Annotated in this window: 49 protein-coding genes, 5 tRNA genes and 1 pseudogene (1 of these 55 running past the window's edge); 23 read left to right on the plus strand and 32 right to left on the minus strand. The window is 72.0% G+C overall.

Going from position 1 to position 56882, the window contains the following annotated elements; genetic code table 11:
- Positions 1-62: 62 nt before the first annotated feature.
- The 3 genes from rph (at position 63) to rdgB (ending at position 1997) form a co-directional block, all read left to right on the plus strand.
- Complete coding sequence (gene rph / locus IF47_RS0116145; protein ID WP_031509495.1) at positions 63-791, plus strand: ribonuclease PH; 729 nt, start codon at positions 63-65, stop codon at positions 789-791.
- Between the two features lie 149 nt (positions 792-940).
- Positions 941-1318: a hypothetical protein gene (locus tag IF47_RS0116150; protein WP_031509496.1), complete on the plus strand. Its 378-nt coding sequence runs from the start codon at positions 941-943 to the stop codon at positions 1316-1318.
- Positions 1319-1391: 73 nt separating this feature from the next.
- Positions 1392-1997 carry an RdgB/HAM1 family non-canonical purine NTP pyrophosphatase gene (gene rdgB / locus IF47_RS0116155; protein WP_031509497.1) on the plus strand — a complete coding sequence of 202 codons (606 nt, stop codon included), beginning with the start codon at positions 1392-1394 and terminating at the stop codon, positions 1995-1997.
- Between the two features lie 79 nt (positions 1998-2076).
- Here the strand turns inward: rdgB and IF47_RS0116160 are convergent.
- From IF47_RS0116160 to bcp, 4 genes are all read right to left on the minus strand, one after another.
- Positions 2077-2161: transfer RNA gene (locus IF47_RS0116160), tRNA-Leu, on the minus strand.
- A gap of 11 nt (positions 2162-2172) precedes the next feature.
- Complete coding sequence (locus IF47_RS29520) at positions 2173-2856, minus strand: HNH endonuclease signature motif containing protein (protein ID WP_078591878.1); 684 nt, start codon at positions 2854-2856, stop codon at positions 2173-2175.
- 23 nt (positions 2857-2879) lie between these two features.
- The gene (locus IF47_RS29525; protein WP_078591879.1) at positions 2880-3536 is read right to left on the minus strand and encodes an HNH endonuclease; all 657 of its coding nucleotides are present in this window, start codon (positions 3534-3536) and stop codon (positions 2880-2882) included.
- A gap of 133 nt (positions 3537-3669) precedes the next feature.
- Positions 3670-4137, minus strand: a complete 468-nt coding sequence (gene bcp, locus IF47_RS0116165) for a thioredoxin-dependent thiol peroxidase (RefSeq protein ID WP_031509498.1) — start codon at positions 4135-4137, stop codon at positions 3670-3672.
- Positions 4138-4320: 183 nt separating this feature from the next.
- Between bcp and IF47_RS0116170 the strand changes: the two genes are divergently transcribed.
- Both IF47_RS0116170 and IF47_RS0116175 read left to right on the plus strand, forming a co-directional pair.
- Positions 4321-4641 (plus strand): DUF3618 domain-containing protein, encoded by a 321-nt coding sequence (locus tag IF47_RS0116170; RefSeq protein ID WP_031509499.1) that lies wholly within the window; start codon positions 4321-4323, stop codon positions 4639-4641.
- A 63-nt stretch (positions 4642-4704) separates the two neighbouring features.
- Positions 4705-5007: a GroES family chaperonin gene (locus tag IF47_RS0116175; RefSeq protein WP_051717769.1), complete on the plus strand. Its 303-nt coding sequence runs from the start codon at positions 4705-4707 to the stop codon at positions 5005-5007.
- Between the two features lie 115 nt (positions 5008-5122).
- On the opposite strand, the gene IF47_RS0116180 is transcribed toward IF47_RS0116175, so the two are convergent.
- Together IF47_RS0116180 and IF47_RS0116185 are read right to left on the minus strand one after the other, a co-directional pair.
- Complete coding sequence (locus IF47_RS0116180; RefSeq protein ID WP_051717770.1) at positions 5123-7522, minus strand: transglycosylase domain-containing protein; 2400 nt, start codon at positions 7520-7522, stop codon at positions 5123-5125.
- Between the two features lie 537 nt (positions 7523-8059).
- The gene (locus IF47_RS0116185; protein WP_031509502.1) at positions 8060-9361 is read right to left on the minus strand and encodes an SGNH/GDSL hydrolase family protein; all 1302 of its coding nucleotides are present in this window, start codon (positions 9359-9361) and stop codon (positions 8060-8062) included.
- A gap of 368 nt (positions 9362-9729) precedes the next feature.
- On the opposite strand from IF47_RS0116185, the gene IF47_RS0116190 reads away from it, so the two are divergent.
- Positions 9730-11082, plus strand: a complete 1353-nt coding sequence (locus IF47_RS0116190; RefSeq protein WP_031509503.1) for a DUF445 domain-containing protein — start codon at positions 9730-9732, stop codon at positions 11080-11082.
- A gap of 88 nt (positions 11083-11170) precedes the next feature.
- Here IF47_RS0116190 and IF47_RS0116195 read toward each other — a convergent pair whose 3' ends face one another.
- Positions 11171-12295: a Gfo/Idh/MocA family oxidoreductase gene (locus tag IF47_RS0116195; protein ID WP_051717771.1), complete on the minus strand. Its 1125-nt coding sequence runs from the start codon at positions 12293-12295 to the stop codon at positions 11171-11173.
- Between the two features lie 55 nt (positions 12296-12350).
- Here IF47_RS0116195 and IF47_RS0116200 point away from each other — a divergent pair, with 55 nt between their 5' ends.
- The 5 genes from IF47_RS0116200 to IF47_RS30745 all read left to right on the plus strand — a co-directional run bounded on the left by IF47_RS0116200 (position 12351) and on the right by IF47_RS30745 (position 16391).
- Positions 12351-13526 (plus strand): ROK family transcriptional regulator, encoded by a 1176-nt coding sequence (locus tag IF47_RS0116200; RefSeq protein ID WP_031509505.1) that lies wholly within the window; start codon positions 12351-12353, stop codon positions 13524-13526.
- Positions 13527-13652: 126 nt separating this feature from the next.
- The gene (locus tag IF47_RS0116205; RefSeq protein WP_031509506.1) at positions 13653-14432 is read left to right on the plus strand and encodes an HAD-IIA family hydrolase; all 780 of its coding nucleotides are present in this window, start codon (positions 13653-13655) and stop codon (positions 14430-14432) included.
- 127 nt (positions 14433-14559) lie between these two features.
- The gene (locus IF47_RS27890; protein ID WP_051717772.1) at positions 14560-15291 is read left to right on the plus strand and encodes a hypothetical protein; all 732 of its coding nucleotides are present in this window, start codon (positions 14560-14562) and stop codon (positions 15289-15291) included.
- A gap of 11 nt (positions 15292-15302) precedes the next feature.
- A complete protein-coding gene (locus tag IF47_RS0116215) occupies positions 15303-16055 on the plus strand; it encodes a class F sortase (protein ID WP_245641136.1) in 753 nt (250 codons plus the stop codon).
- A gap of 186 nt (positions 16056-16241) precedes the next feature.
- Entirely contained in the window at positions 16242-16391 is a 150-nt protein-coding gene (locus IF47_RS30745; RefSeq protein WP_157839986.1) for a hypothetical protein, read from the plus strand.
- Between the two features lie 127 nt (positions 16392-16518).
- Here the strand turns inward: IF47_RS30745 and IF47_RS0116225 are convergent.
- The 3 genes and pseudogenes from IF47_RS0116225 to IF47_RS0116235 form a co-directional block, all read right to left on the minus strand.
- Positions 16519-16592: transfer RNA gene (locus IF47_RS0116225), tRNA-Lys, on the minus strand.
- Positions 16593-16800: 208 nt separating this feature from the next.
- On the minus strand, positions 16801-17610 hold the full coding sequence (locus IF47_RS31245; protein ID WP_031509509.1) for a galactose oxidase early set domain-containing protein: 810 nt from the start codon (positions 17608-17610) through the stop codon (positions 16801-16803).
- Positions 17611-17681: 71 nt separating this feature from the next.
- Positions 17682-18320: pseudogene (locus tag IF47_RS0116235) on the minus strand (glycosyltransferase family 2 protein); the annotation flags it as partial.
- Between the two features lie 139 nt (positions 18321-18459).
- Between IF47_RS0116235 and IF47_RS0116240 the strand changes: the two are divergent.
- The 3 genes from IF47_RS0116240 (at position 18460) to IF47_RS0116250 (ending at position 20563) form a co-directional block, all read left to right on the plus strand.
- A complete protein-coding gene (locus IF47_RS0116240) occupies positions 18460-19110 on the plus strand; it encodes a nucleoside/nucleotide kinase family protein (RefSeq protein WP_078591881.1) in 651 nt (216 codons plus the stop codon).
- A 105-nt stretch (positions 19111-19215) separates the two neighbouring features.
- Positions 19216-19809, plus strand: coding sequence for a lytic polysaccharide monooxygenase auxiliary activity family 9 protein (locus IF47_RS0116245; RefSeq protein ID WP_031509512.1), 594 nt, complete (start codon positions 19216-19218; stop codon positions 19807-19809).
- A gap of 262 nt (positions 19810-20071) precedes the next feature.
- On the plus strand, positions 20072-20563 hold the full coding sequence (locus IF47_RS0116250) for a phospholipase (protein WP_031509513.1): 492 nt from the start codon (positions 20072-20074) through the stop codon (positions 20561-20563).
- A gap of 51 nt (positions 20564-20614) precedes the next feature.
- Here IF47_RS0116250 and IF47_RS0116255 read toward each other — a convergent pair.
- The 6 genes from IF47_RS0116255 to IF47_RS0116280 form a co-directional block, all read right to left on the minus strand.
- Positions 20615-20688: transfer RNA gene (locus IF47_RS0116255), tRNA-Lys, on the minus strand.
- Positions 20689-20855: 167 nt separating this feature from the next.
- Complete coding sequence (gene ehuA, locus IF47_RS0116260) at positions 20856-21659, minus strand: ectoine/hydroxyectoine ABC transporter ATP-binding protein EhuA (RefSeq protein WP_031509514.1); 804 nt, start codon at positions 21657-21659, stop codon at positions 20856-20858.
- Positions 21649-22299 (minus strand): ectoine/hydroxyectoine ABC transporter permease subunit EhuD, encoded by a 651-nt coding sequence (gene ehuD, locus IF47_RS0116265; protein WP_031509515.1) that lies wholly within the window; start codon positions 22297-22299, stop codon positions 21649-21651. The genes ehuA and ehuD overlap by 11 nt, the downstream gene beginning before the upstream one ends.
- Entirely contained in the window at positions 22296-23042 is a 747-nt protein-coding gene (ehuC, locus tag IF47_RS0116270; RefSeq protein WP_031509516.1) for an ectoine/hydroxyectoine ABC transporter permease subunit EhuC, read from the minus strand. The genes ehuD and ehuC overlap by 4 nt, the downstream gene beginning before the upstream one ends.
- A complete protein-coding gene (ehuB, locus tag IF47_RS0116275) occupies positions 23039-23965 on the minus strand; it encodes an ectoine/hydroxyectoine ABC transporter substrate-binding protein EhuB (protein WP_078591882.1) in 927 nt (308 codons plus the stop codon). The genes ehuC and ehuB overlap by 4 nt, the downstream gene beginning before the upstream one ends.
- Before the next feature lie 400 nt (positions 23966-24365).
- Positions 24366-26273: a putative bifunctional diguanylate cyclase/phosphodiesterase gene (locus tag IF47_RS0116280; RefSeq protein WP_245641137.1), complete on the minus strand. Its 1908-nt coding sequence runs from the start codon at positions 26271-26273 to the stop codon at positions 24366-24368.
- Between the two features lie 363 nt (positions 26274-26636).
- Between IF47_RS0116280 and IF47_RS0116285 the strand changes: the two genes are divergently transcribed.
- The gene (locus IF47_RS0116285) at positions 26637-27953 is read left to right on the plus strand and encodes a M6 family metalloprotease domain-containing protein (RefSeq protein ID WP_425423598.1); all 1317 of its coding nucleotides are present in this window, start codon (positions 26637-26639) and stop codon (positions 27951-27953) included.
- A 47-nt stretch (positions 27954-28000) separates the two neighbouring features.
- Here IF47_RS0116285 and IF47_RS0116290 read toward each other — a convergent pair.
- From IF47_RS0116290 to IF47_RS0116315, 6 genes are all read right to left on the minus strand, one after another.
- Positions 28001-28074: transfer RNA gene (locus IF47_RS0116290), tRNA-Lys, on the minus strand.
- Positions 28065-28676, minus strand: a complete 612-nt coding sequence (locus tag IF47_RS29530; protein WP_078591885.1) for a bifunctional DNA primase/polymerase — start codon at positions 28674-28676, stop codon at positions 28065-28067. Before IF47_RS29530 ends, IF47_RS0116290 begins: the two co-directional genes overlap by 10 nt.
- Positions 28677-28813: 137 nt before the next feature.
- Entirely contained in the window at positions 28814-29173 is a 360-nt protein-coding gene (locus IF47_RS0116300) for a hypothetical protein (RefSeq protein WP_031509521.1), read from the minus strand.
- Between the two features lie 104 nt (positions 29174-29277).
- Positions 29278-30618, minus strand: coding sequence for an AAA domain-containing protein (locus tag IF47_RS0116305; RefSeq protein WP_031509522.1), 1341 nt, complete (start codon positions 30616-30618; stop codon positions 29278-29280).
- A gap of 44 nt (positions 30619-30662) precedes the next feature.
- Positions 30663-32198 carry a hypothetical protein gene (locus IF47_RS0116310; RefSeq protein ID WP_031509523.1) on the minus strand — a complete coding sequence of 512 codons (1536 nt, stop codon included), beginning with the start codon at positions 32196-32198 and terminating at the stop codon, positions 30663-30665.
- Positions 32198-33349 carry a hypothetical protein gene (locus IF47_RS0116315; RefSeq protein ID WP_425423599.1) on the minus strand — a complete coding sequence of 384 codons (1152 nt, stop codon included), beginning with the start codon at positions 33347-33349 and terminating at the stop codon, positions 32198-32200. Before IF47_RS0116315 ends, IF47_RS0116310 begins: the two co-directional genes overlap by 1 nt.
- Positions 33350-33489: 140 nt before the next feature.
- Here IF47_RS0116315 and IF47_RS0116320 point away from each other — a divergent pair, with 140 nt between their 5' ends.
- The 3 genes from IF47_RS0116320 to IF47_RS0116330 all read left to right on the plus strand — a co-directional run bounded on the left by IF47_RS0116320 (position 33490) and on the right by IF47_RS0116330 (position 35996).
- Entirely contained in the window at positions 33490-34086 is a 597-nt protein-coding gene (locus IF47_RS0116320) for a histidine phosphatase family protein (RefSeq protein ID WP_031509525.1), read from the plus strand.
- A 522-nt stretch (positions 34087-34608) separates the two neighbouring features.
- Positions 34609-35070, plus strand: coding sequence for a hypothetical protein (locus IF47_RS27900; RefSeq protein WP_031509526.1), 462 nt, complete (start codon positions 34609-34611; stop codon positions 35068-35070).
- Positions 35071-35117: 47 nt separating this feature from the next.
- Positions 35118-35996: a spermidine synthase gene (locus tag IF47_RS0116330; RefSeq protein ID WP_031509527.1), complete on the plus strand. Its 879-nt coding sequence runs from the start codon at positions 35118-35120 to the stop codon at positions 35994-35996.
- A gap of 64 nt (positions 35997-36060) precedes the next feature.
- Here the strand turns inward: IF47_RS0116330 and IF47_RS0116335 are convergent, their stop codons facing one another.
- Positions 36061-36606 (minus strand): hypothetical protein, encoded by a 546-nt coding sequence (locus IF47_RS0116335; RefSeq protein WP_031509528.1) that lies wholly within the window; start codon positions 36604-36606, stop codon positions 36061-36063.
- Between the two features lie 97 nt (positions 36607-36703).
- Here IF47_RS0116335 and IF47_RS0116340 point away from each other — a divergent pair, with 97 nt between their 5' ends.
- Positions 36704-37447: a response regulator transcription factor gene (locus IF47_RS0116340; RefSeq protein WP_051717774.1), complete on the plus strand. Its 744-nt coding sequence runs from the start codon at positions 36704-36706 to the stop codon at positions 37445-37447.
- 27 nt (positions 37448-37474) lie between these two features.
- Complete coding sequence (locus IF47_RS0116345) at positions 37475-38854, plus strand: HAMP domain-containing sensor histidine kinase (RefSeq protein WP_031509530.1); 1380 nt, start codon at positions 37475-37477, stop codon at positions 38852-38854.
- A gap of 513 nt (positions 38855-39367) precedes the next feature.
- On the opposite strand, the gene IF47_RS0116350 is transcribed toward IF47_RS0116345, so the two are convergent.
- The 4 genes from IF47_RS0116350 to IF47_RS0116365 all read right to left on the minus strand — a co-directional run bounded on the left by IF47_RS0116350 (position 39368) and on the right by IF47_RS0116365 (position 44180).
- Complete coding sequence (locus tag IF47_RS0116350) at positions 39368-40798, minus strand: GH1 family beta-glucosidase (RefSeq protein WP_031509531.1); 1431 nt, start codon at positions 40796-40798, stop codon at positions 39368-39370.
- A 70-nt stretch (positions 40799-40868) separates the two neighbouring features.
- Complete coding sequence (locus tag IF47_RS0116355; protein WP_425423602.1) at positions 40869-41807, minus strand: carbohydrate ABC transporter permease; 939 nt, start codon at positions 41805-41807, stop codon at positions 40869-40871.
- A 5-nt stretch (positions 41808-41812) separates the two neighbouring features.
- Positions 41813-42853, minus strand: coding sequence for a carbohydrate ABC transporter permease (locus IF47_RS0116360; protein ID WP_037732757.1), 1041 nt, complete (start codon positions 42851-42853; stop codon positions 41813-41815).
- Positions 42854-42860: 7 nt separating this feature from the next.
- A complete protein-coding gene (locus IF47_RS0116365; protein WP_031509534.1) occupies positions 42861-44180 on the minus strand; it encodes an ABC transporter substrate-binding protein in 1320 nt (439 codons plus the stop codon).
- 303 nt (positions 44181-44483) lie between these two features.
- Between IF47_RS0116365 and IF47_RS0116370 the strand changes: the two genes are divergently transcribed.
- On the plus strand, positions 44484-45521 hold the full coding sequence (locus IF47_RS0116370; protein WP_031509535.1) for a LacI family DNA-binding transcriptional regulator: 1038 nt from the start codon (positions 44484-44486) through the stop codon (positions 45519-45521).
- 180 nt (positions 45522-45701) lie between these two features.
- On the opposite strand, the gene IF47_RS0116375 is transcribed toward IF47_RS0116370, so the two are convergent.
- On the minus strand, positions 45702-47447 hold the full coding sequence (locus IF47_RS0116375) for a glycoside hydrolase family 6 protein (protein ID WP_031509536.1): 1746 nt from the start codon (positions 47445-47447) through the stop codon (positions 45702-45704).
- A gap of 619 nt (positions 47448-48066) precedes the next feature.
- Between IF47_RS0116375 and IF47_RS0116380 the strand changes: the two genes are divergently transcribed.
- Positions 48067-51021 (plus strand): glycoside hydrolase family 48 protein, encoded by a 2955-nt coding sequence (locus IF47_RS0116380; RefSeq protein ID WP_031509537.1) that lies wholly within the window; start codon positions 48067-48069, stop codon positions 51019-51021.
- 135 nt (positions 51022-51156) lie between these two features.
- On the opposite strand, the gene IF47_RS0116385 is transcribed toward IF47_RS0116380, so the two are convergent.
- Positions 51157-54111, minus strand: coding sequence for a polysaccharide lyase family 8 super-sandwich domain-containing protein (locus tag IF47_RS0116385; protein WP_169745221.1), 2955 nt, complete (start codon positions 54109-54111; stop codon positions 51157-51159).
- A gap of 663 nt (positions 54112-54774) precedes the next feature.
- On the opposite strand from IF47_RS0116385, the gene IF47_RS0116390 reads away from it, so the two are divergent.
- Positions 54775-55215 (plus strand): murein hydrolase activator EnvC family protein, encoded by a 441-nt coding sequence (locus IF47_RS0116390; protein ID WP_245641138.1) that lies wholly within the window; start codon positions 54775-54777, stop codon positions 55213-55215.
- 69 nt (positions 55216-55284) lie between these two features.
- Here IF47_RS0116390 and IF47_RS0116395 read toward each other — a convergent pair.
- The 3 genes from IF47_RS0116395 to IF47_RS0116405 all read right to left on the minus strand — a co-directional run.
- Positions 55285-55357 (minus strand) — tRNA-His (locus IF47_RS0116395).
- Between the two features lie 113 nt (positions 55358-55470).
- Entirely contained in the window at positions 55471-56076 is a 606-nt protein-coding gene (gene orn, locus IF47_RS0116400) for an oligoribonuclease (RefSeq protein WP_031509540.1), read from the minus strand.
- 10 nt (positions 56077-56086) lie between these two features.
- Positions 56087-56882: the 3' portion of a helix-turn-helix domain-containing protein gene (locus IF47_RS0116405; RefSeq protein ID WP_031509541.1), read on the minus strand. It continues 479 nt past the right edge of the window; 796 of the gene's 1275 nt are visible here — the last part of the coding sequence; its start codon lies beyond the right edge, outside the window — the gene reads right to left on this strand; the stop codon is at positions 56087-56089.

Below are 56882 nucleotides of genomic sequence, written 5' to 3' on the forward strand. Positions count from 1 at the left end.
CCCTCACGCCCCCCACGCCCACCCCGGACGAGCCCACCACCCCTACGACTAGGCTCGCCCCCATGTCTCGCATCGACGGCCGCACAGCCGAACAACTCCGCCCCGTCACCATCGAACGCGGCTGGAGCAAACACGCCGAAGGCTCCGTCCTCATCGCCTTCGGCGACACCAAAGTCCTCTGCACCGCCAGCCTCACCGAAGGCGTACCACGCTGGCGCAAGGGCAGCGGTGAAGGCTGGGTCACCGCCGAATACGCCATGCTGCCCCGCTCCACCAACACCCGCGGCGACCGCGAATCCGTCCGCGGCCGCATCGGCGGCCGCACCCACGAGATCTCCCGCCTCATCGGCCGCTCACTCCGCGCCGTCGTCGACCTCAAAGCCCTCGGCGAGAACACCATCGTCCTCGACTGCGACGTCCTCCAAGCCGACGGCGGCACCCGCACCGCCGCCATCACCGGCGCCTACGTCGCCCTCGCCGACGCCATCACCTGGGCACGCGACAACAAACTCGTCCGCGCCAAAGCCCAACCCCTCACCGGCACCGTCTCCGCCATCAGCGTCGGCATCGTCAACGGCACCCCCCTCCTCGACCTCTGCTACGAGGAAGACGTCAACGCCGAAACCGACATGAACATCGTCTGCACCGGCGACGGCCGCTTCGTCGAAGTCCAAGGCACCGCCGAAGGCACCCCCTTCGCCCGCACCGAACTCGACACCCTCCTCGACCTCGGCGTCGCCGGCTGCGCCCAACTCGACACCCTCCAACGCCAAGCCCTGGAAACCCGGTGACACCACCCACCCGGGCGACGCCGAACGAAACCACGGCACCCAAGGGAACTTTGCGAGCGCTTTACGCGTCCTAGAGAGCACGGGCCGTACGGGTCGAGCCGTACGGCCCGTCCAGGCGCCCGTCCGACCACCCGACCAGAGAGGACACCATGCGCCGTCGGACCACCCTCGCCGCCCTCACACCCATCGCCCTCACCCTCCCCCTGCTGGGCTGCAGCGCCGTCCAGAACGCACTCGACTGCGCGAACACCGCCATCGTCATCGTCGACAGCGCCAACGCCCTCCAACAGGCCGTCTCCGACGGAGCCGAGAACCCGGCCGAAGTGGCCCAGTCCCTCGACCGCATCGACCAGAACCTCGACAAAATCGGCGAGAACACCGGCGACAGCGACCTCGGCAAGATCACCGAAGACCTCCAACAGGCCGTCGACAACGTCCGCACCGCCGTCGACAAGGGCGAGACCCCCGACGCCACCCCCGTCGTCGACGCCGCCGACGAACTCTCCAAGGTCTGCACACCCAACTGAGCCCAACGGGCCGCCCATCCGTCCGTCCGAAGAAGCCGGCCTACCAAGCGGACGAGACGGATAATCGGTCCCCATGAGCAAGCGCCTGATCCTCGCCACCCGCAACGCCCACAAGATCCGCGAACTGGGGACCATCCTCTCCGCCGCCGGACTCGCCTTCGACCTGGTCGGCGCGGACGCCTACCCCGAAGTGCCCGACGTGAAGGAGACCGGCACCACCTTCGCCGAGAACGCCCTCCTCAAGGCCCGCACCCTCGCCCAGGCCACCGGCGTCCCCGCCATCGCCGACGACTCCGGCCTCTGCGTCGACATCCTCGGCGGAGCCCCCGGCATCTTCTCCGCCCGCTGGTCCGGACGGCACGGCGACGACAAGGCCAACCTCGACCTGCTCCTCGCCCAACTCGCCGACATCGAACACCCCCACCGCACCGCCCACTTCGCCTGCGCGGCGGCCCTGGCCCTCCCCGACGGCACCGAACGCGTCGTCGAGGGCCGCCTCCCCGGCATCCTCCGTCACGAGCCCTCCGGCACGGGCGGGTTCGGCTACGACCCCATCCTCCAGCCCGACGGCGACACCCGCACCTGCGCGGAACTCTCCCCGGAGGAGAAGAACGCCATCAGCCACCGCGGCCAGGCGTTCCGCGCCCTGGCACCGGTGATCAGGGAACTCCTGGGTTGACGGCCGGCCCTGGGGACCGGAACCACCGGCAACGCCGAAGGCCCGGCTCGATGAGCCGGGCCTTCGTTTCCAAGGTTCGTGCGGCCGGTGGGATTCGAACCCACACGGGGAAACCCCCACTGGGACCTAAACCCAGCATGACTGCCCAGTTCCATCACGGCCGCTAGGTACCGTCTCATCCTACCGGGCTTGCTGTGCCGGTGGTGGACAAGTTGGCTTCAACAGGCCGCTCTGCGGTCACCCTTCCTCGACACCATGTCCCGGTAACCGCATGGCAGTTCGGGCAGAGGAAACGTAGGTTCTCTGCTCTGTCGTCGCTCCAGTCGCCGTTGATGTGGTCCACTTCAAGGGTCATGGGCTTGCCGCCCCACGAGGGGCCGACCCCGCACTCCGCGCACTCCTCCGGTACGCCGATCTCCCAGAGGGCTCGGCGCAGTAGATGCGTTTGAGTGCGGCGCTTCCCCTCGTGCTTGACCAACACTTCTCTGGGAGATTTTCTCTGCTTCACAGTTTTGCCTCGCTGGTGCGCTTGGCCCAGGAAGTGACTCACGTCGATGCCGGCTTCAGCGACCCACTGTTGAAAGCAGGCGCGCTGACTTCCATTGTCAGGTCGGCCGAGTCTCCGCAGCGCACCGGAGATCGAAACGGAATCCGCTACTGCGCGACGCAGCTCGTCATGGGTTGGACGTGGTTTTCCTTTCCGGCCCGGTCGGCCGGGTCTCGGCAGATGGGACACATCGATATCGAACTGCGCAAAGCGTTTGAAGAGATGGCTGCGGAGTTGGTGATAGGGGCGTGCGCCGAGAAAGGCGATGACCTCGTCGATGGTGCCGCACCGAAGGGCAGCCTCGGTCAACATTTCACGCGTGTAGCGAGTCCCGCTCAATGGCCTGCCCCCCGCCGACCCTTCGAACGGCCACGGTAGGTGTCCGTCGTTGAATGGCAGTTGGGGCAGAGGAAGCGCAAGTTTTCGGGTCGGTTGTCCCGCCAGTTTCCATCGATATGATCCACCTCAAGGACCAATGGGCGTCCGCGCCACATGGGTGGAGTTCCGCAGAGTGCGCATCGCTCGGCAATGCCGATCTCCAACAGACAGCGCTTGAGGCGACCGCGAGGTGTGCGGCGGGCATGCGGGGAGTCCGACATGACCAGGATTTCATGCGGTGCGCGACGACGCCTGTTGTCTTTCATGAACTTGGTTCGACGCTGCGGAGCGAAGTGGGATGTCTCGATGCCGAAATGTTTGATCCTGCGACTGATGTGTGCGTGGTGACCGCCTACGGCATCGATACCCAGGTGTCTCAGTACGCCGTTGATGCTTACGGAGGCTTTGACGGCCTCTTCCAGGATCTCCTTCGTCCAGCGCACCCCTTCGCGCTGGAAATGGGAGACGTCGATTCCCATCGACCTCACGCGTGCGCTGATGTACCGCCGTGTCCCGCTCTTCGGGTCGACACCCAGCTTGTGCAACATTTCGGAGATTGTCGTCGATGACGCCGCCGCCTCGGCAAGGCGTTCGCGTGTGTACGGGCTGGCCACGGCCCCTCCCCCTGTTTCCCTGGTGAACCGTCCGCGGGTGTTCTTCGGTCGTATGTCGCGGACTCGTACTGGTCAACGAGCGCGGTCACGGTCGGTTACGCCGGGTGAGTGAGAGAGGGGCCGGGTCGGGGCGTCAGATCGCGAGGTCCTTGATCAGCTTGGCGACGTGTCCCGTGGCCCTGACGTTGTACAGGGCCCGCTCGACCTTGCCGTCCCCGTCGACGATCACCGTGGAGCGGATGACGCCGGTGACGGTCTTGCCGTAGAGCTTCTTCTCGCCGAAGGCGCCGTACGTCTCGAGGACCTTCTTCTCCGGGTCGGCGACGAGGGTGATCTTCAGGTTCTCCTTCTCGCGGAACTTGGCGAGCTTCTCGGGCTTGTCGGGGGAGACGCCGATCACGTCGTAGCCCGCGCCGGCGAGGAGGTCGAGGTTGTCGGTGAAGTCGCAGGCCTGCTTGGTGCAGCCGGGGGTCATGGCGGCGGGGTAGAAGTAGACGATGACCCTGCGTCCGGCGTAGTCGGAGAGCGAGACGGGGTTGCCGTCGGCGTCGGGCAGGGTGAAGGCGGGGGCGGTGTCGCCGGGTTGCAGTCGCTCGCTCATCGGTGCTCCTCGGACGGGGTGAGCTGGGGGCCGTTACCGCTTCGAAGCCTAGTCACGGTGTGTGCCGGGGGTGGCGCGGGGCACCGGACGGGGCGGAGCTGTCAAACTGTCCGGTAGCCGAATTCCGGTGCGCGGCAGCCCTAGTGGGACAGAAGAGACGGACGAGACGACGGAGGCAGTGCGGTGTCGGAAGCCAGGACCCCGGCGGAGATCGAGGCGGCGATCGTCCGCAGGAGGCAGGAGCTCGCCGCGACGCTGGACGAGTTGGCGGTGCGGGTGCATCCGAAGACGATCGCCGGGGACGCGAAGGCGAGGGCGGCCGAGGCCGTGGACCGTACGGTGGGTCGGGCCTATGTGGCGGTGAACCGCGCGGTGTCGGACGTGCGGGAGCGGTTCGTGGACGAGGACGGGCGTCCGCGGCCGGAGCGGGTCGTGCCGGTGGCGTTGGTGGCCGTCGGAGTGGTCGGGCTGCTGGTGGTGTCGGCTCGGCGTCGGCGCCGGTAGCGGCTGAGATACGGTCGTACCGTGAGTTCCCAGACGTCCCACCACGACAAGCTACCCATCCGGATGCTGCATGACCGGGTGCTGGTCCGTACCGACAGTCCGGAGGGCGAGCGCCGTTCCTCCGGCGGCATTGTCATTCCCGCGACGGCGGCGGTCGGCCGCAGGCTGAGCTGGGCCGAAGTGGTCGCCGTCGGGCAGAGCGTACGGACGGTGGAGCCCGGTGACCGTGTGCTCTACGATCCGGCGGACCGTGCCGAGGTGGAGGTGCGCGGGGTCGCGTACGTGCTGATGCGCGAGCGTGATCTGCACGCGGTGGCGGCCGAGCGGTTGCAGGGGTCCGAGGACTCCACCGGCCTGTATCTGTGAGGGAGGGTCCGGCCCGCGGAGGCGGGCCGGGCCGTGTTCCGTGGCTTCCGGTTGCGTTGTGGTCGTGTTCCGGCCGTGCTTCCGGCTGTGGTTCCGGCCGTGCTTCCGGGGTGTTCTACCGGGGGGTGCCCGTCGTGTTCGCCGGGGTCGGTTCGGGGGTGGCGCTCCTGGCGGGGGCCGTGTGGTCGTCTTTTCCGTCCCCGTTCTTCGGGTTGTCCCGGGTGCCCGGGTTCTCCTTGTCGTTCTGCCCGCCGTTCCTGTCGCCGCCCTTGGCGTCCTTGTCGTTTCCGCCGGTGCGGTGCTCGTCGTTCCGGGCGTCGTCGTGGTCGGGGCGGTCGCGGTTCTTCCCGTCACCGTCGCCGTTCCGGTCGTCGGTGTCCTGTTCCCTCTGGTCCGCCGCCTCGTCGTCCGCGGCGGCCTTCCCGTCGTCGTCCGGTTCGGGGGCGGGGGAGTCGTCGGGCTCGTCGGCGACTCGGGTGGGGTCGGTGTCGGGTGTGGCCTTCTCGGAGGGGTCGGGTGAGGCCTTGGGCATCCGGTGTTTTCCGCCGGGTTTGAGGTCGAATTTCTTGGCGGGGCTGCCCTGGAGGGCTCGGGCGGTGTAGGCGGCCCAGATGCGGGAGGGGAAGTCGGAGCCGTTGACGCGGGCGAGTCCGCCGGCGCCGTAGAGGGGTTTGTGGACGCCGGTGTCGGGGTCCTGGCCCATGACGGCGACGACGGTGACGAGGTCGGGGGTGTAGCCGGCGAACCAGGCGGCTCGGTCTTCCTCGGCGGTGCCGGTCTTGCCGGCGGCGGGGCGGCCGGCGGCCTTGACGGTGGCTCCGGTGCCTTCCTCGACGACGCCGCGCAGGACCGCGGTGGTGGCGTCGGCGGTGGCGCGGGAGACGGCTTGTTCGGGGCGGGGCTTGGGGAGGCGGACGGGTTCGCCGTCCTGGACGATCTCCTTGACGAGGGTGTGGTCGACGCGTTTGCCGTGGTTGGCGAGGGTGGCGTAGGCCTGGGCCATGTCGAGGGTGCTGGGGGAGGCGGTGCCCAGGGAGAGGGAGGCGTGGGCCTCGACGGCGCCGGGGGTCTTCTCGGGGAGGCCGAGGGCGAGGGCGGTCTTCCTGACCTTCTCGGGGCCGATGTCCACGCCCATCTGGGCGAAGACGGCGTTGACGGACTTGTTCATGGCGGTGCTGACGGGGATGTCGCCGTAGTCGGTCTCGTCTTCGTTCTGGGGTTTCCAGGTGGTGGGTCCCTGGGGGCCGATGACGGTGCGGCCGCTGGTGCCGTCGTAGACGGTGTTGGGGCCGATGCGTTTGCCGTCGCGGGTTTTGGCGTCGTGTTCGAGGGCGGCGGCGTAGACGAAGGGCTTGAAGGTGGAGCCGGCCTGGTAGTCGCGGCGGGTGGCGTTGTTGACGAATTGCCGTGTGTAGTCGATGCCGCCGTACATGGCGACGACTTCGCCGGTTTCGGGGTCGATGGAGGTGCTGCCGGCGCGGACGTAGCGGTCGACTTGGCGGTCGTCGCTGAGGTGGGAGAGGAGTTCTTTCTCGACGGCTTCGACCATGGCTTGCTGTTTGCGGCGGTCGATGGTGGTGGTGATGCGGAAGCCGCCTTGGGCGAGTCGGCGTTCGTCGATGATGTCGTTGTCGACGAGGTGGCGGTTGACGGCTTCGACGATGTAGCCGCGTTGGCCGGAGAGGCCGGTGGGGGGCTTGGCGGGGTCGGGGGTGGGGAAGGTGAGGTCGGCGCGTTCGGAGGGTTTGAGCCAGCCTTCGGCGACCATGCCGTCGAGGACGTAGTTCCAGCGGGCGAGGGCGCGTTCCTTGTTTTCGGGGTGGGCGGCGACGTCGTAGAGGTTGGGGGAGTTGAGGAGGGCGGCGAGGTAGGCGCCTTCGGCGGTGGTGAGGTCGGCGGCGTCCTTGGAGTAGTAGGCCTGGGCGGCGGCTTGGACGCCGTAGGAGTTGCGGCCGAAGTAGCTGGTGTTGAGGTAGCCGGCGAGGATGTCGTCCTTGCTGGTCTCGCGGTCGAGTTTGATGGCGATGAAGAATTCTCGGGCTTTGCGGGTGAGGGTTTGTTCCTGTCCGAGGTAGTAGTTCTTCACGTACTGCTGGGTGATGGTGGAGCCGGATTGTTTGCCCTTGCCTTGGAGCATGTTCCAGCCGGCGCGGGCCATGGCGGTGATGTCGACGGCCGACTGGTGGTAGAAGTCCCGGTCCTCGGCGGCGAGCACTGCTTGGCGGGTGGTTTCGGGGATGTCCTTCAGTTCCACCTTCTGGCGGTTGATTTCGCCGTCGCGGGCGAGTTGGGTGCCGTCGGAGTAGAGGTAGACGTTGTTCTGGGCGGCGGCGGCGGAGTTGGGGGCGGGGATGTCCACGAGCAGGTAACCGGCGATGAAGGCGCCGCAGCCTGCCAGGGCGGTCAGGACGGTGGCGCCCAGGACCGTTCGCCAGGTGGGCAGCAGTCGCCGTGGGCCGGTGCGCTTCGGGCGCTCCTCGCTGTTCGGCTCCTCGCTGTTCGGCTCCTCGCTCATGGCAGCAGGGCTCCTTGTCGTTATGGCGCCTTCATACCTTCTGTCTGGATCACCCCATGAGAAACTTTCGCATCATCCGTGCCGGCCGGCGAGATCTGGTCACACCTGTGGTGGTGCGTGAGGGGTCCAAGGGGGCGAACGGGCTTTCGGGACGGCGGGTGAACACGGTCGGTGGTCTGCTGGGCGTGTTCTTCTCGGGGCGGGGTTGCCGTTGCCCGTCTTTCCGGGGCGTTCGGGGAGGTGGCGCGTGTGCTGCCGTGGGTGGCGGTGCTCCGGGTGCCCGCCGAGGTGCTGTCGGGCGAACACCGGGGAGGGGGCGGGGTGGGCCCGGACGTCGCGAGGGTGTCGTCGCCCGGATGTACGGGCGGGGTGCCGTGGTCCGTGCCGTGGTCCGTGCCGGTGGTGGGCCGGTGGTGGGGGCGTCCCGACGGCCTGGTCGTGCCGCCGGGACGCCCCGGATCCGGATGGGTCCGGATGGGTCCGGACGGGGGGTCGTGTGGGGCCGTCCCGTCCGGACAGAGGCCGATCGGAGGACGGTCAGAGGACGGCGGGCGAGGCGCCCTTGAGCATCTTCAGGTCCAGGGCCTGGGCCATGGCGCGGAAGCCGCTGTCGCTGGGGTGCAGGTGGTCGCCCGAGTCGTAGGCGGGGCGGAGCTGCTGCGGGGCGGCGGGGTCGCGCAGGGCGGCGTCGAAGTCGACGACCGCGTCGAAGACGCCGCCGCGGCGGATGTGCTCGTTGACCTGCTGCCGTACGGCCTCCAGGCGTGGGGTGTGCTTGCGGTGCCCGCCGAACGGCGTCAGCGTCGCCCCGATCACCCGCAGTCCGCGCTGGTGGGCGCGCTGGGTGATGGTCTCCAGGCCGTCGACGATCTTCTGTGGGTCGGTCTGGTGGGGTGTCTTGAGGATGTCGTTGATGCCGAGCTGGACGACGAGGACCTCGGCGCCGGTGCGGGAGAGCACGTCCCGCTCCAGCCGGTTCAGGCCGCTGGGGCCGTTCTTGAGGTCGGTGGGGGAGGCGTCGAGGAGGACGCGGTTTCCGCTGATGCCCTGGTTGAGCACGCTGTAGCGGGGGGCGCCGCGTTCGGTGCGCAGCCGGTCGGCGAGGAAGTCGGTCCAGCGGTGGTTGGCTCCGGGGCTGGAGGTGATGCCGTCGGTGATGGAGTCGCCGATGACCACGACGGCGCCTTCGGTCTCGTTGGTCCACACGTCGACGGCGGTCACGTAGCGCCAGTGGGTGGTCTGCTCGGTGTAGGGGATGCCGCTGGTGTCGGCGGCGTGGTCGCCCCGGGCGAGGTAGCTGGTCTGGCGGGCGTGGGGGTGGTGGGTGACGGCGCCGGAGCCGGTGGGGGTGTAGAGGGTGACGAGCAGGTCGGCGGCGGCGGGCACGTTCAGCCGTACCGCGTCGCTGGTGACGGTGGCGCCGACCGGGATGGTCACTTCGTGGTGGGTGCCGAAGGTCAGCCGGCGCATGCTGCCCGCCGTGGCGGTGGGGCTGCTGGGTTCGGCGGCCAGGGCGAGCGTGGCGCGTGTGATGGTCAGGGGGCGGGTGCCGAAGAGGTTGGAGAACTGGACGCGGGCGGCTGTTCCGCCGACCGAGGTGTGCACCACGTTTCGCAGGGACGCGTTCGGGTAGCCCTCGGCCGGGGCGTTCGGCTCGGCCGAGGCCGGGGAGGCGGACCAGGTGCCCACCCAGGTGCCCGCGGACGCGGGTGCGGCGGACTCGCCACCGCGTGGCGCGGAGGCGTCCGGGGCGGGCCTGCGGCCTCCGGCGCCGACGAAGATGGCGGTGGAGACCAGGATGGCGACGGCCGCGAGCCCCGCCAGCAGGGCGTATCCCATGTTCTTGGTCACCGGCGGCGGCCTCGTTCGTACACGGAAGGTGTCCCCCCTCTGGGCGTGGGAAGCCCACAGGTGTGCGAAGTGATCGGCAAGGGTCCATGATCCCACGGCGGTGGGGGCGCTGGGCTCGGGAGGCTCCACCCGTTACGGGATCGATGGCGCTGTTACGGGATTGTTGAGCCGGACGCGCGGTGGCGGTGTGACGGCGTTCACCAGGGTCTATCGGGATCCACCGGGGGCTACCGGGATCCACCGGGGGCCACCGGGGCCTTCTCCGGGACGCTCGTGGCGCCGTTCGCGTTCCGTCCGGCGGTGCCTTGCGACAATGCGGGGGGACGGCTCGAACGGTCTCGGACGGGTGGAGCGGGATGGAACGGACGACAACGGACGAGAAGGCGGGCCGAGGAGCCTCCGGCGGTGCCGCGCCCGCGCCTCGGGCGGCGCGGCCGGCGTTCGACCCGACCGTGTTCACGGCCGCCGACGAGGAGAAGCGCCGCGGGGTGCGTCGGATGAAGGCGATCGCGACGGGCGCCCTGGTGCTGGCGGCCGTGGTGTTCGCGTTGTCCACCTGGGCGGAGAACGCCGGGGCGGGCGCCTGGGCCGGTTACGTGGCGGCGGCGGCCGAGGCGGGCATGGTGGGCGCGTTGGCCGACTGGTTCGCGGTGACCGCGCTGTTCAAACGGCCGATGGGGCTGCCGATTCCGCACACCGCGATCATCCCGACGAAGAAGGACCAACTGGGGCGCAGTCTGGGGGATTTCGTCGGTGAGAACTTCCTGTCGGAGGCCGTGGTGCGGCGGCGGTTGCGTTCGGTGCGCGTCGCCGACCGGTTGGGGAACTGGCTGGCTCAGCCCGACAACGCGGACCGGGTGACGGCCGAGATGTCGACCGCGTTGCGCGGGGCGCTGACGGTGTTGCGGGACAGCGATGTGCAGGCGGTGGTGACGGAGGCGATCACGCGCCGCGCTCACGCTCGGGAGATCGCGCCGCTCCTGGGGCGGACGCTGGCGCGGATCGTCGCGGACGGCGGTCACCGTCGGGCGGTGGACCTGGTGTGCGTGCGGGCCCACGACTGGCTGGTGTGGCACCAGGACTCGGTGATGGACGCGGTCGCCGGTGGCGCGCCGGGGTGGACGCCGCGGTTCGTGGACCGCAGGATCGGCGAGCGCGTCTACAAGGAGTTGTTGCGCTTCGTGGCGGAGATGCGGGACATGCCCGACCATCCGGCGCGCGGGGCGCTGGACCGTTTCCTGCGGGACTTCGCGGAGGATCTGCAGTCCGATCCCGATACTCGGGCCCGGGTGGAGCGGTTGAAGTCGGACATTCTCTCCCGGGGCGAGGTGCAGGACGTGATCGCCTCGGTCTGGGTGTCGGTGCGGGCCATGATCGTCGCGGCGGTGGAGGACGAGCGCAGCCAGTTGCGGCTGCGGGTGCGCACCTCGGTGCTCTCGCTGGGGGCGCGGCTGTCGGCGGACGCCGGGCTCCAGGGGAAGGTCGACGGTTGGATCGAGGGCGCGGCGGCGCACGTCGTCTCCACGTATCGGCACGAGATCACGTCTCTGATCACCGAGACGATCGAGAGTTGGGACGCCGAGCACACCTCCCGCAAGATCGAGGCGAACGTCGGCCGGGACCTGCAGTTCATTCGGATCAACGGCACGGTGGTGGGCGCGCTCGCCGGTCTGGCGATCCACACCGTGACGCACCTGCTGGGCGGGTAGGGCGGGCCGCCCCGGTCCGGGGGCGGGCCGCCCCGGTCCGGGGGCGGCCCGCCGGTGTCCGTGCGGGTGTCGGGAGGGTCAGGGTGGGTCAGGGGTGGGCGGTGTCCGTGTCCGTCTCCGTGATCCGGACGGTGCGTCCCTCGGCGGCCGAGAGGCGTGCCGCCTCCAGTACGCGCAGGGCCCGCGCGGCCTCCCGGGCGGTGACGGGGGGCTCGCCGCCGGTGCGCAGGGCGTCGGCGACGGCGGCGTAGTAGGCGGGGTAGTCGCCGTCGCGGGACGGTACGGGTTCCGTGTTCTCCAGGGCTCCCAGGACGCCCCAGGCCGATTCCGGCTCCACGCCCCACCGTCCCCGGCCGGGGCGTTCACCGGCGCGCAGGGCGTCTTCCTGCGGGTCGAGGCCGTGCTTGACGTAGGCGGCCTCGCTGCCCAGCACCCGGAAGCGGGGGCCGAGGTGCGCGGCGGTGGCGCTCGTCCACAGGTGGGAGCGGACGCCGGAGGTGTGGTGGAGGGCGATGAAGGTGTCGTCGTCGATCCGGGCGCCGGGGCGGCGGACGTCGGACTCGGCGTGGACGGAGTCGACGGGGCCGAAGAGGACGAGCGCCTGGTCCACCAGGTGGCTGCCCAGGTCGTACAGGAGGCCGCCGACGTCGGCGGGGTCGCCGGACTCGCGCCAGCCGCCCTTGAGGTGGGGGCGCCACCGCTCGAAACGGGACTCGAAGCGCCACACGTCGCCGAGCGCGCCCTGGTCGATCAGGTCGCGCAGGGTGAGGAAGTCGTTGTCCCAGCGGCGGTTCTGGAAGACCGACAGCAGCAGTCCGCGGCGCTCGGCGAGGTCGGCGAGTTCCTCCGCCTCGGCGGCGCGGGCCGCGAGCGGCTTGTCGACGACGACCGCCAGGTCCGCTTCCAGGGCGCGGCGGGCCAGTTCGACGTGGGTGCGGTTGGGGGAGGCGACCACCACGAGGTCCAGCGCGTCGGCGCGTGCGAACAGCGCGTCGGCATTCGCGACGGTGCGCAGGTCCTCGCCGTGCTCGGCGCGGGCCTGCCGCTGCCGCTCGGGGTCGGAGGTGACGACGGTGTCCAGGACGAGGCCGTCGGTGGCGGCGATCAGCGGCGCGTGGAAGACGGAGCCGGCCAGGCCGTATCCGATCAGGCCGACGCGCAGCGGGCGGGAGGTCGGGGTGGCGGTGGCAGCGGCAGAGGTGGCGACGTCCATGCGCCCACTTTGGCAACAGTGTTGCTAAAGTGCAAGCGGGAGCCACAATGGCCGGGTGACCCCTGTCTTCCCCGGCGCCTTCCCCCATGCCCTCTCCGGAGCCGCGAACCTGCCCGCCCTGCGCGGCCACAACGCCGCGCTCGTCCTGGACCTGCTGCGCGCGGCGGGCGAGAGGGGCGCGAGCAGGGCGGAGCTGGCCGAGGGCACGGGACTGACCCCCCAGGCCGTCAGCAAGATCACCGCCCGGCTGCGGGCCGCGGGCCTGGTGACCGAGGCGGGGCGCCGACCCTCCACGGGCGGCAAACCGCGCACGGTCTGGCGCCTGGTGCGCGACGCCCGGTACGCGGTGGGCCTGCACTTGGACCGCGACGAGCTCACCGCCGTCCTGGCGGACCTCCCGGGCACCCCGGTCGCGGTCCACCGCGCCCCCTTCGACCTCGGCGCGCCCCCCGAGCGGGCCCTGGGGGAAGCGGTCGAGGCGGTGCGCGCCCTCCTCGCCCCCGCGGCGTCCGGCGGCGTCCCGCGCGCCGGGGTGCTGGGCGTGGGAGTGGCCTGCCCGGGGCCGCTGGAACACCGCACGGGGGTGCTGAGGCGGGTGACGGGCTTCCCCGGGTGGGACGGCTTCCCGCTGCGGGACGCGCTGGCCGAACGGCTGGCGATGTCCGTCGCCCTGGACAAGGACACCAACGCCGCGGCGCTCGGCCTCGCCCTGCGCGGTGCGGACGGTTCGGACGGCCGGCGCGGCGGAGCCGGGGCCGGTGCCGCGTCGTTCGCCTACCTGCACCTGGGCACCGGGCTGGGCGCCGGACTCGTCCTGGGCGGGACGCTGTACCGGGGCGCGCGCACCGGGGCCGGGGAGTTCGGCCACCAGGTCGTCCGGCTCGACGGCCCCGCGTGCCACTGTGGGGACCGCGGCTGCCTGGAGGCGCTGTGCCTGGCCGCCGCCGCCCGGGGCGACACCGCGGAGGCGGCCCGGGTCCTGGGCGTGGGCGCCGCCAACCTCGCCGGGCTGCTGGACATCGACCGCGTGGTGCTGGGCGGGCGCGCCGTGCTGGCCGACCCGGAGCCGTACCGCGCGGGCGTCGAGGCGGTCCTGGCCGCCCGGGCCGCGCGCACCGACGGCCGTGCCGTCCCGGTCTCCGTCGCGCCCGGCGGGGCGCGGCTGGTCGCCGACGGCGCCGCGCACCTGGTCCTGGCCCCGCTCTTCGGCCGGCTGGAACCGGTCCGCTGACGTAGTCGCCGTCGAGGCGGGAAACCGGTCATCGGAGAGTGACTACGCTGGGGGCGTCGGCGGGTCGTCGGCGCGGCGCGGTGTCGCCGTCCCCCGGTACGTGTGTACGACAGGCAGGAGTGACGCATGGCGGAGCGCAAACCGATCGAGTCGTGGCTCACCGACATGGACGGGGTGCTCGTCCACGAGGGGGTGCCCATCCCCGGCGCCGACGCCTTCGTCAAGCGGCTGAGGGAGTCCGGCAGGCCGTTTTTGGTGCTGACCAACAACTCGATCTACACGCCCCGTGACCTGCACGCCCGTCTGATGCGGATGGGCCTGGAGGTGCCGGTGGAGAACATCTGGACCTCCGCCCTGGCCACCGCCAGGTTCCTGGACGACCAGCGGCCCGGCGGCACCGCGTACGTCATCGGCGAGGCCGGTCTGACCACCGCCCTCCACGACGTGGGCTACATCCTCAGCGACACCGAGCCGGACTACGTGGTCCTCGGCGAGACGCGCACCTACAGCTTCGAGGCGCTCACCAAGGCGATCCGGCTGATCAACGCCGGGGCGCGGTTCATCGCCACCAACCCCGACGAGACCGGCCCGTCCGCCGAGGGGGTGCTGCCCGCCACCGGATCGGTCGCGGCGCTGATCACCAAGGCGACCGGCCGCGAACCGTACTTCGTCGGCAAGCCCAACCCGTTGATGATGCGGGCCGGACTCAACGCCATAGGCGCCCACTCCGAGTCCAGCGCGATGATCGGCGACCGGATGGACACCGACGTCCTGGCCGGGCTGGAGGCCGGGATGGAGACGTTCCTGGTGCTGACCGGCCTGACCCGGCCCTCCGACGTGGACCGCTACCCCTTCCGCCCCTCGACGGTCGTCGACTCGATCGCGGATCTGGTCGAACGGATCTGATCCGCCCGGACCGGCCGGGCCCCGGACACGTTCGGCCCACCCTCGAACGGAGCAGCGCGGGCCGGTGCCGGGATGCGGGCCGAGGCGGCGCGACGGATCTTCGGGAGTACCGATCCGGAGGTTCGACATGGGCACCTTCCGCACCGTCCGACCCACCCGCACCGTCCGACCCACCCGCCCCGCCCGACCCGCCCGGCCCGTTCGCGGCGCCCTCGTCGCGGCCCTCATGGTCTGCGCCCTGAGCGTCCCCGCCGCGCCCGCCGCGGTCGGCGAGGAACCGGGGCCCGGCGGCGCCGGCGCCGCGTCCCCCGACGCCACGGGGACGGCCTCGATACGGGTCACGCCCGCGACGGCACGCCCCGGCGCCGAGGTCGAGGTGGCGGCCCCCCGCTGCGAGGGCACCGCCGGCACCGCCCGCTCCGAGGCGTTCGTCGCCGACGCCGCACTGGCGCCCTCGGCCGACGGCGGACTCTTCGGGGAGGCGAGGATCCGCTCGGACGTCGAGGAGGGACGGCACCGGGTCACGGTGGAGTGTGAGGGCGCCGGAACCGGAGCCGTCGGTCGGCTGACCGTGCGCCGCTCCGCATCCGACCGACCCTCCTCCGACCGACCCTCCACCCCGGCCGCGTCCCCGAGCGGATCCCCCGCCGCCTCCCCGGCCGACTCCCCGTCCCCGGCCCGGAGCCCGGTCGCTCCCGTGCCGGCCGGAGGCGGCGGCACCGCGGAGAGGACCGAGGACGCCGGACCCGGCGCCCTCCACACCACCCTGGGAGCCGGACTGGCGGGCGCCGCCGTCCTGACCGTCGCCTGGCGGGCCCTCGCGTCGCGCCGCCGGAACCGTTCCGACACCGACCACTGACACGGCCGGCCGTGTACGACGACACCGCGATCGGCGAACCGCGCACGAGCGGCACCGGGCGCGTCGTGGCGGCGGTGGTGTGGACGGTGCTGCTGCTCGGACTGTGGCTGTGGGGACGGGCCCTGACCGACGGCACCGGACCGCCGCCTCCCCCCGAACCCGGCGGCGCCTCCGTGGCCGGCCGCGCGCCCGACGGCGTGCCCGGCGCCCCCGACCGCGCCGACGCGGGCCGGGCGCTGCCCGCGTCCCACGCGCCGCTGCCCGACTCCGAGCCCGAACGGGTCGACATCGACGCCATCGGCGTCCACGCCCGGATCGTCGAGAGGGGACTGGACCGCGACGGCGCGATCGAGCCCCCGCCGATGGACACCCCCGACGTCGTCGGTTGGTACGGCGACGGGCCGGCCCCCGGCGCCGAGGGCGCGGCGCTGCTCGTGGGCCACCTGGACACGGACACCGGTCGGGCGGTCTTCCACCGCCTCACCTCCGTGGGGCCGGGCACCGCGGTCCACGTGACGCGCGCGGACGGCACGGTCGCGGAGTTCACCGTCGAGAACGTCTCGGTCGCCGAGCGCGCCGACTTCGACCCGGAGAAGGTCTACGGCACCCGCCGCGACGGGCGGGCCGAACTGAGACTCATCACCTGCACCGGCACCTTCGACCGGGACAGCGACTCCTACACCGCCAACCTGGTGGTCTCGGCGTACCTCACCGGTGTCCGCCCCGCGTCGGGGGCGGACACCGGTGAGCCGACGAGGAGTTGAGGAAGGCGACGCGGGCGCCGGACCCCGGGCGCCACGGGGGCGGTCCCACGGAACGCGCGGTGTGGCCGCAAAGGGTGAAGCGTGCGGCCGAACCGGGGGGCGTGTCCGCCCGCCCGGGATTGAACGGGCATGGACGCGGTACTCGGAAACCGAGATCCCCCAGGACACGGAGGCTGTCGTTCCGCCATGTACGAGACAGCGCAATCGGACGCCGACGAACAGCCTGCCGCCGGGCGGGCCCGCAACGAGTCGCCACTCGCCCCGCCGCCGCTGCGCCTCGCCGGAGACGGTGACGACGACGAGGGCGAGCCGCACATCTGCCGGGGCATCGACTGAGCCCGGAACGGCCGCCCACGCTCGGACGTGCCGGACGTGCCCGGACGTGTCGGACGTGCCCGGAGGTGAGCGCCCGGGGAACGCGTCCGGGCCCCACCGTGAGACGGTGGGGCCCGGAGCGGATGGGTACGCCGCCAGGGACTCGAACCCCGGACCCGCTGATTAAGAGTCAGCTGCTCTAACCAACTGAGCTAGCGGCGCCCGCAGGGGACGTGATCCGCGCTTCGCGCGCCGATCCGTGCCGACCTGCGGGAACAAGCATACCCGACGCCGTGGGGTGCTCCGTCCATCCGGCCGCCGCGAGGTGCCGCGAGCAGGCATGGGCAGACGTGGTCAGGAGCGATCAGGGGCGGGCCGGCTCGGGCCGGTATCCGGAAGTCCGGTGGCCCGAGCCGGCCCCCGAGGGGCCTCAGCCGATGGCGCCTCCCCGGTCGCCGCGTCCACAGGCCGTGCCGTCACCGTCGGTGTCCAGCCTGTGTCGGTCCCGGCCGTGGACGGCGAAGGGCTTCCAGCCCCGGTCGTCCAACCACCGGCACTTGGCGGCGGAACCCTTCACCTCCCGTGGGAAGACGCCCGGCAGGCACTGCGAGGGATCGCCGTAGGAGCGGTCGCAGCCGTCCACCCACGCCCCGACGTCCTCGGCCGGGCGGTGCCGGTGCTCCATGCCCAGGCTCCCTCGGGGCTTTCGGGCGTCCCCGGTGCCCGCCGCGGGCGAGGTCGCGTCCGCGGCCGGCTCGGTCCGCAGCGTCCGGGCGGCCCCCTCCTCGCCCTCGACCCTCACCCACCGGGCGACCGACGGCACGCCGTTCGCGTCGGCGACGAAGAGCATGTACCAGCCGGGTGGGGCCAGGTTGGGGTTGTCGGTCAGGTTCAGGCCGATCTCCGTGCCGCCGCCGGGCGCCTCGCCGTGCACCGTCATCGGCAGGTCGACGTAGCGCTGGTTGGGGTCGGAGGAGTGGGTGACCGCCTCGGGCCGGATCAGCGCGGCCTTGGTGATCCGCTCGCCGCCGGAGACGGTGATCCGGTTCTCGGTGCCGTACGTCCACTCCGACGCGGACAGCGCGATCCGAGGGCGCGGCCCCTTGGACAGGTACGGCGGCGAGTACAGCGACAGGGTGGTGGAGTAGCTGCCGTCACCGGGGTTGTCGCCGTAGCTCAGCACCCGGCCGTCGGGCAGCAGCTCGCCGCGGAGCAGCGCGTACAGCGGGTGGATCGCCACGGTCAACGTGAACGCGGTGATCGCCCCGGCGTAGGAGAAGGCGCGGGTGGTCCGGTCGCTGCCCTGGTACAGCGGTTCCAGCGGGTGCGCTGTCGGAACAGGCCGCCGAGCGAGTCCGGGGTCTCCTCGCGGGTGACCAGCCCGGCCTCGTACGCGACCACCGTGCGGGCGCCGTTGCCGGACAGCCGCACGCCCAGGTCGCAGTCCTCGGCCAGGCAGTCCCCGTCCCAGCCGCCGGTGGCGCGGAACGCCGCGTCCACGTGGGTGAGCAGTTCGGGGTGGACGACGTCCTCGGCGTCGAAGACGCCCACGATGTCCCCGCGGCAGTGCGGGAGCGCGGTGTTCATCGCACGCGGTTTGTTCTTCACCGGGTGGGTGTCGGTGACCACCCGGACCCGCGCGGGGTGCTCCTCGGCGAGCCGGTGGGCGATGGCCGCGGTGCCGGGATCGTCGTGGCCGACGATGAGGACGATCTCGAAGGCGGTGTGCTCGCAGCGGAGCATCTGCTCGACGGTGTGGCCGAGCACCCGTTCCTCGTGGCGTGCGGGCACCAGGAGCGAGAAGGAGTGGCGGTGGGCCCCGTCGGGCTCGCGGAAAGTGGTGCGGCGCAGGGTCTCGGGTGTGCGCCAGGCGTGCATCATCCACCACAACTGGAGTGTGGCGGCCACGAGTAACACGCACGACGCTGCCACCAGGACAGCGGACAACACGGATACGTCCCCCCAGACGCGCCCGGTGATGCCCCGTGCCGGGGCCCCCTCCTCACCGGACAATGCGTGAAAAAGTCAGAGGTGCCGGCCAAGAGGCGTCAATATGGCACTGATGTCCGAGGCGTTAACGTTCCGGGGCATGAACACCGAAGAACTGACGTACCTGGCGAGGGAGCTGACGGAGCGGGGGAGGGGCGGCCGGGTGGTGCTCGGCCTGGCCGGGCCGCCCGGCGCGGGCAAGTCCACGCTGGCGCGGGTGCTGGTGGAGGAGTTGCGGCGGCGGTACGGGCCCTTGGCGGCGGCGTACGTTCCGCTGGACGGCTTCCACCTGTCCAACGCCCAGTTGGAGCGGCTGGGGCTGACCTCCCGCAAGGGGTCCCCGCCCACCTTCGACGTCCACGGGTACGTCGCCTTGTTGAGGCGTCTGGTGGCCGAGGGCGACCACGACGTCTACGTGCCCGATTTCGACCGGACGCTGGACGAGCCGGTCGCGGCCCGACACGTGGTCCGTCCCGGAACGGCGCTGGTGGTGACCGAGGGCAACTACCTGGCCTGTGAGCTGCCGGGGTGGTCCGAGGTGCGCGAGGTGGTGGACGAACTGTGGTACGTGGACGCGGAGGTGGAGGAGCGTCGCCGGCGGTTGGTGGAGCGCCAGTCGGCGGGGGGTCGTACGCCCGAGGAGGCGCGGGAGTGGGTCCGGGGCAACGACATGCCCAACGCGGAGATCGTCGAGGCGTCGCGGGACGCGCCCTGGGTGAAGCGGAGGTTCCATTGGTCTGGACATGACTGACAGGAAAGACTACGGTCTGCCTTGGTCTAGACCTAAGCCCTTCTCGTGTCCGACCCCACGACGGCCGCGACGGGCTCCACCACCCCCCACGTTCAGGAGCGAAGGATGCGCAAGAGGATCACCACGGCCCTGGTCGGCTTCGGTGTGGCCGCGACGACCGTGCTCGCGACCGGCGGAAGCGCCCAGGGGCACGGCTACACCCAGTCGCCCATGAGCAGGCAGGCGTACTGCGCCAACGGCACCGCGGGCGACTGCGGTTCCATCCAGTGGGAGCCTCAGAGCGTCGAAGGGCCCAAGGGATTCCCGGCCGCCGGTCCCGCCGACGGGCAGATCTGCTCGGGCGGCAACTCCCGCTTCGCCCAACTGGACGACCCGCGCGGCGGCAACTGGCCCGCCACGCGGCTCACCCCCGGGCAGGGCTTCACCTTCACCTGGAAGATGACGGCGGCGCACCGCACGACCGACTTCAAGTACTACATCACCAAGGACGGTTGGGACCCGACCAAGCCGCTCACCCGGGCCGCCCTGGAGCCGCAGCCGTTCATGACGGTGCACATGGGCGGCCGTCAGCCGGCCGCAATCGAGAGTCACCAGGGGACCATCCCGACCGGCAAGTCGGGCAGGCACCTCATCCTGGGCGTCTGGACCGTCGACGACACGGCCAACGCGTTCTACGCCTGCTCCGACGTGACGTTCTGAGGCGTTCGACGGAGCAGAGGGGGCGGGTCCGCTCGGGCCCGCCCCCTCTGGGGTGTTCCGGAGGGGCAAGGGGTTTGTATCGGCCATGTTCACGGTCGATATTCAGCCAACGAGGGGCGAGGATCGGCCTCCCGTAAGGTTCTGTACATGACAGCGTCGGGTGTCGGTGATACCCCTTCCCGGAAGGATCACGCCGCCTCGCACACCCCGGTGAGGCGTCCCCTGGTCCCCGTCTCCCCGCTCCCCTTCCCGGAGGTTCCCGATGCGTCGCAGATCCGTCGTGTCCCTGGCCGCCGCCGCCCTCTCCCTGCCCGCCGTGCTCGGCCTGGCGGGCCCCGCCTCGGCGGCCCCCGCCGACAAGCCCCGGATACTCGGCAGTTGGACCCAGACCAGCGCGACCAGCTACAACGCGTGGCTGTCCGCGAGGAACAACCAGAGCGCCTGGAGCGCCTACGGGTTCGACTGGTCCACCGACTACTGCAGCACCTCGCCCGACAACCCCTTCGGCTTCCCCTTCCAGACCGCCTGCGCGCGCCACGACTTCGGCTACCGCAACTACAAGGCCATCGGCGCCTTCGCCGCCAACAAGGCCCGCCTGGACGACGCCTTCCACGCCGACCTCAAGCGGGTGTGCGCCCGCTACACCGGCGCCACCAAGACCTCCTGCGACAGCACCGCCTGGGTCTACTACCAGGCCGTCGACAAGTTCGGGAACACCCCCGCCGTGGACGGCTCGCGCGACACCCGCTTCTGAGGGGACACGCCGAAGGCCCCTCGCGGAGGGCGAGGGGCCTTCGATCATCGGTACGCCGCCAGGGACTCGAACCCCGGACCCGCTGATTAAGAGTCAGCTGCTCTAACCAACTGAGCTAGCGGCGCCTGACCGGCAGCGGCGTCTTAGGAACGTCTCCGAAAGATCTTCGAAAGAGCGTTTCCGGACGCGCTGTCGTGCCTCCATGGTACCCGGTTCCGGAGGGTGCCCGTGTCACGGCCCGCCGGGAAACGGTGGGGCCGCCCGCGGCAGGCGGGCCGCGGGCGGCCTCCGGTCAGAGGATCGCGCCCAGGAACTCCCGGGTGCGCTCGTGGTCCGGGTCGTTGAAGATCTTCTCCGGCGGGCCGGACTCGATCACCTTGCCCTCGTTGAACATCAGGACCTCGTCCGAGATGTCACGGGCGAAGTTCATCTCGTGGGTCACGCACAGCATGGTGATGTCGGTGGTGTGCGCGATGTCCCGCAGGACGTCCAGCACACCGGCCACCAACTCGGGGTCGAGCGCCGAGGTGACCTCGTCCAACAGCAGCACCTGCGGACGCATGGCCAGTGCGCGGGCGATGGCCACGCGCTGCTGCTGCCCGCCGGAGAGCTGCGAGGGGTACTTGTCGAGGTGCTCGGTCAGACCGACCATCTCCAGCAGCTCGCGCGCCCGCTGCTCGGCCTCCTCCTTGCCCATGCCCAGGACGTGGATCGGCGCCTCGGTGACGTTCCGCAGCACCTTCATGTTGGGGAAGAGGTTGAACTGCTGGAAGACCATGCCGATCTTCTTGCGCACCTCGCGGACGTGCTTCTCGCCCGCGGGGACGAGCCGGTCGCCCTTCTCCTGGTGGGTGAGGTAGTCGCCGTCGACGCTGATGGTGCCCTCGTCGGGTTTCAACAGCGTCATCAGCAACCGCAGGATCGTGGTCTTGCCCGATCCGGAGGGGCCGATGAGGGTGACGTGCTTCCCCGCGGAGACGTCGAACTCCAGTTGGTCCAGGACGACGTGGTCGCCGAAGCGCTTGGTGACCTTGTCGAAGCGGATCAGCTCGCGACCGTCCGCGGTGGGGTTCTTGTGGATGGTGTCAGCGGACAAGACGACGCTCCAGGGCTCGAATCAGGAGGGAAGCCGGATAGGCGATGACGATGAAGGCGATGCCGACGACGGTGATCGGCTCCAGGAACCGGAAGGTCTCGGCGCCGTAGGCGCGCGCCTCGCCGAGCATCTCCAGGGCGCCGATGATCGCGATCAGCGGCGAGTCCTTCAGCATCGCGATGACGTAGTTGCCCAGCACGGGCACCACGCGGCGGATCGCCTGGGGCAGGATCACCGCCCCCCAGGTGCGGGTCGGCGGCAGGCTGAGCGCGGTGGCCGCCTCCCACTGCCCCCTGGGCACACCGTCGATGCCGGCCCGGTAGACCTCGGCGGTGTACGTCGAGTAGTGCAGGCCGAGGCCGATCACGCCCGTCGCCAGCGGCGACATGCTCGGCCCCCACTCGGGCACCACGTAGAAGAGGAAGAAAAGCTGCACCAGCAGCGGGGTGTTGCGGACGAACTCGGTGACCGCGGTCACCGGCACCCGGATCCACGCCCGGGCCGAGCGCTGGGCGATGGCCCACACCAGACCGAGGGTGAAGGCCAGCAGACTGCCGAGCACCAGGGCCTGGAGGGTGAGGAGCACCCCGTCCCAGAAGCGCGGCATGAAGTCGGAGACGACCTCCCAGTTCCAGTTCACCGCGCACCTCCCGGGGTGGCGGCGCCGGTGACGGGGTCGGTGGCCGACGTCCGTCGGGAGAGACCGGCGAACAGGCCGCGGCGCGGCGGCGGCGCCTGCCCGATCCCGGCCTTGGCCTTCCGCTCGACCAACCGCATGCCGCGGGTGATGGCGAAGGCCAGCACGAAGTACATCAGCAGCAGGAGGGTGTAGATCGGGGCGCTGTCGTTGGTGGTGAACCGGATGAGGTTCGCCGCGAAGGTCATGTCGGCGACGCTGATCACCGAGACCAGGGCGGTGCCCTTCAGCAACTCGATGGCCAGGTTGTTGAACGGCGGGACCATCTCGGGCCACGCCTGCGGCAGTTCGATGCGCCGCAGCCGCTGCCACCGGGTGAAGCTCAGGGCGATCCCGGCCTCGCGCTGGGCGGGGGAGACCGCCGCCAGCGCGCCGCGCACGACCTCCGAACCGTACGCGCCGTAGGTCAGGCCCAGCGCCAGCACACCCGCCCACATGGGGACGAGCTGCCAGCCGAGGGCGAGCGGGAGCGCGAAGAACAGCCAGAACATGAACACCAGCGCCGAGGCGCCGCGGAAGATCTCGAAGTAGGCGCCGGAGAGGAAGCGCACGATCCACAGCCGGGAGGTGCGCGCCACGCCGACCACGAAGGCGACCGCCGCGGCCAGCGCCGCGCTGTACACCGTCACCTGGACGGTGATCCAGACGCCGGGCAGCATGTAGGACTCCCACAGGGCCCAGGTCATGAGCAGAGCTCCTTCGCGGTCAGGTCGGTCATCTCGTCCTCCGTGAACCCGAAGGGCCGCATGATCTCCAGCAGCTCGCCGCTCTCCTTGAGCTTGCGCAGCTCGCGGTTGAACGCGTCGCGCAGGTCCGTGGCGGTCGGCCGGAACGCGAAGCCGCCCGCGCCGATCGCCGGCTCGCCGTCCACCATGGGCTGGAACGCCTCGGTGGCCTCGGCCCGGTCGCTGCCCTTCACCACTTGGCGGACGGTCAGCGAGGTCCCGGCGAACACGTCGACGCGGCCCTGCTCGACGGCGGCCAGTCCGGCGACCTGGTCGGGCAGGATGAGGATGTCGTCGCGCTTGATCCCGGCCGCGACCGCGTAGTCGATCTCGGCGTACGCGGTGCCGGTGGCCATCCGCGCGCCCTTCTCGATGATGTCCTCGTAGCTGGTCAGCCCCTTCGGGTTGCCCTTGCGGACGATGAAGGCGTCGAGCATGACGTACTCGGGATCGGCGAAGATGACCTGCTCACAGCGGTCGGGGTTGATGTACATGCCCGCGGAGACCACGTCGAACTGCTGCGAGCGGAGCCCCGGGATCAGGGAGCCGAACTCGGTCGGCACCGGAACGACGTTCTCCACACCCAGCCGCTTGAAGATGACCTTCGCGAGCTCCGGCGCCTCACCGGTCAGTTCGCCGTTGTCGTTGATGTATCCGTAGGGGACCTCGCCCGCTATGCCCACGCGCACGGTCCCCTGCGCGCGCAACCTCTCCAGCAGGCTCTCGCCTCCCGAGCCGGGATCGGGCACCCGGCTGCAGCCGGCCGCGCCCGTCGCCGCGAGGGCGGCCAGGCCTATGAGCAGCGAGCGTCTTCCCACCCCCGTGGTGGTTCTCGTGGTGCTCTCGTGGCTCTCCTTGTCTCCAGTTTTTCCGATCTTGTTCATATGTGGTCGAGCCATGGGCGCGCCACTACCCGGGGCGTCGAAAAATATGCCGGTTGTTTCCAGCCCTTGATCCGGGTGTTGTGACCCTGACCACGGACGACGTCCACTCCGTCGGTATTGACGGGGAAATCGAGGGACAGGGGCCGAAATGGCGGAGCGTTTCGCGGAAGTATCAGGGACAAGGGAAGTGCGGAGCGCGCGGGAAAACTCCTCGGAATACCGCGCGCCCGTCGCGCGCGAAACGGCGCGGGGCGGGCATCCGCTCGACGCGGACGCCCGCCCGCGAGTACACGTGTGACAAGACCCACCCCGCCCCGTCAGGCGGCCGGCGGCGAGACGAGGAACGACGAGGCCGGCACCGCCCCGCCCCCCACTCCGTGCTCGCCCTGGTCGCCGACGCCTACGGCCTGCCGTCGCCCACCAACAGCCGGCTGATGCGGTCCGGCGACACGGGCTTGGAGTAGTGCCAGCCCTGGCCGGTGTCGCAGCCGATCCGGCGCAGCCGGTCGGCCTGGGCCGGGCCCTCGACGCACTCGGCGGTGACCGTCAGACCGAGGTTGTGGGCGAGCTGGACCAGTGAGGTGACGATCGTCTCGTCCGCCGGATTGAGGGGGCGTGCGGCGCGGAATCCGCGGACGAACATGCCGTCCAGCTTCAGCCCGCGCACCGGGAGCCTGCTGAGGTAGGCGAGGTTGGAGTAGCCGGTGCCGAAGTCGTCGATCGCGATGCGCACCCCCATCGCGGAGAGCGCCTGGAGCGCCTTCAGAGGACGTCCCGCCGACCCCATCACCGCCGACTCGGTCAGCTCGAGCTGGAGCAGGCCCGAGGGCAGCCCCGTCTCCTGGAGGATCGTGGCGACGTCCGTCACCAGATCGGAGTCCCACACCTGGCGCACGGCCACGTTCACGCTGACGTACAGCGGCCGATCGGGGTGTTCGAGCTGCCAGCGGCGGGCCTGGCGGCACGATTCTGCGAGGATCCAGCGGCCCAGCGGCACGATGGCGCCGTTCTCCTCCGCGAGCCCGATGAACCGGTCGGGGCCGAGCGTGCCGAACTGCGGGTGGCGCCAGCGCACCAACGCCTCCACCCCGGCCAGCGACTCGTCGTGGAGGGAGACGATCGGCTGGTACTCCAACGCGAACTCGCCGCGCTCCAGCGCCGGGCGCAGCGTGCTGGAGAGCGCCTGGCGGGTCATCCGGTGGGCGTTGCGCTCGGGGTCGAAGAGAGTCCAACGAGCCTTGCCGTCCGCCTTGGCCCAGTAGAGCGTGGTGTCGGCGGCCTGCATCAGCTCCGTCGCGGACGTGCCCGCGGCGGGGCGCTCCACCACGCCGATGCTCGCGGAGACGGCGAGCCGCTGTCCCGCCAGGTCGAAGGGCTGCTGGAGCGCGGCCAGCACCTCCTCGGCCAGCTCGGTCAGCGGTTGCGTACCGGTGGACGCCTCGGCGAGCAGGGCGAACTCGTCGCCGCCCAGTCGGGCCACCAGGTGCCCGCCCGGCTCGGCGCACCGGCGCAGCCGCCGGGCGACCGCGCTCAGGAGCAGATCGCCGACGCGGTGGCCGAGGGTGTCGTTGACGGCCTTGAAGCCGTCCAGGTCCAGGTAGCACAGCCCGATCCGGCCGGTGGTGGACTCCGCGAGCGCACTGGACAGCCGCTCGAAGAACAGGGCCCGGTTGGGCAGCCTGGTGACCGGGTCGTGCATCCGCAGGTGGCGCAGTTTCTCCTGGAGGTCGCGGCGCTCGCTGACGTCGGCGACGGAGAGCAGGGCGGTGCCGCCCCGCTTCCCGGCCCGTCCCGCGGACCGCCCGGTGGGCACCACGGTGACCTCGGCCCACAGCGAACGGCCGTCCCCGTGCTTGAGGCGGCGCGTGCAGCTCATCTCCTCGCTGCGCCCCTCCAGGACGGCCTGGCAGTCCTCGCGGGCGCGGTCGTCGAGGCCGAGCCCGGCCAGGGCGGTGACGGGGGTGCCGGTGAGCTCGGCGGTGGGGGAGCCCAGCAGCCGGCCGAGCGCGTGGTTGGCGGCCAGGACGCGCCCCTCGCCGTCGATCACGGCCATCGCGAGCCGGGCGGCCTCGAAGGCGGTGCGGAACGCCGTCGGATCGGGGGCCGTGCCAGGGGCCGGAACGGGGGCCGGATCGGGGGCCGCACCGAAGGTCGCGCCGGAAGGAGGGCCCGGGGGAGCGCCGGGCGGAACGTCGGGGGAGGCCGGGGGTCGGGGCCCCGAGGGGTGATTACCGTCGGTCACGGTCGGCGCCGCCGGGTCGGGACTGTCGTCCGGCCGTGCGCCCGGTCCGTCGAGGGGTCCATTCACCGATCGCTCCCGCAGGGGACTCGTCTGACGCGGACGACCCGGGCGGTGGGCCGCCGCTCTCGCTGGGGCATCCGCCCTGGAAATGTGGCGATCATAGAGGCTTATCGGGCAGCCCAGCCAGTGTCCCGCGACGTGTTCGAGGGCCATGTGGCGGAGTCTGCGGACGCCCTTTCGAGTGGCTGATCGTTCCTGCGCGACAGCTTTGCGTCAACGACCGATGATGACCGATTGTTACGCAGGGTGATGCTGTGGGGGGTCACTCGTACGGCGCAGCGGAACGGGGCACGCGGGGGTCGGAAGGCACACAGTGGGTGCCGTGCCCCCGAACGGGCACCGTGCCCCGACACCACGCGGGAGGACGATGTGCGGAGCAGGCACTGGGCCGATCGGACCGACGGGGAGCGGGGGCGCGCCCCCCGGCCGGGGGGCTTCTGCGCCGGCCCGCGGTTCCGCAGGGTCGGGGCGGTGCTCACCTCGCTCTCCGCGCTGATCGGGACGAGCCTGGTCACCGGACCGGTCGCCATCGCGGCCGGAGCCGACTCCTGCGCCCTGGAGCGGACCGACATCCACCACTCCGAGGGACTGGACACCTGGCACCCGGACTACCCCAGGCCCGCCCGAACGCTCGACGCCCTGATGATCTTCCTGGCCTTCCCCGAGACCCGGCCCGGCACCACCCCCGACCGGCTCGTCGCCGACTACTTCCCCGAGACCGCCGAGTTCTTCGAACGCGCCTCCTACGGCACCTTCACGCTGCGCCCGCGCCCCGTGCTCCGCTGGTTCGAGATGGGGGCCGACTCGCGGGCGTACGGGATACAGCGCGACTGGGCGCCGGACCTGCGTGCCGCCTACCTCCAGGACGCCGTCACCGCCGCCGACCCGCACGTGGACTTCGGCGACTACGACATCGTCTACCTCGTCGCCGACCCCGACGCGCCCGGAGTGAACTCCGACGCCACCAAGGTCGTCAACCTCGACCGTCCCATCACCGTGGACGGCACCGAACTGCGCCGCGTCGTCACGGTCTTCGAGAAGCACCCGCCGGACCGCAACGTCCTCGCCCACGAGACCCTGCACCTGTTCGACCTGCCCGACCTCTACCACCAGCCCGAGGAGAACGACGGCGACTGGGACACCCACGTCGGCGACTGGGACATCATGGGCAGCCAGTTCGGACTGGCCCCCGAGCCCTTCGCCTGGCACAAGTGGAAGCTGGGCTGGCTGGACGGCCGCGGAATCGACTGCCGCGTCGAGGCCGGCACCACCCGGCACACCCTGCGGGCGGTCGGGGCCCCGAGCCGGGACGGCGCACTGCCCGGAGCGTCCGACACCCGACTGATCGTGGTCCGCACCGGCCGCGGCGAGGCACTGGCGATCGAGGCCCGGGAGCCGATCGGCAACGACGTCACCACCTGCACCAGCGGGGTGCTGGTGTACCGGGTGCGCGGCGACGTCGCCTCGGCACAGGGGCCCATCCGGGTGCTCGACGCCCACCCCGACAGCGGGGCCTGCCACCGACTCTCGGTCTATCCGCCGCTGGCCGACGCGCCGCTGGGCTCGGGGGAGAGCATGGAGGTGGACGCCGGCGGGGGCACCGTCCGGGTGTCCGTCGGGGACAGGACGGCGACGGGATGGAGCGTGGAGGTCTCCGTACGGGGAATGACGGACCCGTCCCTGTGACCGAAAAGGAAGGCCCTCGCTTTCGCGAGGGCCTTCCTTTTCGTCTGTACGCCGCCAGGGACTCGAACCCCGGACCCGCTGATTAAGAGTCAGCTGCTCTAACCAACTGAGCTAGCGGCGCCCGCTGACGTAGTAGACCTTAGCACCCTGCTCGGACGGAGCGGAAATCGATGATTCACGCCCGTGGCCGGCCCCCGTGTCGGCGTCGCGCGCGGCCCGCACACAGGCCCACAGCAGCGCGTCCGCCCCCGGCAGCCAGGGGTGGCGGACGTCCGGGGCGACCAGCCAACGGGTGCCGGCCGGACAGTTCTCGCCGGGCATCGGAGGGGGGACGGTCACGGCGTCTCCGAGGCCGTAGCACAGCAGTGGAGGGATCGTTTCCTCGGCGTGCCCCGCGCCGGCTCCCCCACCCGAACCCCGCCACTCCCGCCAGCGCAGCAGGGCGGGCAGTCGCTGGGCGGTGCCGGGCTTGGCGAACAGCAGCATCCGCCCGCCGTGGAGGGCGACCGGCCCGGTGCCCGGACCGGCGGTCCACAGCCGGTCCAGCATCCGGCGGCCGAACAGCGTGCCGACGCTGACCACGTCGAAGGCCGTGCCACAGGGCAGCACGCTCGGGGCGCCGGGGCGCACCGACCACAGGGCGTGGACGCTGCGCGGGAACGCGCTGGCGGACGCGAGCCAGTCGGCTCCGGCGGGAGTCACATACGCGGCGGTGTCGGTCATGCCACTCAGAGTCACCGACAGCCTGGGTACCGTCGCTGAAAACGACGGAAACCGAGACGCGGAGTGACGGCATCCGGTAGGGTTCGCCCTTTGCATATGCCGGAAGCCGTAGCCCCGGACATCCCCCGGGGGGATCATCACCGAGGGGTGCTGTCCGCCAGCAGCTCACGGCCGAACTCGATCATCTTGCGGGCGTAGTCGGCCGTCCACTCCGCCCGCTCGGCGATCGCCTCGTCCGTCAGTCGGTCGAAGCGTTTGGGGTCGGCCAACTGCGCCGCCGCGACGGCCTGGAACTCCATGGCCCGGTCCGCCGCCGCCCGGAAGGCCGTCGCCAGCTCGGTGGCGCGGCCGAGCAGCTCGCCCGGGTCCTCGATGGACTCCAGGTCGAAGAAGTGCTCGGGGTCCGCCGCGGCCTCCGACGGTTCGAAGAGCAGCGGCGCGGGCCGCATGCGGCGCGGCTCGCCACGAGACTCGGAAGCCGGGTTCGGCTCGGTCATGAAACCACCTCCGTCGGTCGTGGACAGCGTTCCATTGTCCTCCTTCTCCCATCCGGACGGAGTCCGCCCGCGCGAGCCCGCCGGCGCGGGCGGACTCACCGGGCTCACCAGGGGACGGCGTGGTCCGCGAGATGGGCCAGGACCGCGTGGTTGGCCTCCCAGCCGTCCGGGAACCTCACCTCGACGCCGAGCCGGACCGGCTCGGCCGAGGGGTGCTCGTCCAGCAGCTCGGCCACGCCCGCCCGGCAGACCACCACACAGGCGTGCCGGTGGCGCGAGGCCAGGACGCACAGCCGGCCCGTCTCCAGGTGGAACGCCGTGGCGTCCGGGCGGCCCGACAGCGGGTGGAGGACCACCGTCACGTCGAACTCCCGCCCCTGGAGCCGGTTCGCCGTGTCCACCGCGACCCCGGTGACGCCCAGGGAGGCCAGCGCCGCGCGGACCGCCGCCGCCTGGTCCCGGTGGGCGGTGCCCACCGCGATCCGGTCGGCGGTCACCGACGCGGGCTCCGGCGAGCGCTCGCCGAACGCCCTCCCGTCGCGCTCCAGCAGCCGCCGCACCACGGCCGCCACGGCCGCGACCGCCTCCGGGTCGGTGCGCGGGGTGTGGCGGGCGGGCAGCTCCAGCAGCCCCCACCCGGAGGAGGCCGCCTCGTCCAGCACCCGGTCCACGGACGAGCCGTCCGAGGGCGCCCGGAACTCCAGCCGCCGCTCACCGGGCCCGGTGCCGCTGCGGAACGGGGTGTACGGGTAGAACGCCCGCGACACCAGCGGCGCGGCGGAGGCCGGCAGCCGCCAGGAGACCGGCAGCCGGTGCACGGGCAGGTCCGGGTTGTGCGCCAGCAGCGTGGTCACCGCGCTGGCCGACGGGTCGTACGACAGCCCCGCCCACTGCTCGGCGGCGACCTGGCTGAACGGGTCGAGCTGACCCGGATCGCCGACGAACAGCGCGCGCTCGAACAGCCCGGCGACGGCCAGCAGGGCGTCGGACCGCATCTGGTACGCCTCGTCCACGATGGCCTGCTCCCACGGCCCCGCGCCCCTGACGTGCGCCCACTTCGCGGCGGTGGAGACCACCACGTCCAGCCCGGCCAGGTCCGCGACCTTCGCCGACTTCACCACCGAGGGGTGCCTGTCCAACACGGGGTCGTACGGCTGGGCCTCGCTGCTGTGCAGCCGGCCCACGGGCAGCTCCGGTTCGGCGGTCGCCAGCCGGTCCACGAGGTCGTCCACCTGGGCGTTGGTCTGGGCGACGATCATCAGCGGCCGTCCCGTCGCGGCCAGCTCGCGCGCCGCGCGGACCACCAGCGTGGTCTTCCCGGCGCCGGGCGGCGAGTCCACGACCACGCCACGGTGGGCGCCCGCCAGGGTGTCCCGCAGGATCGCCTCGGTCGCCGCGGCGGCGGCCGAGGCGGGATGCGGTTCGGTCGTCGTGGCGTGCGGCACGGCACCGGTCGCCGTTTCGGTCGCCGTGTCGGTCGCGGTGTCGGTCACAGCAGGTCCTCCGGCGTCACGGGATCGGGCGCGTCGAGGGCGTCGGGATCGGGGGGACCGCCGTGCGTCCAGGGGGTCTCCTCCGGGTCCGGCAGGTCCGGCCCGCCGCGCGGCGCGTGCTCGAAGAGCGTCCAGCACACCGTCTCGCCCTCCTCCGGCACCGACCCGGCCTCCGGTACCTTCCCCCGCCCCATGCCGCCGGTCAACCGGACGGTGAACAGCCCCGGCGCGGGGGAGGCGACGAACACGCCGGGCTGGGACTTCCCGCCCTCCAGGGCCCGGTGGACCCGGTCGCCCTCCTCCAGGTGCGGAAGGTCGTCGGTGCGGACCGTGACCAGGGGACGGGGCATCGGCCGCTTCCCCTCCGACCAGGCCGGCTCCACCCGGACGACCTCGCCCGCGAACGCCTCTCCGGACAGCCGTCGCTCGGCCATCACCAGCGGATCGTCCAACGCCTCCTGCGCGGCCAGCTCCGCCAGCGCCGTCTCCCGCGCGGCGAGCTTGCGGGCCGCCGTCACCGCGTCGTCGCGCCTGGGCTGCGGCGGTTCCCCCGCCCGCAGTCGGTCGCGGTGGGCGGTGTAGGACCAGCGGTCCCGCTTCCAGCGGTCGGCGACCCGGGCGCCGGGCGGCAGGGCGCGCAGCAGGTCCAGGGCCCGCCACACCGCGTCCCAGGTGGGCCTCAACTGGGACGCGACCAGCTCGCGGATCTCCTCCTCGGCCCCGGGCAGCCCCGCGTCGTGGCGGGCGATGGCCGGGGCCAGCCGCCGGTTGTCGAAGGCCGGGTCGGTGGCCGGACCCGCGGGCGGGGTGAGCGGCACCCCGTCACCGTCGCGCGCCAGCTCCACGCGGAGCGCGGCCTCGGCGCCCGAGGTGCCCTCCTCGGCCTCGATCCAGGCCAGCAGCGCGCCCAGGTGCTGGTCCTCCAGACGGCTCTGACCGGTGGCCCAGTGGCGGCCCAGCACCTCGGTCACGGCCAACAGCAGCGAGGAGCCGGGGACCCGTGCCCGCTCCCCGTAGTGGGTCAGCCACCGGCCCAGCAGCGGCAGCCGGGCCGGGGCCGGGTGGGGGCTGTCCGGCTCCTCCTCGGCGGTGCGGCGGAAACGCGTCGAACGGCCCAGCAGCCGGACGTAGGAGATCCCCGCCGTGTTCGGCACGATCAACTGTGGCGCGTCCGCGCACAGCTCGACCTCCACCTTCACCCGCTTCCCGGTCTCCGGGTCGGTCTCGGCGCGCTCCTGGAGCTCCACGGTGCCCTGGGCGGACTCCAGGTGAGGCAGGACGACCTCGGCCAGCTCGGCGAGGAAGGCGAAGCGCAGGGTGCGGTCGCGCGGCTGCGGCACGACCAGCAGACGCGGCGCGTCGCGGTCGGTCCCGACCAGCGCCCCCAGCGGGGCGCCGACCTCGCCGGCGGTGGTCAGCGGCACCAGGACCATGGGCCGCTCGGCCAGGTGTCGGTGGCGGACCGTCGTCAGGGGGCGGGCCCGCCCGGTCGCGGCGGCCTCCACCCGGGCCAGCGTGGAGATCAGCGACATCAGGACCTCCCCGCCAGGGCCTCGGCCCGCAGCCGGGCCGCGCGGCGCAGCGCGGCGGCGGCCGGATCGTCCGGCGGGTCGTCCGATGGGTCGGTGCCGTCCCCACCGGAGAGGGACGCCGCCTCTCCGCGGGCCGCCGCCAGGACCGCCTCGACGGTGGTCAACCCGCCCAGCTCCCCGCGTGCCTCGCGGCCCAGGACCTCCACGGACCCCGCCGCCCGGGCGCGCTCGCGGCAGTGGAAGGCCAACTCGCAGGTGGACAGGCACTGTGGCGCGTAGGCCGCCGGAAGGCGCCGGACGGCCTCGGCCAGTTCGTCGGCCGGTCGGGCGGGGTCGAAGGTGACGCCCTCGGGCAGCGCGGCGGCGATCTCCTCCAGCCGGGTCAGCCGGGCGAGCTGCCGCCGGGTGGTGGCCAGTTGCCTGCGCAGGTCGACGGCCTCGGCGGTGGGCAGGTTGGAGAAGTCCTTGGGGCAGACCAGCAGCATCCGCTCGTCCACCCGGCCGCCGAGCGCCTGGAGGGCGAGGGCGTAGACCGCCGCCTGCCGGGCCGCGGCGCCGACCTTCGTGGGATCGGCGGCGCCGTCCAGGATCGGGAACGACTTGATCTCCACGACCGTCCAGCGTCCGTCGGGATGGACGGCCACCGCGTCGGGCTCCAGGTGGACGGGCGACCCGGCGACCTCCAGCCTCACCATCGGGTGGTTCAGCAGGGCCCAACCGCCCTCGGCCGTGGCCCGTTCCAGGGCGAGCCGGGTGCGCTCCGCGCGTCCGTCCGGCCCGGACGCCGTCAGGTCGGGGACGGCCACCTCGCCGGGTTCGGGGGCCGGGGTGCCCGCCGTGCCCGTGCGCGCGTGGACCAGGCGCATCAACTCGGCACCGCCGTCGCCCTTCACCCGGGCCTCGAAGGCGTGGCCCCGGGCGAACGCGAACTGCGACTGTCCGAAGGCGGCGGGGGAGCCCAACTTCTTCGCCAGCGCGCCCTTGTCCACCCCGGCGCCGTCCAACAGGGCCCGGCGGCGGCAACCGGGGTTGGCGGCCAGAGCGGCGAGCGCCCGCGCGTCGAGAGGACGTGGCGCCACGTCGGCGCCGCGCAACTCGGCGAGCCGCCGGCGCAGTGCTGTCGTCGAGGGGCTGTCGGGGATGTCGCTCACCCGGGGAAGTGTGGCATCCGGTTGTGACACTCGTGGAGTTGAGGCCCCCGGAACGGCCGGGTGCGACGATGTGCGGACGGTACCGCTCCGCCCGAGGCGGGGGCGGGACCCCGCGACGAGACCTCCCGAAAGGACCCGAGATGGAGCCGCGCATCCTGCTCGTCCGGCACGGCCAGACCGAATGGTCCAGGTCCGGCCGGCACACCGGCCGCACCGACGTCCCCCTGCTCGACGAGGGGCGCCGGGCGGCGACGAGGCTGGGGGAGCGGCTGCGCGGCGCGCCCTGGAACGGGCTGTCCGACCTCGAGGTCCGCACCAGCCCGCTCGCCCGTGCCCGCCTGACCTGCGAACTGGCGGGCTTCGGCGACCGGGCCCGCGAGTGGGACGCGCTGCGGGAGTGGGACTACGGCGCGTACGAGGGGCTGACCACGCCCGACATCCGCGAACGCCTGGGAACGGACTGGGTCATCTGGCGCGACGGCGTGGTGGACGGCGAGAGCCTGGCCGACCTCGCCGCCCGTGCCGACGAGGTGGTCGCCTGGGCGCGGGCGGAACACCGGGACGTGCTCCTGTTCGCGCACGGTCACCTGCTCAGGGTGCTGGGCGCGCGCTGGTTGGGGGAGGACCCCGCCTTCGCGATGCGCCTGCGCCTCGATCCGGGAGCCCTGTCGATCCTGGGATGGGCGTACGGGGAGCCCGCGCTCGAACGCTGGAACGACACGGGTCATCTGGAGTGACGGGCCGCAGCGCGGCGTCGACACCGATCCGACGGATCGTCAGGTAGGGCGGGCGGCGGCGAGTTCGGCCTCCCCGGCCCGCCCGGTGGTGGCGCCCGGGGCCGGACGGTGAGTCTCGGACGGACGCGGAAACAGGGCGCGAATGAGCGTCCAAGGGCGTTCCCTCCCCGTCGTACGCCCCCCGTCCGCGCGCGGTGCGCCCGCGGACGACCTCTCCGGGCTCGAAGCCCGGATCGGTGGGCGAACGGTCGGGACCACGCGGGGGAACACCCGCGCGCAGGCGTGGTCGGGACACCGGTCCCTCGGCCCCCCGCCCGCCCGCGGCGAGGGCGACGGTGACCGGCGCCAGGGTCGGGACCACACCCACTGCCGCGCGGCCGATACGGCCTGTTATGCCGACAAACGGGATATCCCACACGTGATCCGCCGCGCATCGCCATCCTTTGCGGCGGCATCACGCCGTAGCGGTTGACAGGGCGGCTCGTTGCACTCTGTACAGCGACCGCGGAGGAGGGGTTTCCCTTGCTGGACACCGGTTACGGAACCGGCAGCCGTCCGACGACCGCCCGGCGCCGCCCCGAGCCGGCCGACGGCGCCGAACCGGCGGAGGCGCCCTGCGACCTGCCCTGCGACCTGGTGACCGTGCCCGCGCGGCAGGGCCTGGAGGCCGTGGACATCCTGCGCCTGCGCCACAGCGTCGGTCCGGTGCTGCACGACGCCGCGGGCGACACCCTCGGCTTCCTGGTGCCGCCCGGCACCGCCGACGACTGGGACCTGCCGGGCAGCGTCTGCGCCCCGACCCACCGGCGAGTCGGCCCCCTGGCCGACCCGCCGGTCGCCGGCGCCGGGTGGCTGGTGCCGCCGGAGAGCGCGCACACCCGGGTCACCGAACCGGCGCGGCTGCGCGCCGCGCTGGGCGAGGCGGCCCGCACGATCGCCGCCGCCGAGGGCCGCGTCCGGGGCCGTCCCCGGAGCCCCGCCTGAACCCCACCCGCGGGCCCGCCCGGCCCGTGGGAGCGATACTGGTCCGTGTGGCGAGGAACGGACGGCGACGCGAGGGCGGCAGGCGGACCAGGGAACCGGTGAGCGAACCGGTCGACGGCGGGCTGGCCCAGCTCCTGCCGGACCCGGACCGGCCGCGCGCCTGGACCCTGCTCCTCGACGGCGCCCCGCAGTCCCACGTGGACCTCGACGACCCCGCGCACCTGGACTTCGAGTACCAGCGCAGGCTCGGCCACCTGATCGACCTGGCGGCCCCGCCCGGCCGGCCGCTGCGGGCGCTCCACCTCGGAGGCGGCGCGCTCACCCTCGCCCGCTACGTCGCCGCCACCCGGCCGCGCTCCACCCAGCAGGTCATCGAGGTGGACGCCGCACTGGTCGCCCTCGTCCGCCGCGAGCTGCCGCTGGAGGGCACCTGGCGGATACGGGTGCGCGCCGGCGACGCCCGCGCCGGGCTGGCGAGGATTCCCGACGGCTGGGCCGACCTGGTCGTCGCGGACGTCTTCAGCGGGGCCCGCACCCCCGCCCACCTGACCAGCGTCGAGTTCCTCGCCGAGATCCGTCGCGTGCTGTGCCCCGGCGGGCTCTACACCGCCAACCTCGCCGACGGGCCGCCGCTCGCCCACCTGCGCGCGCAGGTGGCCACGGCCGCCGGGACGTTCCCCGAGCTGTGCCTGGTCGCCGACCCCGCCGTGCTGCGCGGACGGCGCTTCGGCAACGCCGTCCTGGCCGCGTCCGACCGGGAGTTGCCCATCGCCGAACTCACCCGGCGCGCGGCCGGCGACCCGCATCCGGGCCGGGTCGAACACGGCCGGACGCTCATCGACTTCACCGGCGGAGCGACCCCCGTCACGGACGCCACCGCGACCCCCTCGCCGCAGCCGCCCGCGCGGGTCTTCCACCGGCGCTGACCGAAGCCGTCACCGGCCCCGCGCCCTCCACCGCGGAACCGCCGCCGGCCCCGAGGCACCTTGCTCAGCCGCCGTGCTCGTCGATCACCACTCGGGGCGGGGTGCCGTTCCACATGCAGAAGACGGTCGACGCCTCGTCACCGCGGGTGAAGGTGACCCGTATCCACTGACTCTCCCGCCAGACCCGCATCTCCCACCCGGCGTGGGGCGTGGCGGACACCAGCGTCGCCGAGTCCGGTCCCAGGTCGAAGGCGACCCGGCCGCCGCGGAGGTTGTGGCTCTCCACGTTCCCGGACGGGGCGTCCGAACGGTCCCGTGACGGCTCGTCGGCGGTGCGCGAGGGCGTGGCGGAGGGGGAACCCCGTGGAGGTTCGGGGGATTCGGCGGGGCGGGAGGAGTCGGAGGGTCTGGGACGACGGGTGGAGGCCGTCCTGGGTTCGGCGGTCGGGGACGGCGAGAGCGACGGCGCCGGCTGCCCGGAGATGGTCGGGACGCGCGGCGGATCGTAGGAGGTGCCCGACACCACGGTGTGCACCCCGTACCAGGACAGCGTCACCCCCGCCCCGGTGGCCAGCGCCCACGCTCCCACGTGGACCAGTCCTCGTCGCATTCCGCGCACCTCACCCGTTCTCCTCGCGTCCGTTCCCGGTCCGCCGCCCTCGCGGGCATCTCCTTGACGTGTCCGCGCATGCCGTAACGTGCCGCCCATGGCCCGAGTTCTCGTCGTCGAGGATGACCAGTTCGTGCGTTCCGCCCTCATCCGGCACCTGACGGACGCCTCCCATACCGTACGCAGTGTCGCGACGGCCCTGGAAGCGCTGCGGGAGGTCGCCCACCACGAGTTCGACGTGGTGATCCTCGACCTCGGACTGCCCGACCTCGACGGGGCCGAGGCGCTGAAGATGCTGCGCGGGATCACCCAGGTCCCGGTGATCGTGGCCACGGCGCGGGACGACGAGACGGAGATCGTCCGGCTGCTCAACGACGGTGCCGACGACTACCTGGTGAAACCGTTCTCCGTGGAGCACCTGTCCGCCCGGATGGCCGCCGTGCTGCGCCGCGCGCGCGGCGGCGCTCAGGGCGGGGCGGGCGCGGACCGGGTGATACGGGTCGGCGGGCTGGCCGTGGACCCGCTGCGCCGGCGGGCCGTGCTCGACGGCCGGACCCTGGAGCTGACCCGCCGCGAGTTCGACCTGCTGGCCTTCCTGGCGCAGCGCCCCGGTGTCGTCGTGGCGCGCCGGGAACTGCTGGCCGAGGTCTGGCAACAGAGCTACGGCGACGACCAGACCGTCGACGTCCACCTGTCCTGGCTGCGCCGGAAGCTCGGCGAGACGGCCGCCAACCCGCGCTACCTCCACACGCTGCGCGGGGTGGGCGTCAAACTGGAACCCCCGCAGGAACCCCCGCGGGAGACCGCGAGGGACCTCCCGCACTCCTCCCCCAGACGCTGAGGGCGACACCGTGGAGGGGAGCGGCGGATGAGGTGGGCGCTGGTCAAGGTGTGCATCGCCGTGACCGCGATGGTCGTGGTCGCCTTCGCGGTGCCGCTCGCGCTGGTCGTCAAGGAGATGGCCCGTGACCGCGCCTTCGCGGGCGCCGAACGGCTGGCCGCCACCGTCATCCCCGTGCTGGCCATCACCGGCGACAGCGACCAGCTCGACCGGGCGCTGGCCGGCACCCCGGCGGGAACCGACGGACGGATCGCGGTGTACGCGCCCTCCGCCCAGGGGGGCGACGCCCCCGCGTTCGGCAGACGACGGGTGTCCGACGAGGACATGGGGGCCGTCGCCAGGTTGGAGGGGGCCACCGTCATCCCGGTCGAGGGCGGATTCGCGCTGCTCCAGCCGGTCGTCACCACCAGGACCGTGGTGATCGAGGTGTTCGTGCCGGAGGAGGAGGTCACCAATGGCGTCGCCACCGCCTGGCTCGTCCTCGCCGGGACCGGACTCGCCCTCGTCGTCGCCTCCGTCGTCATCGCCGACCGGCTCGGCACCCGGATGGTCGGCGCCGCCGAGCGGCTGGCCCGGGCCGCCAGGGAACTGGGCGCCGGCCGGCTGGCGGTGCGGGTCCCGGTGGAGGGGCCGGCCGAACTGCGGTGGGCCGCCGCCGCGTTCAACTCCATGGCCGATCAGGTCGCCCAACTCCTCGCCAACGAACGCGAGTTGGCCGCCGATCTCTCCCACCGGCTGCGCACGCCCCTGACCGTGCTCCGCCTCAACGCCGCCTCACTCGGCGACGGCGACGCCGCCGAGCAGACGCGCGAGGCCGTCGCGCAACTGGAGCGCGAGGTGGACCACATCATCCGGACCGCCCGCGAACAGCGGACCCAGCCCCCGGGAGCGCCGGGTGCCGGAGCCGGCTGCGACGCCTCCGAGGTGATCCGCGAGAGGATGGACTTCTGGTCCGCGCTCGCCGAGGACGAGGGGCGCGAGGTGCGGCTGGCCGGTGTCGAGGAACCCGTTCACGTGCCCGTTGCCCGAGCCGAACTCGCCGCCGCCCTCGACGCGTTGCTCGGCAACGTCTTCCGACACACCCCCGAGGGCACGGCGTTCGCGGTGGATGTGCACCACAGGGCCGCCGGCGACTCGGTGATCGTGCTGGTCTCCGACGCCGGGCCGGGCATCGACGACCCGGACGCGGCGCTGCGCCGAGGCCACGGCGACGGCGGGCCCGGTTCGACGGGGCTGGGGCTGGACATCGTGCGGCGCGTGGCGGAGTCCACCGGCGGCGACGTGCGGATCGGCCGCTCGGTGCTCGGGGGGACGGAGGTCCGTGTCTGGCTCTCCCTGGGCGGGGCGCCGACCGAGGACGCGGAGCGCCGCCGCGGACACAGGATGCGACGGCGCGCACGCCGATAGTGGCGGTTCCTGAGCCGTTCCGTAGGGCCGGCTTAAGGGAGGCATAAGTCCCGGACGCCGTGTCCGGATCGGGCGGTTCGCCGGATTCGGAGTCGCTAGCGTGCTCCTTGGTCCACCTTCCCCCACCGGACCGAGGCAGGAGCGGATGAGGAGCATCGCCGTACAGCGGCGCCGTCCGAACGGGCGGCGACAGTCGGTCGCCGACGCGGTCGCGGCGGCGATCGTCGCGGTCGGAGGACTCGTCCTGGCGGGCGCGGTGACGGCGGGCCCGCAGGACGCGCCGGACGCCGCGACAGGCACCGTCGGAGTCCACGGCCCCGCGTACGACGGCACGGAGGAGGGCCCGCGCGGGTCCGCTCTCCGGCACCTCCTCTGGCACTCCCGCCTCACAGGGCCCGCGGGCCCCGTGTACGGCCACCCCCCACGACAGGCGGGGCGCAGCGGTCTCCACCCCCCACACCCGCTGCGCCCCGCCCACACCGTCGGCCGCTCCCCCGTCGGTCGCTCTCTTTGTCAGTCGGCGACCGGCTCCCGCACCGCGTCGGGCTCCTGGAGCACGCCGGTCCGGGCGACCTGCGCGTACCACAGGGCGCTGGACTTGGGGATCCGCGCCAGGGTCTCGAAGTCCACGTACACCGCGCCGAACCGCTTGCTGTAGCCGTAGGCCCACTCGAAGTTGTCCAGCAGGGACCACAGGAAGTAGCCCCGCACGTCGGCGCCGTCGGCGATCGCCCGCTGCACGGTGCCCAGGTGGCTGTGGAGGTAGGCGACGCGGTCGGGGTCGTGGACGGTGCCGTCGGGGGACGGCTTGTCGTCGCAGGCCATGCCGTTCTCGGTGATGTACAGCGGGATGCCGCCGGTCTCGCGGTGGTAGCGCATGAGCAGGTCGTGCAGGCCGGTCGGGTCGATCGTCCAGCCCATGTCGGTGGTCTCGCCGGGGGTCTGGTGGAAGGCGATGTCGTCCGAGGCGGGCCACGGGGACTGCTCGCCGCCGCCGTGCCCGTCCCGGCGCGGCAGCTTCCGGTCGGCGGAGGCGGACACCAGGGTGGGCGTGTAGTAGTTGATGCCCAGCGCGTCCAGCGGCTGGTGGGCGTGGGCCAGGTCGCCGTCCTTGACGAAGCTCCAGTCGGTCAGGCGCGAGGTGTCCTGGATCAGGTCCTCGTCGTACACGCCGCGCAGCATCGGCCCGTCGAAGATCCGGTTGGCCAGGGCGTCGATGCGGCGCCGGGCGTCGAGGTCCTCGGGGGCGTCGGTGAGGGCGCGCACCGCGGCCGGGTTGATGCTGACGCCGATCTGGGCGCGACCGGGGAGGGCGGCGCGCAGCGCCTGGACGCCCAGGCCGTGGGCGAGGTTGAGGTGGTGGGCGGCGCGCAGCACGGCCGTGTGGTCGGTGCGGCCGGGGGCGTGCACGCCGGAGCCGTAGCCGAGGAAGGCCGAGCACCAGGGCTCGTTGAGGGTGGTCCACCGCTCCACCCGGTCGCCGAGCGCGTCGGCGACCAGCGAGGCGTACTCCGCGAACCGCTCCGCGGTGGCGCGCTCCGGCCAGCCGCCCGTGTCCTCCAACTCCTGGGGAAGATCCCAGTGGTAGAGGGTGATCCAGGGGGTGATGCCCTTCTCCAGCAGCTCGTCGACGAGCGAGCGGTAGAAGTCCAGGCCGCGCTGGACGGCGGGGCCGCGGCCGGTCGGCTGGACCCGGGACCAGGAGATGGAGAAACGGTAGGCGTTCAGGTTGAGGTCGGCCATGAGCCGCACGTCGTCGCGCCAGCGGTGGTAGTGGTCCACGGCGACGTCACCGGTGTCGCCTCCGAGGACCTTGCCCGGCGTGCGGCAGAAGGTGTCCCAGATCGACGGTGTGCGGCCGTCCTCGTCGGCGGCGCCCTCGATCTGGTAGGCGGAGGTGGCCGAGCCGAAGAGGAAGTCGGCGGGGAAAGCGGAATGGCTCATATGGGAGCGCTCCCATCAAAGGTCGTACGGATATGAGGGGGTGGGGGGTGGGACGGGGGGAGGCGGGCCGTCAGCCCTTGACGGCCCCCTGCATGATGCCGCCGACGATCTGCTTGCCGAAGACGGTGAGCACCAACAGCAGGGGAAGGGTGCCGAGCAGGGCGCCCGCCATGATGACCGACTGGTCGGGGACATAGCCGCGGCCCAGGCCGGTCAGGGCGACCTGGACGGTCGGGTTCTGCTGGTTCAGCGCGATGATCGGCCAGAAGAAGTCGTTCCAGGCCATCACGAAGGTCAGCATGCCGAGCACGGCCATCGCGGGCCGGGCGGCGGGGAAGACCACGTGCCACAGGACGCGCAGACTGCTCGCGCCGTCCACCCGCGCGGCCTCGATCAGCTCCGTCGGCAGCGCCTCCAGCAGGTACTGCCGCATGAAGAACACGCCGAAGGCGCTGACGAGGGTCGGCAGGATGACGGCCTGGAGCTGGTTGGTCCACTCCAGTTCGGCGATCGCCATGAACAGCGGCACCACGCTGAGCTGCGGGGGGACCATCATGGTGCCGATCGTCAGCATCAGCAGGAGGTTGCGGAACCGGAACCGCAGCTTGGCGAAGGCGAATCCGGCGATCGTCCCGAACAGCACGGTGCCGGCCGCGATCGATCCGGCGACGATCGTGGTGTTGAGCAGCGCCAGACCCATGTTGGCGTCGGTCCAGGCGGTCTCCAGGTTCTTGAAGAGGTTGCCGCCGAACCAGAAGGGCGGCGGCGTCTCCGCGAGCCGGGTGTTGTTGCGGGAGGCGGCCACGGCCGTCCAGAACAGCGGGAACAGCGCGATCACGGTGACGACGATCAGCACCGCGTACGTCAGCCTGCCGCCGTGGTGCTGCCCGCCGGCGCTGCCGGCCCGCCCCCGTGAGAGCTTGCCGCCGCCGCGGGGGGTCGGTCCGGGGCGGTCGCCCCCGGAGCCGGGCGCCGTGGTGCGTCCGGCGGGCGCGGGGTCGGACTTCAGCACGCTCATGAGCGCCTCCTCGCGGCCTTGCGGCCCAGCTCGCTCTTCTTCATCCAGTACGAGATCGCCCAGTTGACCAGCGCGATCAGCACCAGGAGCAGGAACATCACCCAGGCGATGGCCGAGGCCCGGCCCAGGTGCAGGTTGGTCCAGCCCTGTTCGTACAGGTAGAGGCCCAGGGTCTGGTACTGGCGGTCCGGGCCGCCGTTCGGTCCGCCGCCGGGGTTGAACAGCAGGGGCTCGCCGAAGAGCTGCGTCGCGCCGATGGTGGAGACGACGATCGTGAACAGGATCGTGGGCCGCAGCGAGGGGATGGTGACGTGGACGAACTGCTGCCAGCGCGAGGCGCCGTCGAGCGCCGCCGACTCGTACAGGTCCTTGGGGACCGCCTGCATGGCGGCGAGGTAGATGAGGGTGTTGTAGCCGGTCCAGCGCCAGATCACGATCGTGGAGATCGCGAACTGGGCGGTCCACTTGTCGTTGTGCCAGTCGACGGGGTCGATGCCGACGGTCCCCAGGGCCCAGTTGATCATGCCGTAGTCACGGCCGAAGATCATGACGAAGACCAGGGTCGCCGCGGCCACCGAGGTGGCGTAGGGGGCCAGCATCGCGACGCGGAAGAACGTGGCGCCGCGCAGCTTGTAGTTCAGCAGATGGGCCAGACCGAGCGCCATCATCAACTGGGGGACGGTGGAGATCACCCCGAGGGTGAAGGTGTTGCCCAGGGAGTTCCAGAAGAAGTCGTCCTCGAACAGCCGGGTGAAGTTGCGCAGGCCGACCCATTCCATGTCGGTGGGGGCCGTCAGCGACACCTTGTGCAGTGAGGCCCATCCCGTGTAGAGCAGCGGGAAGAGACTGAAGGCCCCGAAGAAGACGAAGAACGGCGCGACGAAGGCGTACGGGCTCCACTTCACGTCCCGCTGGTACCAGCGGCTGCGGCGTTCGCGCCGCCGTGCCTCGCGGGAGGGAGGAGCGTTCCTGTGGCGCGGGGCCGCGCCCCCCTGGTGGGTGGGGGGCGCGGACACCGGCGAACCGGTAGTGGTCACTTGTCGATCACTCGTCCAGCGCGTTGTCGACTGCCTTGACGGCCGCCTTCCAGCCGTCGTCGGGGGAGACGCCCTTCTGCTCGATCTGGAGCAGGCCGGTGCCGACGATGTTCTCCTGGATGAGCTGGTCCTTGGGACCGATCACCTGGGTGGGGATGCCCTTCGCGGCCTGGGAGAAGATCGGACCGATGGGCGCGTCGTCGAAGAACTCGTGCTTGGCCTCGGCGACTTCGGGCGTGTCGTAGGACGCCTGGGCGCTGGGGAAGCTGCCGCGTTCGGCGAAGAGCTTGGCCTGCTGGGTGGGCGCGGTCAGCCAGGCGGCGAACTTGATCGCCTCTTCCTTGTTCTTGCTCGCCTCGGGGACGCCGAGGAAGGAGCCGCCCCAGTTGCCGGCCTTGGGGGCCTGGGCGATGTCCCACTTGTCCTTGGCCTTCTCGCCGCCCTTGCTCTGGAGGTTGCCGAGCATCCAGGCGGGGCAGGAGACCGTGGCGAAGTCGCCGTTGTTGATGGCGTTCTCCCACGGCTTGGTGAACTGCTGGAGCTTGGCCGTCATGCCCTCCGTCGCGGCCTCGGCAGCGACGTCCCAGGCCTTCTGGACATCCGGGTTGGTCTTGTAGATGACGTCACCCTGCTCGTTGTAGTAGCGGGTGGCGCTGGAGGAGATGGCCGCGTTGTACACGCCGCCGGCGGAGTCGACCCAGGCGACGCCGTCGGGGCCCTTCTCCTGGAACCGCTTGCCGGCGTCGATGTACTTCTGCCAGTCGCCCGCCCACAGCTTGCCGACCTCCTCGCGGTCGGTGGGCAGCCCGGCGGCCTCGAAGTAGTCCTTGCGATAGCAGATCGCCATCGGGCCGATGTCCGTGCCCAGTCCGATGGTCTTGCCGTCCTGGGTGGTGGCCTGGTCCCACTTCCAGGACAGGAAGTCCTCCTTGGTGACGCCGTCCGCCTTGCCCAGGTCCACGAACTTGTCGGCCTGGGTCCGGACCACCTCGGCGATGTTCGCCACCTCGATGGCCTGGATGTCGGCGAGGCCGCTGTTGCTGCTCAACCGCGTGAGGAGCTGCGGGTAGTAGTTCTCGTTCCGCTCGATGACGGTCTGCTTGATCTCGACCTTCGGGTTGAGCTTCTCGTACTCCTCGTAGAGCCCGGCCTCCTGGAAGCCGAACGTTCCGAAGAGGCCGACGGTGATGACGGTCTTGCCGTCGCTGTCGCCGCCGGACTCGCTGTCCGTGCCGTCGTCGCTCGCGCACCCGGCGAGCAGACCGGAGCCGATGACCGCGACGGCCGCGAGGGCCACGGCTCGGCGGGTGGTGCGGGTCTTGCGCACTGCGTCCTCCTAGCGCCCTGAACGTTTCGCTCCCGGCCGAGAGAAAGGTGTGGGGGACCGCGGTGGCGGAGTGGTGCTGCGGCTCGGGTGGGCAACGTGCGGGTTTGTATGGGTCAGGTCATTTGGGAGCGCTCCCAGACGTGATGAGTTGAAGGGTTGCGGCTCCCTGGCGCGGGTGTCAAGGGAATGGACAGACTGACCCGACGCAGTTATCCGGCTGTTAGCTTCGGTGGCTGATCGATACTGGTGCACGGGACCGGACGGTTCCGCGCGCGTGAGCAGGGACGACCTGGGGAGGCGGTCATGACAGTGAGCGGACGGCGGGGTCGAAGGCCGACCCTGGAACAGGTCGCCGCCTACGCGGGAGTGGGGCGCGGCACCGTCTCCCGGGTGATCAACGGCGCCGCGAACGTCAGCGACCAGACGCGCACCGCCGTCCAGCGGGCGATCGCCGAGTTGGGCTACGTGCCCAACCGGGCGGCCCGAGCGCTGGCCGCGGGCAGCACGGACGCGATCGCGCTGGTGATCCCCGAGGCCGAGACGAGGCTGTTCGCCGAGCCGTACTTCTCCGGCATCATCCGCGGAGTCAGCGCCGAACTCGCCGACACCGACATGCAGTTGTTGCTCACGCTGATCCGCAACCTCAAGGAGCGCGACCGCTTCGCCCAGTACGTCACGGCCCACCGCGTGGACGGGGTGCTGCTGCTCTCCGTCCACGCCGACGACCCCCTGCCGGACCTGCTGCAGGAGATCGGGATGCCCGCCGTCCTCAGCGGTCGCCGCGGCGGCGAGGAACCCGTCCCGTACGTGGACTGCGACAACACCGGAGGCGCGCAGGCCGCCGTGGAGCACCTGATCGGGCGCGGCCGGCGGTCGGTGGCGACCATCACCGGACCTCCGGACATGTACGTCGCCCGGTGCCGTCTCCAGGGGTACCGCGAAGCGGTGCGGGCGGCGGGGCTGGCGGAGGACGACGGGCTGGTGGCCGAGGGGGACTTCACCGAGGAGGGCGGACGCCGCGCCATGCGGGAACTCCTCGCCGCGCGCCCCGAGCTGGACGCCGTGTTCTGCGCCTCGGACGTGATGGCCGCCGGCGCCCGGGCCGTGCTCCGCGAGGCGGGTCGTCGGGTGCCCGACGACGTGGCCCTGGTCGGCTTCGACGACTCGGCCGTCGCCCGTCACATGGACCCGCCCCTGACCAGCGTGCGGCAGCCGATCGAGGAGATGGGCCGCGCCATGGTCCGGGTGCTGCTGGAGGAGATCGCCGGGCGCAAGGAGGGCCGGGACGGCCGCTCGAACCGGGTGCTGGCCACGGAGCTGGTCCGCCGCTCCTCGTCGTAGTCGCGTTCGCGATCGCACGGCTCGGTCGTCGCGCGTCGTGGCTTCTCGCGGGAACCCGGTCTGCCCACGGGGTTCGGCGAGGAATCACGAGATGCGCGAAGGGGCCGGTCGGCGCACCGACCGGCCCCCCGCCGTCACCGTCGTTCACGGATCACACGGCCGACTCGCGTCGGTCGATGATCAGTTGATCGGCGGGTAGGCGTTGCGCAGCAACTCCTCGAACTGGGCCTGGAACCAGTGGCCGGAGACCGGCGCACCGGGCAGGGCGCCCGACTTGTTGTTGTTGTTGCGCGCGTTGCCCCCGTAGTCGGGGTCGCACATCTGGTCGGCGCGCTTGCCCTCGTCGTTCGGGATGTCCTCGCTGGCGCCGTCCGACTCCCCCGGCGGCTTGATCCACGCGTAGGCGTCGATACCGGAGGCGGGGGCCGCCTTCGGCCGCTCACCGAGACCGGCGCCGGCCTGGTTGCACCAGTTGCCGGTGTGAATCCGGCGGTCGATGCGGCTGTTCTCGACGAAGCTGTCGACATTGGTCTTGGCCGCGGGGGCGGTGGGCCGGTTGGGGCCGCCCCAACCGTTGCGGGAGGTGTCGATGATCACGCCGACGTCGGAGCGGAAGCCGGCCCGGACGGCCTCCTGGCGGAAGGCCTGGGCGTAGGACTGCTCGTCCACGTAGCGGTTCCAGTCGACCCACTTGGACTGGCGGACCGAGGTGCCGTTCACCGTGTCGTTGATGGTGAAGTGGGGCTCCTTCAGCGCGCCGTAGTTGGCGACGTTGGCGGCGAAGCCGGCGACGTCGTCGACCGTGGCGCCCTCGGAGGTGGCGGCCTTGTAGAGCATGTCGGCGGACGCGCCGAAGTTGTCGTCCCAGCCGAGCCAGCCGTGGTGGCCGATGTCGATGTAGTTGTAGACGTTGTCGTACTGGCCGAGCGTGGCCAGGTTGTAGCCGACGCCCTTGACGTAGTTGCCGTTGGCCAGCATCTCGTCACACTGCGGGGTGGCGGTCGCCCGGCTGCCGACGTTGGTGACCAGGTTCGGCAGCGAGTCGATCTCGACGATGTTCACGATCCGCAGGCCGGCGTACTTCGGGTCGCCGACGATCTCCGCGATCGGGTCGATGAACTCGCGCTTGTAGCGGTCGATCTCGTTCGGGCCGAGCTCGCCCTGGGAGGCCAGCGCGGCGCAGTCGCGGCCGGGCAGGTTGTAGGTGACGATCTGGATGACGTCGGCGTCCTGCTCCAGGGCCTCGTCGAGGTGGTCCCGCAGGCCCATGGTGTTCTCGCCCGCGGAGCCCGACTCGATGGCGGAGATGCGGTCCAGCCACACGGCGGTGGGCTGGTTGGAGATCGCCCGACCACCGCTCCTGGCGGCCTGGGCCGACCAGTCGGGGTTGACGTAGACCTTGGCGCCCGCGTACGGGTTGTCCACGCGGTCACCGCGCGGCGGCGGGTCGGTCGGGTCGTCCGGCTCGTCGGGGATGTCCGGGTCCTGGACGTCCACGTTGCAGGTGGTGCCGTTGAGCTTGAACGTGGTGGGCTTCGGGTTCGAACCGGAGTACACCCCGTTGAAGCCGAAGTTGGCGGAGCCACCGGCGGACAGTGTCGAGTTCCAGGACGGGGCGCTCGCGGTCACGTGCGCGCCGTCCTGCGAGACGGTGGCGTTCCACGCCTGGCCAGCCTTCTGGTTCCCGGCGTAGTCCCACTCCACCCGCCAGTTGCTCAGGGTGGAGGTGGCGTTGTTGGTCACGGTGACGGAGGCGGTGAAGCCGGAGCCCCAGTCGTTGACGACCGTGTAGTCGACGGTGCACGCGGGCGCCGCGGCGGCGGTGCCCTGCATCAAGCCACCCGCGCCGAGTACGCCGGCGACCAGCGTGCTCGCGGCGAGTAACGCCGTACGACGCTTTCGCGCCGGTGTTCTGGTGCCTGTCATGCGATCCTTCCTCTTCCTTCCGGGGTGTCCTCCGGGCGACGGCGGAGCCCTGCTCCGCGGCTCGGGGGTGCGGTCGTGTCACGGGTGCGGTCCCGGACCGGGGCGGTCCTCGGCCGTGGTGGGGAACGACCGCCGACGTGGCGCGGAGTCACGGGGAGCTCCGGCCCCGTTCCCCGCCGTTCCGGCCGGAGGCGTGGCCCACCGGCGGTGCCGGGAGGCGACGGGAGGTGGTCGGGGGAACCGGGCCGGTCGGAGGACCGGCCGTGATCGTGAAGAGGCGCGATGGCGTGCGCCGTGGTGGTGAACGACGCCCGGGGGCGCGGTGGGGGGTACATGAAGCGGCTCCTGGTCGGTCGAACGCGCCGTTCCCGGCACACGACTGTGGAAGCGCTCCCACTGGTTGGAAAGAACGTAGCGGCAACTTCCGGTTGTGGCCAGAGTGGGTTCAGGAATTGGCGGACCGAATTTCTTCGGCAGGGTCATCTCGTTCAGACTCTTGACAGGTGTCATGTCCACCTTGACCCTTGGGAGCGCTCCCACTGGTTTCGGCACCTCCCCACGCACCAGGCACAGCTCAGCTCCTCCCCCCACTCCCGAGCCGCGAGGAGGGAACTCCCGCATGTCCGTGTTACCGGTTCCGGACGCACCACCGAGATCTCGAAGAGGCAGAGCCAGGAGACTGCTCGCGGCGGCCGCCGTGGTCTCCCTTCCGCTGGGGATGACCTCGGCGCTCGGAGGCACTGCCCAGGCCGCCGCCGTCCAGTGCGGCGTCGACTACTCCAAGAACGACTGGGGCTCCGGCTTCACCGCCTCCGTCACCATCACCAACCGGGGCTCCGAGGCCATCGAGAACTGGACCCTGACCTACGACTACGGCGGCAACCAGAGGCTCCTCCAGGGCTGGAACGGCCAGTGGTCGCAGTCGGGCAGGACCATCACCGTCAAGAACCCGACGTACAGCACGAGGATCGCCGCCGGCGCCGCCGTCACCGCCGGCGCCAACTTCTCCTACAGCGGCACCAACACCGACCCGACCTCCTTCTCGGTCAACGGCACCCGCTGCAACGGCGCTGCCGCCGCGCCCACCGCCACCCTGACCAGCCCCGAGCCGGGCGCGGTCTTCTCCGAGGGCGCGACCGTCCCCCTGGCCGCCACCGCGCGCGCCGAGGAACCCGGCGCCCGCATCGAGAAGGTGGAGTTCTACAGCGACACCGAGCTGCTGGGGACCGACACCACGGCCCCCTACACCTTCGCGTGGGAGGACGTCGCCGCGGGCAACTACTCCCTCTACGCCGTCGCCCACGACTCCAACGGCATGTCGAGCGAGTCCACCCCCGTCGGCATCCAGGTGACCTCCGGCCCCGCGCTGGTCGTCAGCCCGGCCCAGCTCGGCATCCGCCAGGGGGAGACCGGAGAGTTCTCCGTGCGGCTCTCCAAGCAGCCGACCTCCACCGTGACGGCGACCGTGAGCCGCACCGCGGGCAACTCCGGTCTGTCCGTCCGCGAGGGCGACCGGCTCACCTTCTCCCCGTCCGACTGGAACACCCCCAAGAAGGTGACCATCGCCGCCGCGGACAGCGGCTCGGGGGCCGCGACGTTCACCGTCAGCGCCCCCGGTCACAAGGACGCCCAGGTCACGGTGACGCAGCTCGCCAACTCCGGTGACGCCGGGGAGTACGAGCAGCGGTTCCTCGACCTCTACAACAAGATCTTCGACCCGGCCAACGGGTACTTCTCGCCGGAGGGCATCCCCTACCACTCGGTCGAGACGCTGATGGTGGAGGCGCCCGACCACGGTCACGAGACGACCTCCGAGGCGTACAGCTACCTGATCTGGCTCCAGGCCATGTACGGCAAGGTCACCGAGGACTGGGGTCCGTTCAACGAGTCGTGGCAGATCATGGAGAAGTACATGATCCCCACGAAGGAGGACCAGCCGACCAACGGCTTCTACGACGCGTCGAAGCCGGCCACCTACGCGGCCGAGCACCCGGACCCGTCGAACTACCCGTCGGCGATCGACGGCAACGTCCCGGTGGGCCGTGACCCGATCGCGGCCGAACTGCGCAGCGCCTACGGCACCTCCGACATCTACGGCATGCACTGGCTGCAGGACGTGGACAACGTCTACGGCTACGGCAACGCCCCCGGCAGCGTCTGCCAGGGCGGCCCGAGCCAGGAGGGCCCGTCGTACATCAACACCTTCCAGCGCGGCTCGCAGGAGTCGGTCTGGGAGACGGTGCCGCAGCCCACCTGCGACGACTTCACCTTCGGCGGCAGGAACGGGTACCTCGACCTGTTCATGGACGACGACGACTACGCCAAGCAGTGGAAGTTCACCAACGCCCCCGACGCCGACGCCCGCGCCATCCAGGCCGCCTACTGGGCCGAGATGTGGGCCGAGGAGCAGGGCCGGAAGTCCGAGATCTCCGCGACCCTGACCAAGGCCGCGAAGATGGGCGACTACCTGCGCTACGCCTTCTTCGACAAGTACTTCAAGAAGGTCGGCAACTGCGTCGGTCCCACCTCCTGCCCCGCCGGCACCGGCAAGGACAGCGCGCACTACCTGCTCTCCTGGTACTACGCCTGGGGCGGCGCCACCGACACCAGCGCCGGCTGGGCCTGGCGGATCGGCAGCAGCCACAACCACTTCGGCTACCAGAACCCGATGACGGCCCACGCCCTGACCACCGTCCCGGAGCTGCGTCCCAAGGGCTCCACCTCCGTGGCGGACTGGGAGAAGAGCCTTCAGCGCCAGGTCGAGTTCTACCGCTGGCTGCAGTCCGACGAGGGCGGCATCGCGGGCGGCGCGACCAACAGTTGGGGCGGCAACTACGGCACCCCGCCGTCCGGCACCCCCACCTTCTACGGCATGTTCTACGACGAGAAGCCCGTCTACCACGACCCGCCGTCGAACCAGTGGTTCGGCATGCAGGCCTGGTCGATGGAGCGCGTCGCCGAGCTCTACCACGAGACCGGCAACGCCATGGCCAAGGAGGTCCTGGACAAGTGGGTGGACTGGGTCCTGTCGGAGATCACCGTCAACCCCGGCGGCAACTACCAGATCCCGTCGACCCTCCAGTGGTCGGGCAGGCCCGACACCTGGAACCCGTCCAACCCGGGTGACAACGCGAACCTGCACGTGACGGTCCGCGACTACACCACCGACGTCGGTGTCACCGCGGCCCTGGCCAAGACCCTGATGTACTACGCCGCCAAGTCCGGCGACGAGGAGGCCAGGACCACCGCCAAGGACCTGATGGACGCCATGTGGGACCACCACCAGGACGCGATGGGCATCGCGGTCGAGGAGACCCGCACCGACTTCGAGCGCTTCGACGACAAGGTGTACGTCCCCTCGGGCTGGACCGGCACCATGCCCAACGGCGACAGGATCGGCTCCGACTCCACCTTCCTGTCGATCCGCTCCTTCTACAAGGACGACCCGCAGTTCAACAAGGTGGAGAGCTATCTGAACGGCGGTGAGGCGCCGACGTTCACCTACCACCGGTTCTGGGCCCAGGCGGACGCCGCGCTCGCCCTGGCGACCTACGCGGACCTCTTCGGCGAGTAGCCGCGAGAGGGAACGAGAGCCGGCCCCCCGGCCCGGTCTGAGTCGACGGCGGCCGCGCCGGGGGGCCTTCCAAACGAACGACTCCCAAACGAACGACTCCCGAACGAACGACTCGAAGCGAACGACACCACGTGTTCACCGACCGGTGACGAGCTGAAGCAGCGGTCCGTCCTCCCCCGCCTCTCCGCTGTTCAGCCGCACCCGATGGCCGCGGCCGTCCTGCGCCAGCACCAGGGTCCACTCCCCGGTGATCGGGCGCCGGGCGGCCGCGGTCACGTCCAGGCCCGTCCAGTCGTCGTAGGTGGTGACCCGTCCCTCGCCCAGGGCGGGGCCCGGAGCGGGGGCGGTGTCCCAGGTCAGGTCCGTCTCGCTCCAGTCTTTCCCGGCCGGTCCACGGGCGCGCAGGGACGTGTGGAGCATGTCGTCCTCGCGGGTGCCCGGATCGTTCGGGACGTGCCCGCGCACCCACAGCACCGCGCGCCGGACGTCGCCGGCCCCGGTGCCGCGCGGCAGCCGGAACCGCAGGTACGCCCGCCGCTCGTCTCCGTCCCCGCCGTTGTGCACGGTCAGCACGGCCGACGCGCCGTCGTTCTCCCCGGAGTGCGCGCCGCCGCGCACGGTCGCGTCCGCCACCGGCTCCAGGAGCACCGCCCGCCGGTGCGGCGCCGCGTGCCCGGGGCCCGGGATCAGGGTGGCGGCCAACGTCGCGCCGTGCCGTCCGCCGGTCTCCGCGAGGAGGTGGACGCCGTCCTCTCCCGCCGAGAGCACGGTGAGCCCCGTGTCGCTCTCGCGGACCACCCGCCGCCCGCCCGCCTGCTCCCGGTCCAGGGTCAACCGCACCACCGCGGCCGAGCGGGACGGATCGCTCACGGCGATCCGCAGGGCCCTCGGTTCCCGCAGGACCAGCACCGCGCACGGCCCGTCGGCGGTGATCCCGGCGGCGGAGCCCGCGGCGAAGAAGTTCACGGCCGTCAGGCGCGCCCCGGGCGGGACGCCCGGCGCCCCGGGTGCCGTGCGGAAAGCGTGCACGCCCTCGTCCAGCGCGACGACCTCCACGCCCGGACGGGCCGCGCGGGCGGCCGTGGCGGTGGACGAGGCGCCCGGCAGCAGCAGGTGGGCGTGGGCCGCGCCCGTCGGGTCGGTGCCGTGGTCGTGCCAGAGCGTCAGGTGACGACGGGTGACGGGCGCGGTCGGGCCGCCGACGTTCAGGTCCCGCCAGGAGCCCGTGCGGTCCTCGCGGCGGCTGAGCAGCTCGTGTGGCCCCGGCACGCCCTCGGGGAGGCCGAGGAAGACGTATCCGCCGGTCCCGCCCAGGTGCGCCCAGCGGGGACGCGGGTGGCGCAGCGTCTCGCCGAGCGCCTCGGGCGCCTCCGTGCCGTCCACGGTGAGCCGGGCGGGCCGCGGGTCGTCCGGGGCGTGCAGGTTCCGGGCGTCCACCACCGTCTCGATCCGGCGCCCGCCGTCGGCGGTGACGCCACAGGAGGCGGTCAGCACGGCGTCGTCCAGGAACAGCCAGGACCTGCGCGCCCGCAGCGGCGAGTCGATCCCGCGGAAGTCCATCCCGGCCAGCCCGAGTCCGCTTCCCGCCACCGGACCCACCGCGCCCGACCAGCGCGTGCCCGACAGCGGCACGTGGTCGTTGTCGCCGCCCGCCCCGGCCGGCAGCGGGGCGGTGTCCACGGTGATGCCGGGCAGGCGCTTGGGGTCGACGGTGGGCCAGTACTCGTCGGTGTACTGGAAGAGATCGTCGTCCAGGTGGAGCTGGAACATCCCGTCACCGGTGTGCCAGCCCCGGGCGTTCTCCCCGTTCATGTACTCGTGGCGCGCCACCCGGTCGGAGTTGAGCGACAGCGAGTACGTCCACCCCGGACGGCGGTGGACGATCCGCTCCATGTCGGGGAAGGCGAAGTGCCCCACCGGCTCGTCCGCCTCGGGGACGTCCGGGTCGGCCAGGACGCCCGCCACGGCGGCGATCCGCGCGGGGGGCCGCTCGGCGAGGGGGCGGTGGGTGTTGCGCCGCAGCCACCTCTTGGCCAGCGACCTCAGCCGCAGCGCGGTCGCGGCCTCCTCGGGCGGCAGCGCGGCGGCCAGGCCCACCGCGTCCACGGCGAGCAGGAAGCCGTCGTCCGCGTCCCGCGCGTGGGAGCGCGAGATCGCCCGGCCGCGCACGGAGTCGAGCATCAGCCCGCCGTGCACCAGCGGCACGAAGGTCTGCTCCACCACACGTGTGGTGCGCGCGCGTTCGGCGGCCCCGACGTCCCACTCGGTGCCGGCCAGCAGCCGCGTCAGCTCGACCATGCCCCGCAGCAGCACCTCGCCGTAGGTGCCGGGATAGGCGACACAGGTGTGCATGAGGAACGAGCCGTCGGCGTGGAAGCCGTCGCCGATCGGCACCGGATCGAGCACCCCGACCAGGGAGGAGGAGGCGAGCGCGAGCCTGTCCGGGTCCGCGCTGAGTGCGCCGCGGACGGCCGTGATCCGGCACAGGTCGACCCGATTGGCGCCGGTGGAGACGAGGGAGTCGCGCAGCATCCGCCTCGGGTCGGGCACGAAGTGGTCGATCGCGGCGAGCAGCCCGGCGCGGGTGTCGGCCCCGACCGCGTCGCCCAGCAGGACGCAGGTGTCGCCCACGGCCCCCGGGGTGCCGATCTCCCAGTCCCACCAGTTGCCGTACTGCGCCCGTCCGGCGTGGTAGACGGACGTGTGGAGGACACGCAGCCCCTCGGCGACCCGCGCGGTCGCCTCGGCGCCGCCGTACAGCCGGCTCGCGGGCGTCGCGAGGCACAGGGCGATGGCGTGCAGCCGGTTCGCCACCGCGGTGGTGTTCGACGAGGGCCCCGCCTCCTCGCCGAGCGGCAGGTCGTCCCAGGGGGTGGTGCGGCCGGGGCCGGTGCGCAGCGACTCCAGGTGCCGCCGGGCGACGCGGTCCCACGCCGCGACGGCGGCGACGTGGTCGGCGTGGCTCGGATTCCCCGCCGGCACCTCGCCCCCGACCAGCGTCTCGCGCCGCCGTCGCAACAGCTCCGCGTACACCGCGTACACGTCGTCAGGAGCCCTTTCGGCTTCCTCCCGTGCGCCGGGGGGCGCCACGCTCGCCGTTCCCGGCCGGGCCGACGGCCCTCCGAGGGCCAGAAAGGCCCCGGCCCCGACCACAATCCTCCTGCGCGGTCCGCCCGTTGGGCCCGTCCTGGCCATGGTTCCTCCTCGCGCCGCCGCCGTTTTGCATCCGCTCCACATCCGTTCCGTGCCCGTCCCGATACGGAACGTACCGAAGGAGTCGGGGAGTGGCCACGTGCCGGACGGACGGCCGAGGGGGCGTCGCCCGGCGCCACCGCCCTGCCGAGGGCGGGCCGAGGGCGGGGCGAGGATGGGCTGAGGGTGGTTTAGTCCATTCACCTGTCCGGGGATTGTCACGCGGTTCCGCGTCGGAAACCGCAACACCACTGCCTTGAGCGCGGGTTCGCGCTCCGGTGCACGGCGGACGCTACGCCGTTCGGCGGTCCGGACGCCGTTGGCGAAGATGCGAGAACGCGCGGTCTGACGTGTCCTCACATTTATGACACCGCCGAACGGGAGGTCGGACCGATGACTACGCAAGACGGACGGCAGAGTCGTCGTCAGCAGTGTCGGCAGTGGACGCCGAGCCGACGCGGGCTGGTCCTGCGCGGAGCGGCGTTGACGGTACTGGGAATCGCTCCCCTCCTGGGCGGGGAGCGACGATCGGGGGCCGGGCCGGGAGGCGACGCGGCCCCCGTGGCGTATGCGAGGAGAAGCACGCTCGCCGGACGCTGGGCCCGGCCGGTGGCGGGGGACTACCGGGTCACGGCGGCCTACGGCATCCCCGGGAACTGGCAGGCGGGCCACCACACGGGCATCGACTTCGCGATGCCGGTGGGAACCCCCGTCTACTCGGTCGGTCCGGGCACCGTGGTGTTCGCGGACTGGTCCGGTTCCTACGGGAAGGCCGTGACGATCCAGATGGACGACGGCCACTACACGCTCTTCGCCCACCTGTCGGACATCGCCGTCCGCTCCGGGGAACGGGTGCGGGCCCGCACCCGGGTGGGCTCCTCGGGAGCCACGGGCCGGGTCACCGGACCGCACCTCCACTTCGAGGTGCGCACCGGCCGCGCGTACGGCTCGGACGTCGATCCGGTGGCCTACCTGGCCCGGCGGGGCGTGAACCTGGTCTGAGTCCGCCGTGACGAACGGCACACGGAACGAGGGCCCGATCCGTCTTCCGGATCGGGCCCTCGGCACCAGGGTGAGTAACGGGACTCGAACCCGCGACATCCTGGACCACAACCAGGTGCTCTACCAGCTGAGCTATACCCACCGCGACCGGCGCTTTTCCGCACCGGCCAAAGAAGAGTGTACAGGGTCGCCGGCAGTGCTCGCGCCACCTTTGCCGGCGTGGGCCCGTCGCCGGGCCGCCGGCCGCCCGATCGGCTACCGGGCGGCCGGCGGCACGTGCCGGGCGGCGATCCTGCGGGCCGTCTCCGAGTCCGGGCCCGGCTGCGGCACGAAGACCGCCTCGCGGTAGTAGCGCAGTTCCGCGATGGACTCCCGGATGTCCGCCAGCGCCCGGTGGTTGCCGCTCTTCTCGGGGCTGTTGAAGTACGCCTTCGGGTACCAGCGCCGCGCCAGCTCCTTGATCGAGGAGACGTCGACGATCCGGTAGTGGAGGTACCCCTCCAGCGTGGGCATGTCGCGCATCAGGAAGCCGCGGTCGGTCCCGACCGAGTTCCCGCACAGCGGGGCCCGGCCGGGTTCCGGCACGTACTTCCCGACGTACTCCAGGACCCGCTGTTCGGCGTCCTCCAGCGTGGTGCCCCGTTCCAGTTCGTCGAGCAGCCCGGAGGCGGTGTGCATCTCGCGGACGACGTCGGGCATGGTCTCCAGAGCCTCGGCGGGCGGGCGGATCACGATGTCCACCCCGTCGCCGAGCACGTTCAACTCCGAGTCGGTGACCAGGGCGGCCACCTCGATGAGAGCGTCCTGGGACAGCGAGAGCCCGGTCATCTCGCAGTCGATCCACACCAAACGATCGTTCATGCGTCCCAGCCTACGGGGCCCCGCCGGGCTTGCGGCCCCGCTGGGAGGGCAGCCGCGGGGTGTAGGCGTCCGTGGCCGGTTTGCCCCGTTCGCCCCGCTTGCCGTGCCCTGTCCGGTCGGACTGTTCTCCTCGTTCCACGCGCTCGACCCGGTCGCCCCGCTCGTGCCGCGTGGCGTGGACCGCGCCGGGGCCGGTCGACTCGGCCGCGGCCGTCCGCTCGGCGCGGACCTCCTGTGCCCGCTCCTCGCCCGATCCGCCGCCCTCCGGCCTGGTGCGGGCCCGGTAGGCCGCCCGGTACGCGGCCGGGGAGGCGCCCAGTTGCCGCCTGAAGTGACCGCGCAGGGCGACCGGCGAGCGGAAGCCGCAGCGTCCGGCGACCTCGTCGACCGAGTAGTCGGAGGTCTCCAGCAACCGCTGCGCCTGGAGCACCCGCTGGGTGATCAGCCACTGCAGCGGCGCGCTGCCGGTCAGCGAGCGGAACCGCCGGTCGAAGGTCCGGCGGCTCATGTAGGCGCGCGCGGCGAGAGTCTCCACGTCGAACTGCTCGTGGAGGTGTTCCAGGGCCCAGGCGACGACCTCGGCGAGCGGGTCGGTGCCGATCTCCTCGGGTAAAGACCTGTCGACGTAGCGCTCCTGACCGCCGTTGCCGCGCCGGGGCGGTACGACGAGGCGGCGGGCCAGGGCTCCCGCCGCCTCGGCGCCGTGGTCGGTGCGCACCACGTGCAGACACAGGTCGATGCCGGCCGCCGTTCCGGCCGAGGTGAGGATGTCGCCGTCGTCCACGAACAGCTCGCGCGGGTCCACG

It is taken from the genome of Streptomyces megasporus (assembly GCF_000718985.1).
Taxonomy (GTDB): Bacteria; Actinomycetota; Actinomycetes; order Streptomycetales; family Streptomycetaceae; genus Streptomyces; species Streptomyces megasporus.

Coding starts and splice junctions, on each gene's coding strand:
- rph (WP_031509495.1), top strand. CDS start 63: ATGTCTCGCATCGACGGCCGCACAGCCGAACAACTCCGCCCCGTCACC.
- IF47_RS27890 (WP_051717772.1), top strand. CDS start 14,560: ATGGGCACCTTCCGCACCGTCCGACCCACCCGCACCGTCCGACCCACC.
- ehuC (WP_031509516.1), bottom strand. CDS start 23,042: ATGACCTGGGCCCTGTGGGAGTCCTACATGCTGCCCGGCGTCTGGATC.
- orn (WP_031509540.1), bottom strand. CDS start 56,076: ATGAACGATCGTTTGGTGTGGATCGACTGCGAGATGACCGGGCTCTCG.
- IF47_RS0116310 (WP_031509523.1), bottom strand. CDS start 32,198: ATGTCGCTGATCTCCACGCTGGCCCGGGTGGAGGCCGCCGCGACCGGG.
- IF47_RS0116350 (WP_031509531.1), bottom strand. CDS start 40,798: ATGAGCCATTCCGCTTTCCCCGCCGACTTCCTCTTCGGCTCGGCCACC.
- IF47_RS0116195 (WP_051717771.1), bottom strand. CDS start 12,295: ATGGACGTCGCCACCTCTGCCGCTGCCACCGCCACCCCGACCTCCCGC.
- IF47_RS0116375 (WP_031509536.1), bottom strand. CDS start 47,447: ATGACAGGCACCAGAACACCGGCGCGAAAGCGTCGTACGGCGTTACTC.
- IF47_RS0116150 (WP_031509496.1), top strand. CDS start 941: ATGCGCCGTCGGACCACCCTCGCCGCCCTCACACCCATCGCCCTCACC.
- IF47_RS29530 (WP_078591885.1), bottom strand. CDS start 28,676: ATGACCGACACCGCCGCGTATGTGACTCCCGCCGGAGCCGACTGGCTC.
- IF47_RS0116185 (WP_031509502.1), bottom strand. CDS start 9,361: ATGGGATACGCCCTGCTGGCGGGGCTCGCGGCCGTCGCCATCCTGGTC.
- ehuB (WP_078591882.1), bottom strand. CDS start 23,965: ATGAACAAGATCGGAAAAACTGGAGACAAGGAGAGCCACGAGAGCACC.
- IF47_RS0116240 (WP_078591881.1), top strand. CDS start 18,460: ATGAACACCGAAGAACTGACGTACCTGGCGAGGGAGCTGACGGAGCGG.
- IF47_RS0116345 (WP_031509530.1), top strand. CDS start 37,475: ATGAGGTGGGCGCTGGTCAAGGTGTGCATCGCCGTGACCGCGATGGTC.
- IF47_RS0116250 (WP_031509513.1), top strand. CDS start 20,072: ATGCGTCGCAGATCCGTCGTGTCCCTGGCCGCCGCCGCCCTCTCCCTG.
- IF47_RS0116245 (WP_031509512.1), top strand. CDS start 19,216: ATGCGCAAGAGGATCACCACGGCCCTGGTCGGCTTCGGTGTGGCCGCG.
- IF47_RS0116300 (WP_031509521.1), bottom strand. CDS start 29,173: ATGACCGAGCCGAACCCGGCTTCCGAGTCTCGTGGCGAGCCGCGCCGC.
- IF47_RS0116190 (WP_031509503.1), top strand. CDS start 9,730: ATGGAACGGACGACAACGGACGAGAAGGCGGGCCGAGGAGCCTCCGGC.
- IF47_RS0116205 (WP_031509506.1), top strand. CDS start 13,653: ATGGCGGAGCGCAAACCGATCGAGTCGTGGCTCACCGACATGGACGGG.
- IF47_RS0116180 (WP_051717770.1), bottom strand. CDS start 7,522: ATGAGCGAGGAGCCGAACAGCGAGGAGCCGAACAGCGAGGAGCGCCCG.
- IF47_RS0116380 (WP_031509537.1), top strand. CDS start 48,067: ATGTCCGTGTTACCGGTTCCGGACGCACCACCGAGATCTCGAAGAGGC.
- rdgB (WP_031509497.1), top strand. CDS start 1,392: ATGAGCAAGCGCCTGATCCTCGCCACCCGCAACGCCCACAAGATCCGC.
- IF47_RS29520 (WP_078591878.1), bottom strand. CDS start 2,856: ATGTTGACCGAGGCTGCCCTTCGGTGCGGCACCATCGACGAGGTCATC.
- IF47_RS0116320 (WP_031509525.1), top strand. CDS start 33,490: ATGGAGCCGCGCATCCTGCTCGTCCGGCACGGCCAGACCGAATGGTCC.
- bcp (WP_031509498.1), bottom strand. CDS start 4,137: ATGAGCGAGCGACTGCAACCCGGCGACACCGCCCCCGCCTTCACCCTG.
- IF47_RS30745 (WP_157839986.1), top strand. CDS start 16,242: ATGTACGAGACAGCGCAATCGGACGCCGACGAACAGCCTGCCGCCGGG.
- IF47_RS0116370 (WP_031509535.1), top strand. CDS start 44,484: ATGACAGTGAGCGGACGGCGGGGTCGAAGGCCGACCCTGGAACAGGTC.
- IF47_RS0116335 (WP_031509528.1), bottom strand. CDS start 36,606: ATGCGACGAGGACTGGTCCACGTGGGAGCGTGGGCGCTGGCCACCGGG.
- IF47_RS0116175 (WP_051717769.1), top strand. CDS start 4,705: ATGCTGCATGACCGGGTGCTGGTCCGTACCGACAGTCCGGAGGGCGAG.
- IF47_RS0116340 (WP_051717774.1), top strand. CDS start 36,704: ATGGCCCGAGTTCTCGTCGTCGAGGATGACCAGTTCGTGCGTTCCGCC.